We start from the raw sequence: 57,671 nt of genomic DNA on the forward strand, positions 1-57,671 counted from the left end.
ACATGACGTCTCCGCCGTACTCCTCGGCGACCAGGCCGTACTCGGTGAGCTGCTGGCGCACCTTGGCGGGGTTGGCCCCCTCCTTGTCGACCTTGTTGACCGCGACCACGATCGGCACGTTCGCCGCCTGGGCGTGGTTCAGGGCCTCCACCGTCTGCGGCATGATGCCGTCGTCGGCCGCGACCACGAGGATCGCGATGTCGGTGACCTGGGCACCACGGGCGCGCATGGCGGTGAACGCCTCGTGGCCCGGGGTGTCGATGAAGGTGATGGCGCGCTCGTAGCCCTCGTGCGGCGCCCAGACCTGGTACGCGCCGATGTGCTGCGTGATGCCGCCCGCTTCGCCCTCGATGACGTTGGCGTTGCGGATGGCGTCGAGCAGGCGCGTCTTGCCGTGGTCGACGTGGCCCATGACGGTGACGACGGGCGGCCGGATCTCCAGCACGTCGTCGTCCTCGTCCTCGAGCTCCTGGTCGAGGTCGATGTCGAAGCCCTCGAGCAGCTCGCGGTCCTCGTCCTCCGGGGAGACGACCTGGATCTTGTAGCCGAGCTCCGTGCCGAGCACCTCGAAGGTGGCCTCGTCGAGCGACTCGGTCGCCGTGGCCATCTCACCGAGGTGGAACAGCACGGTCACCAGGTTGCCGGGGCTCGCGTCGATCTTGTCGGCGAAGTCCGAGATGGACGCGCCGCGACGCAGGCGGACGACCGTGTTGCCGTCGCCGCGGGGGACGCTGACGCCACCCAGCGACGGGGCCTCGCGCAGCTCGAACTCGGCCCTCTTCGTCCGCTTCGACTTGCGCGACTTGCTCTTGCCGCCGCCGCGCCCGAAGGCACCCGCCGTACCGCCGCCGGGGCCGCGACCGCGACCGCCGCCACCGGGACGACCGGCGAAGCCGCCGGCCGGGCGCTGGAAGCCGCCGGCGGCGGGGGCGCCGGGGCGTCCCGCTCCGCCGGGTGCGCCGCCGGGGCGACCGGCGCCCGCGGGGCGCTGGCCGAAGCCGGCAGGACGTGCGCCCTGGCCGACGCCGCCGGGACGCGGGGCGCCGGGGCGAGGGGATCCGGGACGGGGAGCGGCCGGACGGGGGCCTGCGGCTCCCGCGGCGGGGCGCTGGCCCATGCCCTGGTTGCTCGCGAACGGGTTGTTGCCCGGGCGGGGCTTGGTGCCCATGCCCTGGTTGCTCGCGAAGGGGTTGTTGCCGGGGCGCGGGGCCGCCGGACGCGGGATCCCGGGACGCGGGATGCCGTTGGAGGGCGCCGGGGTGCTGCCGGCGTCCGGGCGCGGGGCGCTCGGCGTCGACGCGGCGGGGGCCTCGGGGGTGGTGGACGCGGCCGACTTCTCGGCCTGCGCCTTCTCCTCCGCGGCGGCCTTGCGGGTCGCCTCGGCCTGGGCCTGGCGCTCGGCGACGGTCAGCGGCGCGGCCGGAGCCGGCACGTCGGACGCCTCGGGGGCCTCGGGCGCCGGAGCCGTGGGCTGCGGGCCGGGGGTGGGACGGCCGCCGGGCTTCGGGGCCGAGGAACGGGCGCCGGGGCGCGGCGCGGACGACGGCGTCGCGGCGGGTGCCGCGGCCTGTCCGGTGAGGCCGGCTGCCTCGAGCGCCGCCTTGAGCTTGCGGGCCACGGGGGGCTCGATGCTCGACGACGGTCCCTTGACGAACTCGCCCATCTCCTTGAGCTTGGCGAGTGCGGTCTTGCTGTCGACGCCGATCTCGGCGGCGATCTCGTGTACGCGTGGTTTTGCCACTGTTCTCCTGTCTGGGGGTCCTCTCCCAGGCAGGAGGGGACCGCTAGTGCTGGACGGATCTCATTTCGAGCCGCTCATTAGTTGTCCATGTGCCGTTCAGCCTGTTCTCTCGGATGCTCGCGCGCTCGGCTGGGCCGCGAGCCGCTCTCGTAGTCCCCCAAGAGCTGCGGGGTCGAGCGCCGCCTCGCTGCGCAGGGCCCGCCCGAAGGCGCGCCTCGCGATGGCTCGGTCGATGCACTCGATGGTCGGATGGATCCACGCGCCCCTGCCGGCCATCACCGCACGCTCGTCGACGACGAGGGAGCGGGTGGGGGGATCGGCGACGATCCGCTGGAGAGCGGACCTCGGGGCACGCCGACGACAGCCGACGCACGTTCTTACCGGCTTCATACTACCCCCTCCGTCCGGCGGCGGCGAGGCGGGGTCCCGGCGGGCGGCGCTCAGTCGTCGCCCTCGAGGATCGAGTCGGGCTGGATGTCGATCTTCGCGCCCGTGAGCTTCGCGGCGAGGCGGGCGTTCTGGCCCTCCTTGCCGATGGCGAGCGACAGCTGGTAGTCCGGCACGAGCGCGCGGACGGCCTTGGTCGCCTGGTCGATGACGAACGAGCTCGTGACCTTCGCGGGCGAGAGCGCGTTGCCGACGAAGACGGGGAGCGACTCGGAGTAGTCGACGATGTCGATCTTCTCGTCGTTGAGCTCGGCCGTGACGGCGCGCACGCGCTGGCCCAGCTCGCCGATGCAGGCGCCCTTGGCGTTGATGCCGGGCTCGGTCGCGCGCACCGCGATCTTGGTGCGGTGGCCGGCCTCGCGCGCGAGCGAGACGATCTCGACGAGGCCCTGCGCGATCTCGGGCACCTCGAGCGCGAAGAGCTTGCGGACGAGCGAGGGGTGCGTGCGCGAGACCGTGATCTGCGGCCCCTTCGCGCCGCGAGACACGCTCGTGACGTAGACGCGCAGGCGCGAGCCGTGCGCGTACTTCTCGCCGGGCACCTGCTCCTCGGGCGGCAGGATCGCCTCGATGGTGCCGAGGTCGACGTGGATCATGCGCGGGTTCGGCCCCTGCTGCACGATGCCCGCGACGATGTCGCCCTCGCGGCCCTTGAACTCGCCGAGGATGCGGTCGTCGCCGATGTCGCGCAGGCGCTGGTTGATGACCTGCTTCGCGGCGAAGGCGGCGATGCGGCCGAAGTCGCTCGGGCTGTCCTCCGACTCGCCGACGACGAGGCCGTCCTCGTCGAGCTCGGGGACGTGCACGGACACGTGGCCGGACTTGCGGTCGAGGTGCACGCGGGCCGGGGGCACGCCGTCGGCGACGGGCTTGGCGTCGGCCTGGTCGGTGTGCTTGAGGTAGGCGGTGAGGATGGCCTGCTCGATGATCGAGACGAGCTCCTCGAACGGGATCTCCCGCTCGCGCTCCATCATGCGCAAGACGCTCAGGTCGATGTCCATGGGCCACTCCTCTATTCGGTTGGAAGGATACGAGGCTACCCGACCGCCGGGGGTCGGGCAGCCCCCGCGGGGGTGCGCGCGGGATCAGCCGGCGGTGAGCGCGCCCACGACGTCCGCGAGCGCGACCGGGGTGCGCTCGTTCGTGCGGCGGTCCCAGAGCTCGGCCATGCCGTCGGCGGCGCCGCGGCCGACGATGACGATGGTCGGCACGCCGATGAGCTCGGCGTCGCCGAACTTCACGCCGGGCGAGACCTTGGGGCGGTCGTCGAAGAGCACGTCGAGGCCGGCGGCGTCGAGCGCGTCGACGAGCTCCTCGCTGGCCGTCCTGACGCCCTCGTCCTTGCCGGTCATCACGACGTGCACGTCGAACGGGCTGATGGACGCGGGCCACAGGAGGCCGCGGCCGTCCTGCGTGGCCTCGGCGACGAGCGCGAGGTTGCGCGTGATGCCGATGCCGTACGAGCCCATCGTGACCGTGACGAGCTTGCCGTTCTCGTCGAGGACCTTGAGGCCGAGCGCCTCCGCGTACTTGCGGCCGAGCTCGAAGACGTGGCCGATCTCGGTGCCGCGGGCGGTGCTGATGGGGCCGGATCCGTCGGGCGCGGGGTCGCCGTCGCGCACGTCGGCCGCCTCCACGGCGCCGTCGGGCGTGAAGTCGCGGCCGGCGACGAGCGAGAGCACGTGCTTCCCGGCGACGTTGGCGCCCGTGATCCACGCGGTGCCGTCGACGACCCGGGGGTCGACGAGGTAGCGCACCTTCGTGGCCGACGTGGATCCGAGGACGGGGCCCTCGGGCGACCACGGGCCGATGTAGCCCTTCACGAGGCCGGGCTGCTTCTGGAGGTCGGCCTCGGTGGCGGGCTCGACCTCGGCGGGGAAGAAGGCGACCTCGGCGCGCTTGAGGTCGACGTCCCGGTCGCCGGGGATCCCGACGACGACGAGCTCGCGCGTGCCGTCGAGGTGGGTGAGGGCGAGGACGATGTTCTTCAGCGTGTCGGCGGCGGTCCAGGGACGGCCGTCCTCGCGGGGCTCGCGGGCGTTCGCGAGGTCGACGAGCGTCGCGATCGTGGGGGTGTCGGGCGAGTCGAAGACGCGCGCGGCGGGCTGGCCGTCGATGGGGATCGACTCGGGCACGAGCGTCGTGTACGCCTCGACGTTGGCCGCGTAGCCGCCGGGCGAGCGCACGAAGGTGTCCTCGCCGATGGGCGTGGGGTGCAGGAACTCCTCGCTCTTGGACCCGCCCATGGCGCCCGCGTCGGCGGCGACGATGACGTGCTCGAGGCCGAGGCGCTGGAAGATCCGCTCGTAGGCGTCGCGCTGGGCCTGGTAGCTCACGGACAGGGCCTCGTCGGTGACGTCGAAGGAGTACGCGTCCTTCATCGTGAACTCGCGGCCGCGGAGGATGCCGGCGCGGGGGCGGGCCTCGTCGCGGTACTTGTCCTGGATCTGGTAGATCGACAGGGGCAGGTCCTTGTAGCTCGAGTAGAGGTCCTTCACGAGCAGCGCGAAGAACTCCTCGTGCGTGGGCGCGAGCACCATGGGCGCGCGCTTGCGGTCCTCGAGGCGGAACATCCCGGGGCCGTACTCGTCGTAGCGGCCGGTGGCCTGGTACGGCTCGGCGGGGAGCAGCGCGGGGAAGTGCACCTCCTGGGCGCCGATGCGCTCCATCTCCTCGCGGACGATGGCCTCGACCTTGTTCTTGACCCGGAGGCCGAGCGGCAGCCAGGCGAAGATGCCGGGGGCCTGGCGGCGGATGTAGCCGGCGCGCACGAGGAGGCGGTGGCTGGCCACCTCGGCGTCGACGGGGTCTTCCCGGAGGGTGCGGACGAAGAGCTTCGAGAGGCGTGTGGACACCGACACAGCCTAGCGATCCGGGCGCGTCGGTCCGGCCCGGTCGGCGGGCGCCGGCGGGCGTCGGCGTCGGTCAGCGGCCGGCGGATCCGCCCGTCGCGTAGGAGAGCCGCAGGCGCTCGAAGCCCTCGTCGAGGGAGACGGCCGGCGTCCAGGCGAGGGCCCGGCGGGTCTCGCGCTGGTCGAACCAGTGCGCGGTGGAGAGCTGCTCGGCGAGGAAGCGGGTCATGGGCGGCTCGTCGGATCCGGGGCGTACGGCCCAGACGCGCTCGACCGCTCCCCCGGCGGCGCGGGCCAGGGCGGCGGGCACGCGGAGCCGCGGCGCGGGCACCCCGGCGGCCCGGCACATGCCGGCGAGCAGCTCGGCGACCGGGCGGGGCTCGCCGTTCGTGACGACGTACGCGCGGCCGTGCGCCGAGTCAGCCGCGGCGAGCGCGGCGACGATCGCGTCGGCCGCGTTGTCGCGGTAGACGGTGTCGATGAGCGCGGCGCCGTGGCCGAGGAGCGGGAGGCGATCGCGGGCGGCGCGGTGGACGATGCGCGCGACGAGCTGCGTGTCGCCCGGGCCCCACACGAGGTGCGGGCGGACGGCGAGGACGCGCATCGCCGGGTCGTCCTCGGCCAGGGCGATGAGCTCGCCCTCGGCCTTGGTGCGGGCGTAGTCGCCGCGGGCGCGCACGGGATCCGCCGGTCCGGCGCCGTCGCCCGTGATGGAGAGGCCGGTGTGCGCGACCGACGGCGAGGAGACGTGCACGAACCGCACGACCCCGGCCGCGCGGGCCGCGGCGAGGAGGCCGCGCGTGCCCTCGACGTTGACGGCGCGGAAGTCGGCCGGGTCGCCCGCGAGCGAGACCTTGGCGGCGAGGTGGACGACGGCGTCGACGCCGTCGAGCACGCGGGCGACGGACTCCGGGTCGGTGACGCTGCCGCGGAGGTCGACGACGGACCCGGGCACCGGATCCACTCCGCTCGACGCGAGGCCGGACGGCTGGCGCTGGAAGGTGCGGACCGCGTGCCCCTGGGCGGCGAGCCGCTCGGCGACGGCGCGGCCGAGCATGCCGCTCGCGCCCGTGACGAGGACGGTCACGGGGCGCTCACCCGGCCGCCCGAGAGGATGCCGGCGGCCCAGCGGCCGAGGCGCGCGCGGTCGACCTTGGAGTTGTGGCGGACGTCGGTCGGCAGCACCGGGACGACGATCACCGCGGCGACGGGCACGTCGACCGCGGCGCGCACGGCGGCCGCGAGGCCGGGGTCCGCGAGGCCCACGCGGCGCGCGGCGGGCACGGTCTCGACCACCAGCACGAGCTGCTGGACACCGGCGGGCCCGACGCCCACGGCGGCCGCGCGTCCGACGCCCGCGGCGGACTCCGCGCGCTGCTCGGGGCCGACGGGCGTGAGCACGCCGTCGGCGGTCGTGATGACGTGCGGGAGCCGGCCCTCGATCCAGAGCGCGCCCATGGCGTCGAGGTGGCCGACGTCGCCCGTGCGGTGCCGGCGGATCCCCTCGGCCGAGTCGCGCCGCGCGGCGCGGTCGGTGACGTGCAGGCGGTCGTAGCGCTCGTGGACGTGCGGCGCCTGGGCCACGATCTCGCCCGTGACGCCGGGCTCGGACGTGAGCGCGCCGGTGGCGGCCCCGGCCCGGTCGAGCGGGCTGATGCGGATGTCCACCGGGTCGACGGGCGTGCCCACGCAGACGCCGGCGTCGCCGCGGCGGGCGGCCTCGCGGATCCCGTCGAGCGTGACGTCGGTGAGCAGCAGGCCCTCGGTCATCCCGTAGGGCGTGTGCACCTCGGCGGCCGGCACGAGCGCGGCGGCGCGCGTGAGCAGCGCCTCCGACAGCGGGGCGCCCGCGGAGAGCAGGGAGCGGACCCGGCCGAGCACGGCGCGGTCGTCGGCGGTGAGCGCGTCGGCGGTCGCGACGACGTTCGCGAGCGCGGCGGGCGACGCGAAGACGACGGTCGCGTCCGCGGCGCGGGCCGCGGCGGCCAGCGCGGACGCGGTGAGGTCGCGCGGGCGGGTGACGTCCATGTCGGGCGTGACGCTCGTGGCGCCGAGCGCCGGTCCGAGGAGCGCGAACGGCGCGAAGCCGGCGACGAGCCCGGTGCCCACGCCCACGTCGAAGCGGCCGCCGAGGGTGTCGCGCAGCGACGCGAGCTGGCGGTGCGTGTAGACGACGCCCTTGGCGGGGCCGGTGGATCCCGAGGTGAAGAGGATCGCGGCGTCGTCGTCGGCCGCGGGCTCCGGTGGCAGGACCTGCGCCCGGCCGTCGCGGGCGATCTCCGGGAGGCTCGCGGCGACGCCGAGCGCGCGGGCGACGGGCGGCGCGAGAGTCGTGACGGAGATCCGCTCCCCCGGCCAGCCGAGGGCGCGCGCCAGGGCGAGGCCCGCGGGGATGCCGACGACCATGTCCGGGCGGGAGCCGGCGACCGCGCGTCCGAGGCCCTTCACGCCGAGGCCGGCGTCGGCGACCACGACGATCGCGCCGATGCGGAGGCACGCGTAGAGGAGCGCCGTGAGGTCGGCGCCGGGCGGCACCAGCAGCGAGACGCGGTCGCCGGCGCGGAGCCCGCGCGCGTGCAGGCCGGCCGCGATCTCGCGCACGCGGCGGGAGAGCAGCCGCCAGGAGACGGTGCGCGGGCCGGTGCCGCCGCGGGGCGCCATCTCCACGAGCACGGGCTCGTCGCTGTCGCGCAGCTCCTCGAGGAGCGCGCCGAGCGGGCGGACGGGCGCGGGCGTCCGCAGGGCGTGCGCGGCGGAGGCGGTTCCCGGCACGACCCGGTCGGCCAGCCAGTCGAGCGCGGCGGAGGCGTAGTCGTGGTCCTCCGCGACCAGGTGCCCGGCGCCCTCGACGCGGTGCACGTCGGCGTGCGGCAGGCGCTCGAGGAGGTCGGAGAGGTACACGTCGCTGAAGATCGGGTCGCGCGGACCCCAGACGAACAGGGCCGGGAGGTCGAGGTCGCGCAGCCCCTCCGCGATGGCGGTGAGGGTCGCGTGGCTCGGGTGCGCGGGGCCGACGGGGATGTCGGCGACGAAGCCGCGGATCCCGGCGCGACGGTCGGCGCCCCGGTACGGCGCCGCGAAGGCCCGGCGCACGGCCGGGTCGAGCGGCGGGTGCGCGAGGGCGAGCGTGGTGGCGAGGAAGCCGGGCGTGCCGCGGGTCGCGGCGTCGTGGATCCCCGTGGCGAGCGCCAGGCGCAGCGGCCACGGGATGGGCACGCCCTCCTCCTGGTGCACGGCCGTGTTGAGCGCCATGACCCCGGCGAGCACGTCGCGGTTGCGGAGCGCCCAGCCGAGGCTGACGACGCCGCCCCAGTCGTGGCCGAGCGTGACCACGGGGCCGGTGGCGCCGGATCCGGAGAGCCCGAGCTCGTCGGTCAGCGCCTGCAGGTCGTCGAGCCGCGTCGGCAGCGTGCGGGCCTCGCCCGTGCGCTCGGAGAAGCCCATGTCGAGCTGGTCGACGGCGACCACGCGCCAGGCCGGTGCCGACGGATCCCGCTCGGCGCGGGCGAGCGACTCCGCCGCGATGCGCCGCCAGAGGTACGACCACGTCGGGTTGCCGTGCACGCAGAGGATCGTGCCGGCGACCGGCGCGCCCGTGGCCGCGAGCCGCTCCCCCGTGTCGAGGAGGTGCCAGCCGTGGCCGCCCGCCTCCACGACGCGCGACCACGCGGGGTCGAGGCCCGGCAGCGGCTGCCCGTCGTCGCCGGGCACCGGGACGGTCGCCGCGTCGCCGCGGACCTCGCGCGTCACGGCGCGGCTACCAGAGGATCTCGGTCATGGCCGTGTTGAGGCCGGAGCCCACGCCCATGCAGAGCACGCGGTCGCCGCGGCTGAGGCTGTCGGCCTGGTCGGCGAGCGTGATCGGGATGCTCGCGGGGCCGACGTTGCCGTACCGCGGGTAGGTGAGCGGCACGCGCGACTTGTCGAGCTTCGCGGCCTTGACGATGGCGTTCGTGTGCACGTCGGAGACCTGGTGGAGGATGTAGCGGTCCATGTCGGACCACTGCCAGTCGTCCCCGGCCGCCTCCTTCCACGCGTCGACGACGAGCTCCATGCCGCCGCGGAGGAGCTCCTTGGTGTCGGTGAACATGCCGTCCACGTCGCCGATGCAGAGCTCGTGGTGCTGGGTGGCGGCGCGCGTGACGCCGCCGAGGATCCGGTGCCCCTCGGGGTGGTCGCTCGTGCGCCCGAGGACGGCCGCCGCCGCGCCCGCGCCGAGCGTGAGGCTCGGGAACTCGCTGAGGAAGTCGGCGCGCGTGGTCTCGGGGCGGAGGAGCCGGGCGACCGTGTTGTGGCGGATCTCGCCGGCGTCCTCGCCGTCGACGATCATCGCGTACTCGATCTGGCCGGAGTCGATGAGGTGCCCGGCGAGCGTCATGGCGTTGACGAAGCCGAGGCACGCGTTGGCGATGTCGAAGTTGAGCGCCGACGACGGCAGGCCGAGGCCGTTGTGGATGCCGACCGCGACGCTCGGCTCGAGGTGCGCCCGCGTGACGGACGTGTTGATGAGCAGCCCGATCTGCGACGGCTCGACGCCCGCCTGCGCGAGCGCCTTCCGGCCGGCCTGCGTGGCGGCGGCGTCGAAGGACATGGAGGCGTCCCAGTTGCGGCGCTCGAGCACGCCGGCCACGCGCTGCAGCAGGCCCGTGGGGAGACGGAGCCGGGAGAGGACGGGCTTCAGGCGCTCGTCGATCTCGACCGAGGTGACCGTGTGCGGGGCGAGGACGCTGGCGAGCCCCAGCAGGGAGGTGTTCCGATGCCGGAAAGTGGCGTTACCGTTCAACAGCATCCTCAGTTCGTGGGCGGTCCGCCGGGCGGACGACTAGCAGAGCCTACGCGCAGGCGGCGCGCGCGGACGCACGGCCGCCGCGCGGGCGGGTGGGGAGGGTGGGACTAGACGAGGATCTCGGGGCTGCCGATGGATCCCGCGGGCATCTCCGCGGCGAGGCGGTTCGCCTCCTCGATGAGGGTCTGGACGATCTCGGCCTCGGGGACGGTCTTGATGACCTCGCCCTTGACGAAGATCTGCCCGCGGCCGTTGCCGGACGCGACGCCGAGCTCGGCCTCGCGGGCCTCGCCGGGTCCGTTCACGACGCAGCCCATGACCGCGACGCGCAGCGGCACGTTGACGTGCTTGAGGCCCTCGGTGACCTGCTCGGCGAGGGAGTACACGTCGACCTGCGCGCGGCCGCAGCTCGGGCAGGAGACGATCTCGAGCTTGCGCTCGCGGAGGTTGAGCGACTGCAGGATCTGCAAGCCCACCTTCACCTCCTCCGCCGGGGGCGCGGAGAGGGAGACGCGGATGGTGTCGCCGATGCCCTCGGACAGCAGGATGCCGAACGCGGTCGCGCTCTTGATCGTGCCCTGGAAGGCGGGGCCGGCCTCGGTGACGCCGAGGTGGAGGGGCCAGTCGCCGCGCTCGGCGAGCAGGCGGTAGGCCTTGACCATGATGACGGGGTCGTTGTGCTTGACCGAGATCTTGAAGTCGTGGAAGTCGTGCTCCTCGAAGAGGCTGGCCTCCCAGACGGCGGACTCGACGAGCGCCTCGGGCGTGGCCTTGCCGTACTTCTGCAGCAGGCTCGGGTGCAGGGATCCGGCGTTGACGCCGATGCGGATGGAGGTGCCCGCGGCCTTGGCGGCCTTCGCGATGGCGCCCACCTGGTCGTCGAACTTGCGGATGTTGCCGGGGTTCACGCGCACGGCGCCGACGCCGGCGTCGATGGCCGTGAAGACGTAGCGGGGCTGGAAGTGAATGTCCGCGATGATCGGGATCTGGCTCTTCTTCGCCAGGATGTGCAGCACGTCCGCGTCGTCCTGGTGCGGCACCGCGACGCGCACGATGTCGCAGCCGGTGGCCGTGAGCTCGGCGATCTGCTGGAGCGTGGCGTTGATGTTGGTCGTCTGCGTGGTCGTCATCGACTGGACGCTGACCTGGGCGTCGCCGCCCACCTTCACCTTGCCGACGCTGATCTGACGGGTCTTGCGACGGGGCGCGAGGACCTCAGGGACCTTCGGCATTCCGAGATTGACTGCTGGCACGGACAAGAGCCTACGTCCGATTCCTGCGTGCCTGGTGCGGCGGGGGCGCGGGCGGCCCGCCCTTCCCTGATCAGGTCAGGCGTACGGGGTTCACCAGGTCGGCGAAGATCAGCAGCGCGCTCATGGCGCCGAACAGGATCACGACCACGAACGTCAGCGGCATGAGCTTGGCGACGTCCACCGGCCCCGGGTCGCGGCGGCCGAACGCCTTCGCGAGGAAGCGGCGGACGCCCTCGACGATGGCGCCGAGCACGTGGCCGCCGTCGAGCGGCAGGAGCGGGAGCAGGTTGATCATGCCGAGCGCCACGTTGAGCGACGCGACCAGGCCGATCATGGCGGAGGCGCGCGACGCGACCGGGGTCTCGTCGAGGCTCGCGATCTCGCCGGCCACGCGGCCCACGCCCACGACGCTCATGGGGCCGTTGGGATCGCGCTCGCCGCCGCCGAAGGCCGCGCGGCCCACGTCGACGAGGCGCTGAGGGAGGTTCAGGATGAGGTTGCCCACCGCGGCCATGTTCTCGCCCGTGGTGGTGAAGGCGGCCGACAGCGGCTGCTGCTGCACGGCCTGCGTGGGCGTGAAGCCGATGAGGCCCACCTGCTGCGTGACCGGGCGGCCCTGCTCGTCGACCTCGGGGGCGCCGCGGGACCCGATGACGGCCTGCTCGGAGAGGACGGGCGTGATCGCGAGCGTCTGACGCGCGCCGCCGCGGTCGACGACCACGTCGAGCTCGCGGCCGGCGGACGCGCGCACGGTGCTCGTGACCTGGTCCCACGCGGTGACGGGCGTGCCGTCGATGCTGACGATCGTGTCGCCGGGCTGGAGGCCGGCGGCCGCGCCGGGAGCGGCGGGGGCGCCCGCGGGGCAGGTGGCGGGATCGGCCGAGGCGGCGGATCCGGCGGGGACGATGCACGCGTTGACCTGGCCGACCGTGGTGGTGGGCTGGGTGACGCCGAAGCCGCAGAGCACCACGGCGAACAGCACCACCGCGAGGAGGAAGTTCATGGCCGGGCCGCCGAGCATGATGACCATGCGCTTCGGCACCGGCAGCTTGTAGAAGGCGCGGTCCTCCTCGTCGCCGACGCTCTCGGCGCTCGCCTGGCGCGCGTCCTGCACGAGGCTGTCGAAGAAGCCGCGGCCGGCGCGGTCGTCGGCGGGCGGGGATCCGCCGTCGGCGCCGGGCTCCGCGCGGGCGTCGCGGCGGGGGTCGGAGCCGACGAGCTGCGCCAGCCCCGTGCTGCTCTCGCCGGCGCGCGAGCTCTGCGGCGGGAACATGCCGATCATGGAGATGTAGCCGCCCAGCGGGATGGCCTTCACGCCGTACTCGGTCTCTCCCTTGCGGCGGCTGAAGATCGTCGGCCCGAAGCCGATCATGTACTGCGTGACGCGGACGCCGAAGAGCTTGGCGGGCACCAGGTGCCCGACCTCGTGGAGGCCGATGGACACGGCGACGCCGACCACGATGATGAGCACCCCGAGGATGTAGAGGAAGACGCCGTCCATGGTGGGAGAGGCTACCTCCCGCACCCTGGGCGGACGCCCGCGGCGACGGGGATCCACGGGGCGGTGTCCGCTCCGCGCCCGCCGCTCCGTCCCCGGCTCTCCCACGCGGGTCGCGCGGCGCGGACGGCGGTCTCCCGGGAGCCCCCGGCTAGTCTGGGAGCCCGCGACGAGAGGTGGCCCCATGCCCGGAGAACGGACCGACGGCCTCGCCGGAGCCCTGCTCGGCGGCCGCTACCGCATCAGCGGCCTGCTCGGACGCGGCGGCATGGCCACCGTGCACCGCGCCGTCGACGAGACGCTCGGCCGCGAGGTGGCCGTCAAGGTCTTCGCCACCGACTCCGCCGACCCGAACGAGGTCGAGCGGCAGGAGGGCGAGGTGCGGATGCTCGCGGGCCTCAGCCACCCGGGGCTCGTCACGCTCTTCGACGTCGGCGACGACGTGGTCGGCGACCGCGCGCTCGCCTTCATCGTGATGGAGATCGTCGACGGCACCACGCTCGCCGACCGGATGAAGGAGGGGCCGCTCCCCGGGCCCGAGGTCGCGCGCATCGGCGGGATCCTCGCCGACGCCCTCGGCTACATCCACCGCCGCGGGGTCGTGCACCGCGACGTCAAGCCCGCCAACGTGCTCCTCGCCCGGCCCGAGGAGCCCGACGAGCCGGCGGCAGCGAAGCTCACCGACTTCGGGATCGCGCGGCTGGTGGACGGCACGCGCCTCACCTCCACCGGGTCCATCGTCGGCACCGTCAGCTACCTCAGCCCCGAGCAGGCGCTCGGCGAGGCCGTGGGCGCGCCGACGGACGTCTACGCGCTCGGCCTGGTGCTCCTCGAGTGCCTCACCGGACGCCGCACCTTCCCCGGCACGGCCGCCGAGTCGACCATGGCGCGCGTCGTGCGCGATCCCGAGATCCCCGCACGGCTCGGCGCGTCGTGGGTCGACCTCCTCGGCCGCATGACCCGGCGCGACCCCGCGACCCGGCCCACCGCGCGCGAGGTCGCCGCGGAGCTGCGGACCGGACGGGCGCCCACGGCGGCCGTGGGCGACCCGACCGCGACGTCGACGCGGGTGATGCCCGCGGCGGCCGCTGCTGCTGCGGGTGCTGGCGCGGCCGGCCTCGGCGCCGGAGCCGCGGGCGCGGGCGCCGACGCGCGCACGGAGCGGTTCGCGGCCGCCGCGGATCCGGACGCGCGCACCGAGCGCTTCGCTCCCCCGCCGGCCGACCGCGTCGATCCGACCGCGACCGGCCGCACCGCCGCGGACCGCGAGCCCGCGAAGCGCCGCGGCGCCCGCGCCCTCAGCATCGCGGTCGTCTCGGTCCTCGTCGCGGCCGCCGCCGTGGTCGGCGTGGTCACCGTGACGTCGTTCCAGGACCGCGACACCTCGTACCCGTCCGTCCCCGGACCCCTCGGCGCCAGCCTCGAGGAGCTGCAGAAGAGCGTGGAGGACGCCCCGTGATCCGCACATCCACCCCTGCCACCGGCACCGGCCGCCCGGCCGGACGCTCGCTGCGCGGACGCGCCGCGGTCGGCCTCGCCACCGCGACGGCCGCCGTCCTCCTGCTCGCGGGCTGCGCCGGATCCTCCACCCCCGAGGGCCGCGCGCTCGACGACCTGCAGCAGCGCACGCTCTCGGTCACGCAGTCGTCGGCCGACGGCGACTACGCGAAGGCGCTCGCCCAGCTCGAGGAGCTGCGCGCGGCCGTCGAGGCGGACCTCGCCGACGGCTCCATCGACCAGGCGCGGCACGACGAGGTCATCGCGCGGATCGACGCGGTGCGCGCCCAGCTCGAGGCCGCGCAGGAGGCCGCGAAGTCGACGCCGTCGCCGACGCCCTCCTCCAGCCCGTCGCCGTCGCCCTCCCCGTCCGCGACCCCCACGCGCACCCCGAGCCCGACGCCCACGCCGACCCCGACCCGCACGACCCCGCCCACGCCGTCGCCCAGCCCCTCGCCGGGCGGCGAGCAGGGCGGTGGGAACGGCGGCGGGAACGGCGGCGGTGCGGGGAACGGCGGATCCGGGAACGGCAACGGCGCGGGCAACGGCAATGGCAACGGCGGAGGGAACGGGAGCGGCGGCTCGAACGACGGCTGAGCGCGAGCCGGTCGTCGGGAAGCGGGCGTCGTCCCTCGGCTGACCGGAGTCGCACGCCGACCGGACGGCGTCGTCCATCGGCTGATCGGAGTCGACCGCCGGCTGGACGGCGTCAGCCGTCGGTTGACCGGAGTCGCCCGCCGGCCGGACGGCGTCCTTCGCGTCAGCCTCGCCTCAGCGGGCGCTCGACCTGTTGACGGCGGATGCGGCGCTCTCGTGGGCCGCCGTCGGCCGCGGCCGGGACGTGCGCCCGGTCAGACCCCCAGGACGCGGTCGGCCTCGGCGCGCGCCCAGCGCTCGGCCTCGGCGAGGGACTCGCGGGTGAGCGCGCCCGACGCCGGCTCGTGCGCGTCCACGACGCGGCGGATGGTGTCCACGATCTCGAGGAAGCCCGCGCGACCGGCGTGGAAGGCGTGCACGGCCTGCTCGTTCGCGGCGTTGTAGACCGCGGGGTACGTGGATCCGGCCCGGCCGACCTCCTTCGCGAGGAGCACGGCGGGGAATGCCTCGTCGTCGAGGGGCTCGAAGGTCCAGGTGGCGGCGCGGGTCCAGTCGATGGGCACGCCCACGTCCGTCATGCGGTGCGGCCAGTTCAGGCCCAGCGCGATGGGGAGGCGCATGTCCGGCGGCGACGCCTGCGCGAGCGTGGAGCCGTCGATGAACTCGACCATGGAGTGCACGAGCGACTGCGGGTGCACGACCACGTCGATGCGGTCGTAGGGCACGTCGAAGAGGAGGTGCGCCTCGATGACCTCGAGGCCCTTGTTGACGAGCGTCGACGAGTTGGTGGTGATGACGAGGCCCATGTCCCACGTGGGGTGCGCGAGGGCCTGGCGCGGCGTGACGTCCGCGAGCTCGGCGCGCGTGCGCCCGCGGAACGGGCCGCCCGACGCGGTGACGACGAGGCGCCGCACCTCCTCGGCCGTGCCGCCGCGGAGCGCCTGCGCGATGGCGGAGTGCTCGCTGTCGACGGGGACGAGCTGGCCCGGCTTCGCGATCGACCGCACCAGCTCACCCCCGACGATGAGCGACTCCTTGTTGGCGAGGGCGAGCGTGCGGCCCTCCTCGAGCGCGGCGAGCGTGGGGCCGAGACCGACGGATCCGGTGATGCCGTTCAGCACCACGTCGGCGTCGACCGTGCGGATGAGCTGCTCGGCCTCGTCCGCCCCGAGGGCCGTGTGCTCGACGCCCGCGACGCGGGCCTGCTCCGCGAGCGCCTCGCGCTTGCTGCCGGCGCCGAGCCCGACCACCTCGAAGAGCTCCGGGTGGCGCGCGACGACCTCGAGGGCCTGCACGCCGATGGAGCCCGTGGATCCGAGGATGATGACGCGGCGCACGGCGGTGACCCCTACTGGCCCGCGGGGGCGGGCTGCGTGCCGAGGATGTCGACGACGAACACGATGGTGTCGGTGCCGCCGATGTCGTCGCCCTGGCCCTTGTCGCCGTAGCCGTCCGCCGGCGGGATGATCGCGATGACCTGCGAGCCGACCTTCTGGCCGACGAGGGCCTTGGTGAAGCCGGGGATGACGCCGCTCGTCTGGAACGAGACGGGCTTGCCGCCCTTGTCCCAGCTGGAGTCGAAGACCTTCTTGGTGTTCCAGTTGATGCCCGTGTACTGCACGGTGACGTTGGCCCCGTCGGTGACCGTCTCGCCGTCGCCGACCTTGAGGTCCGCGACCTTCGTCTCCGTGGGCGGGTCGGCGTCCGGGATCGTGATGGTGGGGGCGCCGTCGTCGCCCAGCGAGACCGTGGGGAAGCCCTCGGGCGCCGGCTGGTCGGCGCCGTCGGCGCGCGTCGGCACCTGGCTCAGCACGTCGACGACGATGACGATGGGGTCGTCGGCGCCGAGGCCCAGCTGCGAGGCCTGCTCGGCGGCGAAGCCGTCGGCGGCGGGGACGACCGCGACGATGCGCGATCCGACCGTCGTGCACTCGACCGCGCGGACCACGCCGGGGACGAGGGCGCTGTCGTCGAGGTTCGCGGGCAGCGGCGAGTCGCCGTTGTAGGCGAGCTGCGGCAGCGCGGCGCCCGTCGTGCCGTTGTAGCCGGCGAGCGCGATGTTCGCTGTGGTCCCGGCGCCGACCTCGGCGCCGTCGCCCTGCGTGATGACGGTGCGCTCGGTCGTGTCGACCTTGAGCGGGCCGTCGACCGTGACCTCGGGCGCGGACCCGAAGTCGCCCGACACCTTCACCGACTTCGACGCGTCGCCCGACTGGGTGTCGATGCAGGATGCGCCGGCGGTGCGCGCGCCCGCCGTGGGGCTGGCGGACGGGTCGGCCGTCGGCGTGCCGCTGCCGGAGCAGGCGGACAGGGCCAGGACGGCGGCCGCGGCCAGGGTGAGGGGGATGCGTCGCTTCACGGGAGTCGCTTTCATCGGCGCGCCGGACGCACCAGGTATGTGGGAGGGACGCCGACAGTCTGCCCGATGCGGCCGCACGGCGCCTGACAGGGACGACAGGCGACCACCGGGATCCGGCCGCTCAGGCGGCCGCGACCACCGTGCGCGGCTCGTGGTGCACGGGGAACGCGACGCTCGAGGCGATGAAGCAGCGCTCGGAGGCGCCCTGGTGCAGGGAGGTCGCGAGGTCGACCTGCGCGGCGTCGCGCACGGTGACGACGGGATGCAGCGTGACCTCGACGAAGTGCCCGCCCCCGTCCGCGGTCTGCCGCATGGTGCCGGTGGCCTCGTCGGCGTAGCCCACCACGACGACCCCGGCCGCGGCCGCGGCGTGCAGGTAGCTGAGCAGGTGGCACTGCGCGAGCGCGGAGAGGAGCGCGTCCTCGGGGTTCCACCGGTCGGCGTCGCCGCGGAACGGGCGGTCGGCGGATCCCAGGAGGTCGGGCTTGCCGGCGATGCGGACCACGTGGTCCCGGCCGTAGGAGCGGTGGTCGGAGGTGCCGGATCCGCGGTCGCCCGTCCACTCGAGGGACAGGGCGTAGCGGTGCTCGAAGTGCATGGGACCACGCTAGCGGCCGGGCCGCGGGGCCTCCCGGATCCGGGCTGCGGGCCCTCTCGGATCCGGGCCCCCGCGCGGGTAGGCTCGCCGGATCATGACAGACACCCTGGACTCCGCCCTCGTCGGCACTCCTGCCGGCTCCGCCTCCGACTCCCCCGCCGCGCCCGCGACCGCGGCCGCCGCCCGCCCGCAGGTGCCGCAGGAGCGACGCATCGTGACGGAGATCCCGGGGCCGCTCTCCCGCGAGCTGAACGAGCGCCGGAAGCGCGTCGTGCCGCCCGGCGTCTCGTCGCTGCTGCCGGTGTACGTCGCGCGCGCGCACGGCGCGATCGTGGAGGACGTGGACGGCAACCGGTTCATCGACCTGGGCGCCGGCATCGGCGTGACCACGGTGGGCCACACGCGCCAGGAGGTCGTGGACGCCGCCACCGCGCAGCTCGGCGACGTGATCCACACCCTCTTCACCGTGACGCCGTACGAGGAGTACGTGCGCGTGGCGGAGCTGCTCGCGGAGCACACGCCCGGCACGCACGAGAAGCGCACGGTGCTCGTGAACTCGGGCGCGGAGGCCGTGGAGAACGGCGTGAAGATCGCGCGCAAGCACACGGGCCGCCGCGCGGTCGCGGTGCTCGACCACGGCTATCACGGCCGCACCAACCTCACGATGGCCATGAACTACAAGGCCTCGCCCTACGGCACGGGCTTCGGGCCCTTCGCCGGCGACGTCTACCACGCGCCGAGCTCGTACCCCTATCACGACGGCCTCTCCGGCGCCGAGGCCGCGGCCCGCACGATCTCGTACCTCGAGAAGCGCATCGGCGCGACCGACCTCGCGTGCGTCGTGGCCGAGCCCATCCAGGGCGAGGGCGGCTTCATGGTGCCCGCCGACGGCTTCCTCCCCGCGCTGCAGGAGTGGTGCACGGCGAACGGCGTGGTCTTCATCGCCGACGAGATCCAGTCGGGCCTCGCGCGCACCGGCCGGTTCTTCGCGAGCGAGCACCTCGGCCTCGTGCCGGACCTCGTGCTCACGGCCAAGGGCATCGCGGGCGGCCTGCCGCTCGCGGGCGTGACCGGCCGCGCCGAGATCATGGACTCCGCCCTCCCCGGCGGGCTCGGCGGCACGTTCGGCGGCAACCCCGTCGCGGCCGCGGCGGCCGTCGCGGTCTTCGAGGCGATCGAGGCGCACGACCTGCTCGCGGAGGCGACGCGCATCGGCGAGCACCTGCACCGCGCGCTCACGGAGCTGCAGGCGGAGCACGACATCATCGGCGACGTGCGCGGCATCGGGGCGATGATCGCCATCGAGCTCGTGCAGCCGGGCACCGGATCCACCACGAAGGAGCCGAACGCCGACGCGGTCGCGGCCATCGCCGCGCACTGCCACGCGCACGGCGTGATCATCCTCACGGCCGGCACGTACGGGAACGTTCTGCGCTTCCTCCCCAGCCTCGCGATCTCCGAGGAGCTGCTCGACGACGCGCTCGGCGTGCTCGCCGACGCGTTCCGGGCGCTCTGATGTCGGCGACCGTCGAGACGATCCCCGTCCAGGGCGCCGTGGAGCTCGCGGTGCTCGACCGCAGCGGCTTCGTGGAGTCGCGCCACGTCGGCGCGGCCGTCGTGCTGTCGGGCGAGGGCGAGGTGCTGCGCGAGGTCGGGGACGTCTCCACGCCCGTCTTCCCGCGCTCGAGCATGAAGCCGTTCCAGGCGCTCGCGGTGCTCGCGAGCGGCGCGGAGCTGACCGAGGAGGAGCACGTGCTCGCCACGGCGAGCCACGCGGCGACCGCGCGGCACGTGGAGGTGGTGCGCGGGATCCTCGCGAAGGCCGGGCTCGACGAGTCCGCCCTCCGCTGCCCCGCGGACTGGCCGCTCGACCGTGCCGCGCGCGACGAGCTCGTGCGCGCGGGGATCCCCGCGTCGCCGGTCTACATGAACTGCTCCGGCAAGCACGCCGCGATGCTGCTCGCCTGCGTGACCAACGGCTGGTCGACCGAGGACTACCTGCACCCGGACCACCCCCTGCAGGTGCGGATCCGCGACGTGGTCGAGCGCTTCACGGGCGAGCGCATAGCGACGACGGGCGTGGACGGCTGCGGTGCGCCCGTGCACGCGATGTCGCTCACGGCGCTCGCGCGCGGGATCCACCGCATCGCGACCTCCGCGCCGGGCTCGCCGTTCGCGCTGTACCGGCACGCGGCCGCGCTCACCGCGGCCGTGCGCGCCCAGGGCTGGGCCATCGACGGGCCGGGTCGCGCGAACACCGTCGTCATCGAGCAGCTGGGGCTGTTCGCGAAGGGCGGGGCCGAGGGGATCATGATCATGACCGCCCCCGACGGCACGACCGTCGCCTCGAAGACCCTCGACGGCAGCCTGCGGGCGTCCACCATCGTGGCGCTCGAGCTGCTCGCCGAGGCCGGCGCGATCACGCGGGACGACGTGGAGCGCGTGCGCCCCGACCTCGACCTCGTGGTGCTCGGCGGCGGCGTGCCCGTCGGCGCGATCCGGGTCTCGCCGACGCTCATCGGCTGACCGCGGCATCGGCGGGGGCCGACGCGGGCGGTGCCGGCGGCTCGGGCCGCGCCGCTGACCCGGGCGGCTCGGGCGCCGGGGCGCGGCGCCAGGACCGGCGCTCGACCGCGCCGTCCGGCGTCACCAACCAGACCCGACCGGGGACAGGCGCGAGCGGCGGCGGCACCTGGCGGACGCGCAGGAGCGTGCGGACGTCGCGGGCCGCGCAGCCCTCGAGCACCACGCTGCCGGCCCGCCGGATGTCCGCCAGCAGGGCACCGCGGACGAGCCAAGCGTCGGGATCGCCGACGACGACGCGCGGGGCGTCCGCGGGCGCCCGGATCCCGGGCGCCGTGTCCCGCTGATCCGCCGACCACCCGAGCGGCAGGTCGAGGAGCTCGACGGCGTCCACGCCCTCCGCCCGGAGCCGCGCGGTCGCCTCGGCCGGGGCGGAGGCGACGAGCGCGTGCACGGGGCCGACCTCGAGCACCAGGGGCGGAGCGGGATCCGCGGACGCGGACGCGGACGCCGTGGGCACGTCCGCATCGTCGCCGGAGGACGGGCCGTCGCCGGAGGACGGGCCGGCGGGCGGCAGCGCCACCTGGATCCGCATCCCGCGCCACTCCCCCGCGCCGGGCGCCGCGGACGGATCGAAGAGGGACGACTCCCCGCCGGCGAGCACGTGCTCCTGGCGCGTCGGCAGCGCGAGGACCACGGGCGGACCCGCTGCGGCGCCGACGGCCTGCAACGCGCCGCCGGGCCGCCTCCCCGAGGCGGCGAGCGCGACACCCGCGTGCGGGCCCTCGCGGACCAGGGCCGCGACCAGGTCGAGGAGGGCCGCCTGGTGGTCGGGTCCGAGGCGGGAGACGGCGACGTCGAGGTCGTCGGCGAGCACGACCAGCGGCGCCGGCCGCGGGCCCGGCCGGCGGATGCGCGCGACGACGTCCGCGAACGCGTCCCAGCACCCCTCGGGATCGCTCGGGATGCGTCGCACGCGGACACCTCCGGCCCCGGCCGACGCCGCGAGCGCGCCCAGGCAGGAGCTGCGTCCGGACCCCGGCCCGCCGAGGACGAGCAGGTGCCCGTCGGTCGCGGGCCGCCACGTCGCGACCGCGCGGCGCTGCTCGGCGGGCAGGTCGACGAGCGCGAACGGCAGGGCCACGGCACGGCCGTCGTCCGTGGACGGGGATGCGGACGGCGATGCCGACGGGGACGTGGAAGGCGATGCGGACGGGGATGCGGACGGCGATGCGGACGGCGCCGACCCGAGCGGCGGGAGGCCCGCGAGCGCGGCGAGCGGGACGGCCGCGGGGAGCGGGTCCAGCCACGGACGGCGGACGGGCCGCCGCGGCATGCGCTCGGCGGCGATGCGCGCGAGGTCGTCGGCCGTGGTGACGGCGACCTGGAAGGGGCGCGCGGGTCCGCCGTGGGCGCCCAGGAGGCAGCGGCCGACCGGGACGGCGGGAAGGTGCGCCGCGTCGGGCACGCCGAGGAGCGCGCGGCTGTCGGCCTCGTTGTTGACGCGGAGCGACAGGCGGAGGTCGCAGTTGGCGAGGACGGCGTCGCGGACGACGCCGGCCGGGCGCTGCGTGCACAGGACGAGGTGCATGCCGAGCGACCGGCCGCGGGCCGCGATGTCGGAGACCACCTCGTGCAGGCCGTCCTGGTCGGCGAGGAGCGCGGCCAGCTCGTCGACGACGATGACGAGCCGGGGCAGGACGCCGGCGGCGCGCGGGTCGTCGACGTCCCGGGCCCCGGCCTGGCGCAGGGTGCGCTCGCGGTGGCGGATCTCCGCCCGCAGGCTCTCGAGGGCGCGGCGCGCGCCGTGGCCGTCGAGGTCGGTGACCAGCCCCACGGCGTGCGGGAGGACGAGGAGCGGGTCGAAGGCGGCGCCGCCCTTGAAGTCGACGAGGAGGACCGTGACGTCCTCGGGCGGATGCGCGGCCGCGAGCGCGGCCATCCACGTGACGAGGAGCTCGCTCTTGCCGCTGCCCGTCGTGCCCGCGACGACGGCGTGCGGGCCGTCCGCCACGAGGTCGACGACGACGGGGCCGTCGTGCCCGACGCCGACGGCGGCCGCGAGTCCGGATCGAGGACGGGACGACGCGAGGAACCCGGCGGCGGGGCCCGCGAGGGTGAGGTCCGTGGCGGGGAGGTCCGTGGCGGTGAGGTCGGAGGCGGGGAGGTCCGCGACGGTGAGGTCCGTGGCGGGGAGGCCGGAGGCGGCGGCACCCACGGCGGTCGCGACCTCCGCGAACGGGACGCGCGCGGGCAGGGGTGCCCGGGCCGAGTCGAGGCCGCGCCGGCGGGCGAGGGCGGCGAGCTCGTCGGCGAAGCGCGACGCCTCCGAGAGGGAGACGAGCTCGGGCCGGACGAGGCCGGCACGGACGACGGCGGCGGATGCGGCAGACGGCTCGTCCCCGTCCGGGGCGGGCACCCCGGCACCGGCTTGTGCCGCGACCGCCGCATCGGGCGCCGGCGCGGGCGGTCCGGCGGGATGCCCTGTGCCGAACTCGGCCGCCGCGTCCACCGCGAGGAGGAGCGCCGTGCCGGGGCCGCGCAGGTCGAGCACCGTGCGGCACGCGGCGGGCAGCGACTCCACCCGCGACGCGGCCGCCAGGACGACGGGGCGGCCGCGGAGTGTCAGGTGCATGGCGACGGCATCCTCGTCCGGACCCCGACGGGCGGGCGCGAGGACGGGGGCGGGGACGCCGGGAGCGTCGCGGGAGGAGTGCGGCAGGCGGTCGAGCCACGCCCACTCCGCGCCCGGCGGCCGCCCGTCGATGCGGAGGTCGTCCGGCGGCAGGGCGTGCACCAGCTGCACGATCGCGCCACGGAGCACGGGGGCGACGAGGGCGGCGGGGCCGCGGAGGCCGAGCCCGCCCGCGGAGGAGGCGAGGACGGGCGCGTCGGGGATCCAGCGGACGTGCTCCGCCCAACGCACCGGATCCGCGGGAGCCGACCGCCCGACCGGGCGCGGGCCGGACCCGCGGAGACGGGCCACCAGGCGCGCGGGAGCGAGCCCGCGGGCGCCCGGGAGCGGCTCGGCGGGGAGCGCGGCATGCGCCTCGCCCCGCCAGACGAGGCCGCTCGGGACCGCTCCGGATCCGACGACGAGCGGCGGCGCGGGCCCGTCGGGACCCGGCTGGGCCCGCCACAGCAGGGCGGGGTTCGCCCGCCCGTCGAGGATGTCGCGGGCGGACGGCGCCCGGGCGAGGAGCGACCGGCGCGCGGCGCAGAGGCGCGCCGCCACCTCCTCCCGCAGCCGCAGGAGGGCGACGGCGCGCTCGCGGGCGGCCCGGCGCCGCGTGCGCCGCCCGGAGATGCGCTGGTCGGCCACGCCCGCGACCGCGACGACGGGGCCGAGGGCGGCGAACAGCAGGGCATAGGGCGACCGGGTGACGGCCCACACCGCGACGCTGACGACGAGGGGAGCCGCCACGCCGAGCACCGGGAACGGGGGCGGCGGGGCGGGCGGCGGCGAGGGCGGCGGGGCGATGTCCACGCGGACAGGGCACCACGGCGGGGCGACGCCCGCGGGCGGCGGGGACGACGACGTGGAGGGATCCGCCGGGACCCGCCTGGGGAGGGCGCGACGCCCGCCCGACCGCCCGCCCGCCGTCAGCGCTCCGAGCGCGTGCCTCCCGCACCGCCCGACCCACGACGCCCGCCCGACCCGCGACGCCCGAGCACCCCGCGCCCCTCGCGCGCCACGCCCCGCCCGATCCGCAGCGACGCCGTCGAGACGAGCGCGCGCAGCCGCTGCCGCCGGGTGCGTCCGGCGTCCATCCGCGTCGCCAGCTCGTCCGCGCGGCGCCAGGCGGCGTCGGCGAGCGGATCGGGCACCTCGCCGGGCGCGAAGACGGACTCGTCCGCGACCTCCGCGAGGCCGCGCGCGCCGCCCACGCCCGCCAGCCGGGCGACCTCGCGGCGCGTCGCGGCGACGGGCGGCACCAGCCCGCGGTCGAGCGCGCCGTCGCGGAACTCGTCCCAGGCGCCGGCCACGCGGTCCCGCGCGACGGGCGCGCGCCGCCGTCGCCGACGCCGACGGACCTTGGCGCCCACTATCGCGAGGAACGGCGAGGCCGCGAGCCCCAGCGCGAGGAGCGACCAGCCCGCGACCCGCACGGCGGCGAGCACGGCCTGGAGCGTCGGATCCGCCTCCGGCCGGTCGTCGCGGCTCGTGTCCGGCGGCGTGCGGTCGTCGGGCTCGGCCTGCTCCTCGACGGGCGGCGGCAGGACGGTCTGCGGGCGCGCGACCTCGGTCGGCTCGTCGGGCAGGGCGTCGGGCACGTCGCGGACGGGCGGGTTCGGATCCACCGCGACCCAGCCGGAGGACGCCGTGTCGACCTCGATCCAGGCCGTGACGTCGGATCCGGTGACCGCCACGGGCCCGCCCGCCGCCTCCCGCACGGCCGCCTCGCCGGGCGCGAAGCCCAGGACGACGCGCACCGGGAAGCCGAGGTCGTCGGCGAGGAGCGCTGCCGCGACCGCGTACTGCTCCGCGTCGCCGAGCATCGGCTGCGCGGTGAGGAGATCGGCGATGCGCTCGGCGGAGTGCCCCGAGCGGCTGAAGGGCGCGTCGCCGACGCCGTGGCTGACGTAGCCGTCGGCGCGGAGGGCGGAGATCGCGGCGACGAGCTGGGCGCCCGGGGACGAGGAGGTGCCGACGCCCGCGTCCGCGCCGCCCGCGGTGGACCCGTCCGGCGCCGCGGTGGACGCGTCGACGCGCTCGCCCACCGCGTCGGGCACGCCCGTCGGCCGCGGGGCCACGGCGTCGCCCGGCCGCTCGTCGGCGAGGGCCTCGAGCGGCGGGGTCGCGGGGACGACCGCCTCGATCCGGTACGCGTCGCCCTCCGCGAGCCCGCCGACGACGGCGCCCGTGGCGATCGCGTCGTCGTAGTAGAAGGAGTCGGCGAGGCGGCCGGAGCCCGGGCCGTCGAAGCCGATGCGCTCGAGTCGGCCCGCGCCCGGCAGCCACACGCCGCGGTACGAGCCGATGACGACGTCGAGCGCGACGTCGTCGCCCGTCGCGCCCCACTGGTCGAGCCGGTACGGCACGCGCGCGAAGGTGCCGGACGCCTGGCCGGTGCGAGACGCGTCGCCGCCGCGCGCGCCGCCGACCCCGTAGACGACGCCGTCGTACGTGTCGAGCGCGGCCAGCCGGATCCGCCCGCCCGCGGGCAGGCCGGACACCGTGAGTAGCGTCGCGTCGACGGCCGGCTCCTTCCAGTAGGTGCGGAACGCGGAGAGGGGGCTGATCTGGTCGCGCGGGTCGAAGGGCTGCTCGACGGCGGAGCGGAGGCCCGTGCGCGCGACCTCGGGCGGCAGGGCGTGCGCGGCGGCGACGCCCGCGACGAGCGCGACGCCGAGCACGGCCACGGCCGACGCCCCGGCGCGCGTGCCCGAGCGGCGGCGGTCGGCGGCCGACTCGAGCGGCACGCCGGATCCGCGACCAAGGCGCTGCACGGCGCGGTGCCGGCGGCGCCAGCGGCAGCGGGCGATCCAGAGCAGGGCCGTCGCGAGCCAGGCGAGCGCGACCGGGACGAGGAGGCCCGAGGCGTCGGGCGCGTCCGGGCCCTGGCTGCGGTCGGGGCCGAGCGCGGCGCCCACGACGAGGACGACGAGCGAGGGGATCACCGCGAGCTCGGGACGACGGGAGCGCAGCGCCACGGTGGGGCCGATGACCGCGGCGAGCAGCAGGAGCGCGAAGGCCGGCACGAGGAGCGCCTGGTAGTCGCCGACCGGCAGCGCGATCGTGAGGAGCCGCACGATCCCGAGGGACGCGCCCTCCACGAGGTCCGCGAGCCCGTCGAGCGTGGGGCGCCAGCCGTCGACGGCGCGCGTGGGCACCGCGAGCGGGACGCCGAGGAGGAGGAACAGCGCCAGGACGACGCCCGCGACCACCGCGCTCCCCCAGCGGAGGCGCGCGCCCGCGACGGCGGCGGCGGCGCCGACGACGATCGTGATCCCGGCCATCCGCAGGAACGACGCGTCCTGGTGCACGGGCCAGAAGGCGGCCGCGCCGAGGCCCGTGAGGAGGGCGAGCGCGAGCACGGGGACGAGGGTGCGGCCGGGGTCGCGGGATCCGGCGGGGACGCGGGGGCGGCGGGAGCCGGCGGCGGGCCCGGCCCCGCTCACGACCCGCTCCGCTGCAGGGCGCCGCGCAGGTCGTCGAGGTAGCCGATGGTGAGCACCGTGAGGTCGCCGAGGCGTCGGAGGCCGGGCTCGGCCTCGGGATCGCACACGACGGCGACCACCTGCACGCCGGGCGGGAAGCCCACGGCGGCGTGACGGATCGACGCGGACGACGCTCCCGTGCCGCAGACGAGGAAGACGACGGAGACGCCCGCGACCTCGTCCGCCGCGGCGCGCGCGACCTCGACGAGGGACGCCGCGAGGTCGGTCGCGCGGATCTCCGCCAGGTCGTCGAGGAGGCGCGTGGGCGTGACGGTCGCGAGGCGGCGGAGGCGCGGCGGGCGGGGTCCGGCCGGGCGCGGGCGCGGGCGCGGTCCCGGCACATCGCGGACGGCCCCGGTCGCCGTCGGCGCGGCGGGCGCGCGGCCCGCCCGCGCGCGCCCGGAGCCGCCCCCGGATCCGCCCCCGGCCCCGCGGTCCGCGCTCGCGACCACCGACACCGAGCGGGCGTCGACGATGGCGCGCGCGCCGAGGGATCCGACGACGCTCACGGCCAGCTCGAACTCGGCGTCGGCGGTGGATACGGCGAGCGCGCCGTCCGCGCGCCCGGCGGCCACGGTCGTGCCGCCCGCGGGGCCGGCCGCGACCGGATCCGAGGCCGTGCCCGCGCCGGTCGCCTCCCGCTCCGGGTCCCCGGCCCCGTAGTCCGCCGCGTGCAGCGACAGCGCGACCATGATGTGGCTCCGCCGCGTCTCCTCGAACCGCCGCACCATGTGCACGCCGGTCTTCGCGGTCGACCGCCAGTGGATGTGCCGCATCTCGTCGCCCGGCACGTACTCGCGCAGCGATTGGAAGGACACGTCGCTGTCGGTGAGGTCGCGCGTCGCCCGGCCCTCGAGGTCGCGCACGAAGCCCGTGCTGGTGCTCGGCATGGCGAGGGTGCGCGGGTGCACGAGGAGGCGGGTCGCGCGGGCCTCCGTGGACTCGCGGCGGACGAGCCCGAGCGGGTCGCCGCGCACGATGCGCGCGGGGCCGAGGGAGATGACGCCGCGGCGCACGGTGGGCACGACGAAGACGTCCTCGTGCGCGTGGCCGTGGCCGAGGGAGGGGACGTGGATCTCGGCGAGGCCGGATCCCACGGGCACCTCGACCGTGAGGCCCACGGCACGGCGGCGCAGCGGGTTCCGCACGGAGACCGTGGCGGGCGCGCGCTCCCCCGCGACGACGCGGTCGCGCGGGAGGCGCAGCGCGACCTCGACGCCCGCGGATCCGACGAGGTGCAGCACCGCGAGCACCCCGAGCGCGACGGCCGTCCACGCGACGGCGACGAGCTCGCGCCAGCCGAGCGCGTACCCGGCGGCGCCCGCCGCCACGGCCGCGAGCGCGACGACGCGACCGAGCGGCGTGACGACGCCGACGAGCCGCCGGAGCGCGTTCCGGGGCGGCGCGGCGACGGCCTGCGGGTCGTCCCCCGCCGAGGTGGACGGGGAGGCGGCGGGCGTCGGCGGCGCGCCGGCCGCGGGACCGGCGGGGACCCGCATGGGGTCGGGTCCGCCCCCGGGAGCCGCGCCGGCGGGGCCGCCGGCGTCGGCGACCGCGCTCATCCCGCGTGGCGCGCGCCGGCGCCGCCCAGGCCGGGAGCGCCGCCCGAGCCGGCACCGCCCGAGCCGGCGCCGCCCGAGGCGTCCGCGCCCGCGTCGCCCGCGAACGGCGCCCCCGCGTACCGGTCCCGCGGCGGCGCGGTCTCGATGAGGATCTGCGACAGCACGCTCGTGGCCGTGACCCCGTCGAACTCGGCCTCGGGATCCAGCAGCAGGCGGTGCGCGAGCACGGGCTCGGCGAGGGCCTTCACGTCGTCGGGCACCACGTAGTGCCGGCCGTCCGCCGCGGCCCAGGTGCGGGCGGCGCGCAGGAGGGCGAGGGCGCCGCGCACGCTCGCGCCGAGCCGCACCTCGGGCGCCTGGCGCGTGGCGTCGACGAGGCGCACCACGTAGTCGGCGACCGCGGGATCCACGTGCACGGTGCCCGCGCGCCCCTGCAGCGCGCGCACGGACGCGGCCGTGGCGACGGGCGCGAGCGTCACGTCGTGGGCGCTGACCGAGGCGCCCTGCAGGATCCTGAGCATCGACTCGTGGTCCGGGTACCCGATGGAGGTGCGCAGCAGGAACCGGTCGAGCTGCGCCTCGGGCAGCGCGTAGGTGCCCGCCTGCTCGATCGGGTTCTGGGTCGCGATGACCATGAACGGGTCGCCCACGTCGTGGGGCGTGCCGTCGACCGTGACGCGGCCCTCCTCCATCACCTCGAGGAGCGCGGACTGGGTCTTGGGGCTCGCGCGGTTGATCTCGTCGGCCAGCACGATGCTCGCGAACACGGGCCCGCGGTGGAACTCGAACTCGCCCGTGCGCTGGTCGTAGACGCTGACGCCCGTGATGTCGCCCGGCAGCACGTCGGGCGTGAACTGCACGCGGCTGTGCGTGCCGTCGACGGTCTGCGCCATGGCGCGCGCGAGCGACGTCTTGCCGGTGCCGGGCACGTCCTCGAGCAGGAGATGCCCGCCCGTCACCATCGCCGTGAACGCGAGCCGCACCACGTGCGACTTCCCGAGCAGCACCTGCTCCACGTTGCGCACGAGCGCGGCGAACTCGTCCTGGAAGGCGCGGGCCTCGTCGGCGGTCATCGTCATGGGGGCGTGCCTCTCGGGTGCGGACGCGGGGCCGGATGCGGTCCCGGGCGCGGGGGCCGCGGGGTCGGCCGTCATCCGCGGTGGGCGTACGTGTACAGGGTGCCCGAGTTCGCGGTGACCCGCACCTCGAGGATCCGCTCCGCGCCGGCCGGCAGGGCGCAGGATCCGGCCGCGCCGGAGGAGCCGTCCGTCCACGCGCCCTCGCCGCCGCAGCGCCACTCGCTCCGGGCGTAGCCGCCGCCGGCCGCGACGCGCCGGCCGGGACCCGCGGCGGGCGGCGTCGAGGTCCAGGAGACGACCGTGCCGCCGGCAGCATCCGCGTCGAAGCGCACGTCGCCGGCGCGCGCGTCGACCGCCGTGCCGACGTCCACCGCGTCCGACCAGCCGCTCGAGCGCGGCCGGCCGTCGCCGTGGTCCTCGACGACGCGCACCTGGATGCTCGCGCCGACGCCCGGGCGCGGCAGCGTGATCTCCTGGCCGACCCCGATCGGCACCCCGTCGCCCTGCCCGTCGACCCGGTACAGCAGCTGCGCCGAGGCGGACGCGCTGCCCGGCCGGTAGCGCGCGTCGGCGAGCGTCGCGCGGAAGACGCCGTCGGTCCCCCGGTCGCCGCGCGGGAGCGAGACGGTGACGGCGGGCGTGGAGGGCGCCGTGCGCGGCGTGAGCTGGCCGGCCTCGACGACCGTGCAGCCCTGGCTGTTGGCGGCGAGCACCGCGAAGGCCACGGGCTGATCGGGCGCGAGGCCCGTGAAGACGTGGCTGGTGGCGCCGCCCACGTCGACCGCGGGGCCGTGGTCGGCCGACCACGGCGTCACGCCCTCGGTGGCGACGGAGCAGCCGGGCGCGGACCCGGGGGCGTGCGCGGCGACGAGGTAGCGGATGCCGTCGACGCCCGGCCCCTGGAAGGCCGGCCACGAGACCGTCACGCGCGTCTCGTCCGCCGGGTCGGCGACCGCGGAGGGCGTGCCGGTCGCGGTGGGCGCGCCGCGCGGCGTGCCCGTGATCGAGGCGGCGAGCCACGCGGATCCGTCCTGCACCTGGGCGCTGTTGCGGGCGGCGACGCTCACGGCGACGGGCACCTCGGCGACGAGCGACGGATCCCGCACCTCGACCGCCGTGGCGTCGGCGGGCACCTGCCGGGTGACGCCGCCGACCGTCACGACGTACTGCGTGACCGGGCTCGAGGAGGACGGCACGGCCGACGGGTCCCACGACACGCGCAGGCCGTCGGCGAGCGGCTGCGCGGCGAGGGCGGCCGGGGCGGCGGGCAGCACGTCCGACCAGAGGCCGGAGACCGACGTCGGATCCGACGCGCCCACGCCGTTGACGGCCCGCACCTCGACCTGCACCGCGGACGACGGGCCGTTGCCGGGCGTCGGCACGGTGCACGTGGTGGACGGGCAGGTGGCGGTCGCGGTGACGACGCCGCCGCGGAGGACGCGCACCTGGTAGCCGGTGATCGGGGATCCGTTGAACACGCCCGGCTCGAACGCGACCGTGAGCGCGCGGTCGGCGAAGCCCGTGGCGCGGAGGGCGGTGACGGGCCCCGGGCGGTCCTGCACGTGGATCACGACGGTGCCGAACGCCGCCCGGCCCGCGTCGCCCGTGGCGTCGCGCACCTCGTACTGCACGCGCACGTCGCCCGGCACGGCGTCGGCGGTCGCGGCGACCGCGAGGGTCGCCCGGTCGGCCGACGGCGTCACCGTCACGCCCGCGGGGAGGCTCGCGCCGTCGGCGCCGCGGATGGACGCGACGGTGAGCGGCGTGCCGGGGAAGGGGTTGCCCGCCTGGTCGTTCGCGAGCACGTCGACGGTGGTGGAGGATCCGCGCGTCACGGTGCCCTCGTCGGTCGCCGGCTGGGCGAGCGGCCGCGTCGACGGCACGACCCGCAGGTCCACCCGGCCCGCGCGCCCGGTCTGCGTCGCGTCGCGCACGCTCACGGCGAAGGACGCGGCGACGCCCGTCTCCACGCCCGCGTCGGCGGAGAGGCGCAACGTGCCGCCGTCCACCTCCGCGCGGAAGCCGTCGCCCACGGCGCCCTCGATCGCGTACGCGAGCTGCCCGCGGTCGTCCTGGTAGGGGTAGGTCGTGAGGCGGCCGAGGTCGATGTCCTTCGACTGCCCGGGCTCGAGGTCGATGACCGCGCCCGTGAAGACGGGCGGCTGGTTCTCGGTGGGCGTGACCGTGATCGGCAGCACGAGCGCGGCCGTGCGATCGCCGCCGTCGCCCGCGGAGTCGGTGACCGTGAAGGAGATCGCGGCCGGGCCGAAGTACCCGGGCTCGCTGCGGTACGCGACGGTGTCGTCGTCGACGAGCTCGACGGGTCCGTCGGCGTGCGTGGCGGAGAGCGAGTTGGGGTCGGCGATGCGCACGGCCCGGCCGCCCGCGGCCACCACGTGGTCGTCGAGGTCGACGACGAGCCGCTCGCCGCTCGCGACGGTCGGGCGGGGCTCGCCCACGCGGAGCTGCGGCAGCGTGTCCTCGAAGCCCGGCACCCAGATGAAGGCCGTCGCGCTGACGCCCGCGTCGTCCGGCTGCGCCACCGTGAACGGCACGATGCGGCGCGCGTCGCCGACCTCCACGCGGATCCGGCCGTCGGGCGTCACGCGCGCCACGTCCTGGTAGCCCGCGCCGACGGAGAGCACGAGCGCCGACGCGTCGCCCTCCGCCGAGAAGACGTTGCGCATCACGTCGACGTCGACGCTCGTGCGGTCGAGCACGTCGGAGAGCTGGAGCACGGTGTCGCGCGCGATCGGGCGCGTGGGCGGCGCGGCCGGATCCACGATGACCGTGAGGAACGCCTCGTCCGTGCCGCCGCGCGCGTTCCGCACGCCGTAGACGAAGCCGTAGCGTCCGGCCTCCTCGGGCGCGACGACGCGCACGGTGTCGCCGTCGAGTCCCGCGACGAGGCCCGCGGACTGCGGCTGCACGGAGACGAGCGAGAGCGCGCCGCCGTCGGGATCCGTGTCGTTCGCGAGCACCTGCACGCGGAGGACCCGGCCGGGCCGCACGGTCACGACGTCGGCGGTCGCGACGGGGTTCCGCGCGCCCTCCACGCGCGGGCTGATGCCCACGCGGATCGTGCCGGTCGCTCGGGCACCCAGCCCGTCCACCACGGCGTAGGCGAACGCGTCGGTGCCGGTGGAGTAGTCGCCGGCGCGGTAGTCGATCCAGTCGGGCCCGACCTCCGTGACCTGGCCCTTCTCCGGCCCGGTGTCCTGGCCGAGGAGGCGCACCGAGTCGCCGTCGGGGTCGATGCCCGTGAGCGGCACGGGGATCCGCACCGTCTCCCCCGCGAGCACGCGCGCCGTCAGCGGCCGCGGCACGGGCGCCGTGTTGGTCGCGGCGTCGGCCTCGCGCACCGAGACCGTGAGGGTCGCGGTCGCCCACTGGCCGTCGGGCGCGACCGCGCGGTAGACGGCCGTGTAGTCGCCCGTGCGGTCGGGCGCGAGGTAGCGGAGGCGGTCGTCGCTCGCGAAGAGGAGGCCGGCGCCCTCGGGCAGCGGGTCCACGAGCACGGGGTCGAGGCGGAGCGCGTCGCCGTCGGGCTGCTCGTCGTTGGCGAGCACGGGGATGTCGACGGCGTCGCCCACGCGCACGGCCACGCGGTCGTCGGCCGCGACGGGCGGCTGCCGCACGGCGGGCTCGGGCACCTCGATCACGGTGATGACGCCCGTCGCCTCCGCGACGCCGTTGCTCACCCGGTACCCCACGTCCACGGGCCCGTCGAGCGGCCGGGTGAGCGTGATCCGCACGAGACGCTGCCCCACCACCTCCGCGCGCACGCCGACGGCGTCGCCCGGCGAGGTCGCGTCGGTGATCACGAGCACGCCGCCCGCGGGGTCGAAGTCGGTCTGGAGCACGTCCACGTCCTGCGCCTCGAGCGCGCGCACGAACACGGTGTGCGGCACGGTCACGGGCCGGCCGTCGGACTCGGGCGCGCCGCGCACCTCGACGCGCACGACGCCCGTCGCGGTGACCCGGCCGTCGGTCACGGCGTACTCGAGCAGGTGCGTGCCGGTCTGCGTGCCCTGCAGGCGGAAGGTGCCGGCCTCGAGGTCGGGCGTGACCTGCACCCCGGGGCGCGCGGGCACCGACGCCAGCCGGATCGCCCCGCTGCCGCCGCGCGCGTGCGCGAGCGGGTCCACCGTGATCTCGCGCCCGACCGACGCCTGCACCACGAAGCCCTCGGCCACGAGCGGGACGTCGCCCGCCCGGCGCACCGTGACGACGAGCGTGCCCGCGCCCTCCTCGCGCCCGTCGGACACCTGCAGCGCGACCGTGCGCGTGTCGCCCCCCGCGCCCGCGTCCGTGTAGACGACGCGGCCCTCGGGCTTCCAGCTCACGGCGTCGGGCGCCGGGACGCTCGCGCGCGTGAGGTAGATCGGATCCCCGTCGGGGTCGTACCAGCCGCCCAGCACGTCGGTCTGCAGCCGGCCGCCCTCGGCGACCGTGCCGGTGGCCGGCCGCGTCTGCACGGGCGGCGAGTTGTCGTCCGCGTCGCGCACGGCGACCCGCACGTCGGCGGTCGCGGTGCCGCCGCGGCCGTCGCTCACGACGTAGGAGAGGCGCACGGTGCCCCGGGCCGTCGGCGCGAGCGCGAGCTGGAGGCCCTGGCCCTCGTCCACGACGTCGACCGCGCCGACCGCGGCGTCCACGGGCGTGACGGAGTCGATCACGAGCACGTCGCCGTTCGGGTCGTGGTCGTTCAGGAGCACGGGCAGCGGGCTCGTGCGGCCGGGCCGGGCGCCGAGGTCGTCGTCGACGGCGACGGGCGGCTGCTGCACGCGGTCGGTCTCGGGCGGGGTGTCGGCGGTGTTCTGCTCGACGACCCGGTCGGAGCGCTCGCGGTCGATGAGGTCCGACCAGTTGTCGATGACCCCGGCCCCGCGCTGCACGGCCCACGCGGCGCCGCCGCGCACGTCGTTGAGCACGACGCGCGGGCCGTCGACGAGGAACCGGAGCGCGGCCTGCGCGGACACGCCGGCGATGTCGGTGAGGGCGCCGGCCGGGGTGCGCCGGGCGTCGCCGCCCTCGGCGCCGGCGGACCCGGCGGACCCGGCGGTCGCGGTCGGCGCGGCGTCGAGGCAGCGCTGCCAGGAGGATCCGCCGGTCCAGCCCGCGAACTCGCAGCCGGCCACGCGCACGGGCCGCGCGGGCGCGCCGGACGCGCGGTCGGCGACGACGACCGGGTCGCCGCCCCCGACGGGCACCTGGAGGAGGCCGCCCGTGTGGGCCACGAGCACGGCGTCGCCCGCGGAGGACGCGCGCTGGAGGGCGACCTGCGCGTCGGCCGCGACGGATCCGCCGAGGTCGACCGCGCGCCCGTCCACCAGGAGGGCGCGCGCGTCGGCGTCGTAGAGCGCCCAGTGGCCGTCGACCCCCGTGAGCGCGAGGCGGCGCGCGGCCGGGCGGCCCGCGACCCCGGCCTCGACGGTCTCGCCCGGGACGGCCGTGGCGGGATCCGCCGCGGGGTCGCCGCCCGCCTCCGCCGCCGGCGTGCCGACGGGTCCGACGGCCACCGTCTCCTCGACGGTGTCGTCGGTGGCCGCGCGGATGCGCGAGAGCGCGCCGGAGGTGGCCGAGTACACGAGCAGCGTGCCGTCGTCGTCCATGGACGCGACCGCGTCGGCGCCGAGCGAGAGGGTGGGCGCGCTCATGGCGTCGAACGCCGCGAGGCCCGCGACGGGCACGAGCCAGAGCTGGCCGGTGGCCGGCACGAGGATCGCCACGCGGGATCCCGCGAGCATCACCTCGGCGCCGGCGGGCAGCGGCGCCGTGTCGACGACCGCGCTCGTGGCGTCGTCCACCACGTCGAGGCGCGAGGCGCCGCGGTCGGCGAGCAGCACGGTGGATCCCGCCTGCAGCACGTCGATGTCCTCGCTGCGGGAGTCGACCACGCTGTCGAGCTCGAGCACCTGCGTGTTGGCGCGGCCGATGGCCTGCTGCGCGGCGTTGACGACCCACACGGATCCGTCGTCGAGGTCGATGCGCTGGGCGTCGTAGCCGTCCGAGACGAGCGCGAAGCCCATGAGGAGCGCGAGCACGACGGCGCCGCCCGTCACGGTCGTCGCGGCCTGGCGGTGGCGGCGGATCCAGTCGCGGATCATCGCGGCAGCTCCGCGCACTTCTCGGTCGACGGCCGGCCGGCGATGCCGTCGCGCGTGACGGTCACGGTGACGCAGGCGCGGTCGCCCGCGCCGGTGGCGCTCGCGGCCCCGGCGGCCCCCGACGTGACGCGGAACGACGTGTCGCGCTGCGTGCTCGGCAGGCCGCCGTCGCGCACCACCTGGTACGCGTCGTCGGCGCCGAGGCCGGGGTCGTCCCAGGAGAAGAGGACGCCGTCGGCCGTGGCGGAGGCCTCGATGGCGCCGACGACCGGGATGTCGCGCGCGCCCGTGCCGCCGCCGGATCCGCCGAGGAGCACGCCGACCAGCGCGCTCGCGACGACCGCGCCGGACGCCGCCGCGAGGAGCGCGACGCGGTGCCGGGCGAGGAACGAGCGCGGCCCCGGCGCGGGCGGACGGCCGGAGCCGGAGGCGCCGACGGGCCCGGACCCGGAGCGGCCGAGGGACGTGGACGCGGATCCCGCGCGCACCGGCTCCGACGCGACGGAGGGACCCGTGCCGCGCGCCGACGCGGATCGCACCGACGCGGATCGCGCGGACGCGGCACGTGCCGACGCGGCACCGGACGGCCGCGCGCCCGCCGCCGCCGCCGCCACGCCGGCCTCCGCTCCCGCGCGCCCCCGCGGGACGCCGGCCGTCGACGTCGCCTTCCGCCGCACCCGGCGGACGGCCGCGCGCGCGCCCGCCGCTCCCGGATCCACCTGCACGATGCCGCGCACGCGCGTCGGGTCGTCGTCCTCCTCGACGCCGGCCGCCACCGCGGACGCCCACTCCTCGCTCGCCACCTCGAGCGGCGTCTGCGCGAGCTGCAGCTCCGCCTCCACCGCCTGCAGCTCGCGCACGAACGCGAGCGCCGACCCCGGCCGCGCCTCCGGCTGGCGCGACATCGACCGGCGCAGCACGAGCTCGAGCCGCTCGGGCACGTCCGCGCGGCCGGTCGGCAGAGGCCTCGCCCGCTGGATCCGGGCGACGAGGTCCGCGGGCGCGTTCTGCCCGCCCGGCACCTCGAACGGGCTCCGCCCGGCGAGCAGCGAGTACACGGTCGCCGCGAGCGACCACACCTCGCTCCGCACCGTGCCCGGGCTCTCGTCGGCGAGCACCTCGGGCGCCGACCACGGGATGGACAGGCCCACGGCGTCGGTCGCCGCGGCGTCCTCGAGCGTGGAGGCGATGCCGAAGTCGCTGAGCACGGGGTGCCCGAACGCCGTCGTCAGGATGTTCGCCGGCTTGATGTCGCGATGCAACACGCCCGCGCGGTGCGCGGTCTCCACGGCGCTCGCGATGCGGATCCCCACGCGCAGCACCTCGGCGACGCCCAGCGGCTCGCGCCGGTACCGGTCGCTGAGGCTCGACGAGCACAGCTCCATCACGAGGTACGGGCGTCCGTCGGCCGCGACGCTCGCCTGGTGCACCGTGAGCACCGACGGATGCGCGCTCAGCTGCGCCATGAGGTCGGCCTCCGCGCGGAACATGGCCCGCAGCCGGTCGGTCGCGATCTCGGCGAGCATCACCTTGACCGCCACCTGGCGCCGCGGCATGTCCTGCTCGTAGAGGAACACGTCGGCGAAGCCGCCGGATCCGAGGACCGTCACGTAGGAGAACCCCGGCAGCACCGGCGGGGACGACGGCAGGCGTCTGGCCATGGCCCCCTCTTCGGGTTCGGACCGACGGCAGGGGCTGGTGCGGGCGGTGGCGGGTAGTCAGGTCCCGTCGAGTCTAGGCTCCGGATCCGCGCGGGTACACGGATCCGGCGCCCTCGGACGCCCCCTGTTCGGGAGCGCCCGTCGTGCGCTCCGCCGGGAGCGCGCGGTCAGTCGCGGGGCGGCAGGTCGCGCGCGGGCTGGCCGATGTAGAGCTGCTGCGGGCGGCCGATCTTGGTGGCCTGGTCCTCGTTCATCTCGCGCCAGTGCGCGATCCAGCCGGGCAGGCGCCCGATGGTGAACAGCGCGGTGAACATGCGCGTGGGGAAGCCCATGGCCTTGTAGATGACGCCCGTGTAGAAGTCGACGTTCGGGTACAGCTTCCGCTCGATGAAGTAGTCGTCCGCGAGGGCGACGGCCTCGAGCTCCTTGGCGATGTCGAGCAGCGGGTCCTGGATGCCGAGCGCCTCGAGCACCTCGTCGGCGCTCTCCTTCACGAGGCGGGCGCGCGGGTCGAAGTTCTTGTAGACGCGGTGCCCGAAGCCCATGAGGCGGACGCCGTCCTCCTTGTTCTTCACGCGCTCGACGTAGCGGTCGACGCCCTCGCCGGAGTCGCGGATGCGGCCGAGCATGGAGAGCACGGCCTCGTTCGCGCCGCCGTGCAGCGGGCCGAAGAGCGCGCCGATGCCGGCCGAGACGGAGGAGAACATGTTCGCCTCGGTGGATCCGACGAGCCGCACGGTCGACGTCGACGCGTTCTGCTCGTGGTCCTCGTGCAGGATGAGCAGGCGCTCGAGCGCCCGGCTGACCACCGGGTCGACCTCGTAGGGCTCGGCGTTGTTGCCGAAGTTGAGGCGGAGGAAGTTGTCGACGAACGACAGCGAGTTGTCCGGGTAGAGGAACGCCTGGCCGAGGCTCTTCTTGTGCGCGTACGCCGCGATGACCGGCAGCTTCGCCAGCAGGCGCAGCGTGGAGATCTCGACCTGCTCGGGGTCGTGGACGCTCAGCGAGTCCTCGTAGTAGGTGGAGAGGGCCGACACCGCGCTCGAGAGCACCGACATGGGGTGCGCGTTCGTGGGCAGCGCGCGGAACAGGCCCTTGAAGTCCTCGTGGAGCAGCGTGTGGCGGCGGATGTCCTCCTCGAACCCGCCGAGCTGGTCCGCGGTGGGGAGCTCGCCGTGGATGAGGAGCCAGGCCACCTCGAGGTAGCTCGACTGGCGCGCGAGCTGCTCGATGGGGTAGCCGCGGTAGCGGAGGATGCCCTGCTCGCCGTCGATGTACGTGATGGCCGAGCGGGTCGACGCCGTGTTGACGAAGCCGTTGTCGAGCGTCGTGAGGCCCGTCTTCTTCGTGAGAGCCGAGATGTCGATGCTGGACGCGCCGTCGACCGCGGGGAGGATGGGGAACTCCACCCGGCCGCCGGGGTACGTCAGCGTCGCCGTGGGCTTCTGCTCCGCCTGGGGCTCGTCCGCCCGGGGCTCGTCCGCCTTCGGCCGGTCGTCCGCCTGCTGCCCGCCATCGGTCACGGCGCCTCCTCGAGTCTGGGTGGGTGGCCCGGGGGGATGCGCGCCGCCGGGCGCTCGTGGCGCCCCCGCGGCGTCGGGATCCGAGCCGACTACAGCCTAAAGGGCCGACCGGGACACTGTCGCCTCCGCCAGCATCCGGGCGGATCCGTTGGAGGTCGTGCTACGTGGAGGAAGCGGCGCGCAGCCGGGCCGCCGCCGCCTGGATGCGCTCGTCCGTCGCCGTGAGCGACAGGCGCACGTGCTCGGGCGACGCGTCGCCGTAGAAGGGACCGGGGCCCGCGAGGATCCCGAGGTCGGCGAGCTCCGCGATGCCCTCCCAGGCGTCGCGGCCGCGGGTCGCCCAGAGGTAGAGGCCGGCCTCGCTGCGGTCGATGCGCCAGCCGGCGTCCTCGAGCGCGGGCCGGAGCACGTCGCGGCGGGCCCGGTAGAGCTCGCGCTGGGCGCGCACGTGCTCGTCGTCGCCGAGCGCCACCGTCATCGCGTGCTGGAGCGGCGCGGGCGGGAGGAGCCCCGCGTGCTTGCGGACGCGGATGAGCCGCGCGATCACGTCCCGGTCGCCGGCCACGAGCGCGGCCCGGTACCCCGCGAGGTTCGACTGCTTGCTGAGCGAGTAGAGCGCGAGGACGCCCGTGTGGTCGTCGCCGACGACGCGCGCGTCGAGGATGGAGGGCGTCGGCCCGTCGGCCCACTCCCCCTCCCAGCCGAGCTCGGCGTAGCACTCGTCGCTCGCGATCACGGCGCCGAGCTCCCGGGCGCGCGCGACGGCGGCCCGCAGCTCGTCGACGCCGAGCACGCGGCCGTCGGGGTTGCCGGGCGAGTTGAGCCAGACGAGGCGCGTGGACGCGGGCCACTCCGCCGGGTCGTCGGCCGGCACGCTCTCGGCGCCCGCGAGCGCGGCGCCGATCGCGTAGGTGGGGTACGAGACGCGCGGGTGCACGACCGCATCGCCCTCGCCGAGGCCGAGCATGAACGGCAGCCAGGCCACCATCTCCTTGGAGCCGATGGTCGGCAGCACCTGGTCGACGTCGAGCGTCGCGTTCCGGCGCCGGGCGTGCCAGTCGACCATCGCCCGCCGGAGCTCCGGGGTGCCGACCGTGGTCGGGTACGCGTGCGCGTCGGTCGCCCAGGCGAGCGCGTCGCGGACGAGCGTCGGCGTCGGATCCACCGGCGACCCGATGCTCAGGTCGACGATGCCGTCCGCGTGCCGCCCCGCCCGCGCGGCGTAGGGCGCCATCTGGTCCCAGGGGTAGTCGGGCAGCTCGCCGAGGGCCACGCGCGTCAGCCGTTCTGGGGCGGGAGCGCGGCGATGACGGGGTGGTCGGAGTGCGTCACGCCGACCTTCGTGGCGCCGCCGGGCGAGCCCATCTCGGCGAAGAATTCGACGTTCGCCGTGTAGTAGTCGCTCCACCGCTCGGGCAGGTCGTCCTCGTAGTAGATGGCCTCGACGGGGCAGACCGGCTCGCAGGCGCCGCAGTCGACGCACTCGTCGGGGTGGATGTAGAGCGACCGCTCGCCCTCGTAGATGCAGTCCACCGGGCACTCGTCGATGCAGGCGCGGTCCTTGACGTCGACACAGGGCAGGGCGATGACGTAGGTCACTTCGGGCGGGTCCTTCCGGGAGCGGTGCAGCCCGTCGAGTCTACGCGGCGCCCGGGGTGCGGCCGGCCGGGGCGGCCTCCGTGGACGGCGCCTCCCCCGACGCGGCTGCGGGAGCGGGCGCCCGGTCGATCGCGGGCCCGGTCGCGGATCCGGTCGCGGATCCGGCGTCCGGGCGGGAGCCGCGCGGCGCGAACCGCGGCCACACGACGACCACGGCCACGATGATCGCGGGCGCGACCGCCCAGGTCTGGCTCACCCAGTCGGCCGGGAAGAGCACGGAGCCGCCCGGCCCGCTCATGCCGAGCACCGCGACGGCCGCGACCGCCCCGAGGCCGAGGCACAGGACGTGCAGCCGGTCGACCAGGAGCAGCCGGAAGGCGACGAGGAGGCACGCGAGCGTCACGAGGGCGAGCACGAGGCCGACGGGCACGCCGACGCCGCCGACGGCGAGCGGCGCGCGGTGCGCGACCGTGCCGATGGTGCCGACCAGGAGGCCGAGCACGAGGGACGCGGCCGCGGTGCCGATGCGCTGCAGGCCGCGCGGCGGGCCGTCGGCCTCGGCGTCGTCCGCGGCGCCGGCGGGGCGGTGCAGGCGGAAGAGCTCGACGGAGCCGATGGGCTCGCCGATCCCGTGCGACAGCGCGAACTCGTCGCCGTCGACCACGACCTGCGTGCGGTGCGCGGCGATGGCCCGGGTCTTCGCCTCCCGCACCTCGGTGACGTCGACCGCGAGGTCCACCGCGTCGTCGGGCAGCACGAGCATGCCGGCCGGATGCGCGTCGGGCGCCGGGAAGCGGCCGCGCGCGGCCACGCGCTCGTGCGCCTCGCGGGCGGACGACTCGGTCGTGGTGATGAGGTACGCCGGCACCCCGGCCTCCTCCGCTGCCCACGTGGCGATGACGTGCACGCGCTTGTGGTCGGGGTGGCCGTAGCCGCCGTGGTCGTCGTAGGTGATGACGGTGGTCGCGTCGACGTCGGCGATGACGGCCAGCACGTCCCGCGCCTCGTCGGCCTCGTCGCCGGCGGACAGCGAGTCGGGGTCGAGCGGCCGGAGCGCCACGGGCACGCCGTCGTCGCCCCACTCCATGCCGGAGTCGACGTACCGGCGGGGCTCGAGGCCGCGCCAGCGCGCGCCGACGTCGCCCAGGAAGCGGTGGTCGACGACCCCGAGCGCGGCCATGGCGTCGGCCAGCTCCGTCTCCCGGTGGTCGGCGAGCGCCCGCAGGTCGCCCTCGAGGTGGCGGAGCTCCTCGGGGATCACGTCGCCCCGCTCGCCACGCGTGCAGGTGAGCACCGTGACGGGGACGCCGTCGCGCACGAGCTTCGCGATGGTGCCGCCCGTGACGATGCTCTCGTCGTCGGGATGGGCGTGCACGAAGAGGACGTGCTCGCGCGCGGGACGGGAGGTCGAGCCGGGGATCATCGGGCGATCCTATCCGCGCGCGCGGTCCCGCTCGCTGGGCGCCGGGGGACGGTGCGCCGGCGGCCCCGCCGTCCGCTGGGGACGACGGACTGGACGCGTCCCGGCCCCCGCGCTACTGTGCACGAGGTAAGGCAAGCCTCACCTACATTTCCCCACATCAGCAATAGGGTGCGCCCCGACGCGCCCGCCGCCCGGAGAGGCGCACGCGTGTTCGCGAACTACCTGATCGGCCTGCGCGAGGGCCTCGAGGCCGCGCTGGTCGTCACGATCCTCATCGCCTACGTCGTCAAGATCGGCCGCCGCGACGTGCTCGGCCGGCTGTGGCTCGGCGTCGGGCTCGCGGTGCTCCTCGCGCTCACGGTCGGCGCGGTCCTCACCTACGGCGCCTACGGCCTCACGTTCGAGGCGCAGGAGGCCATCGGCGGATCCCTCTCCATCGTCGCGACGGGCCTCGTCACCTGGATGGTGTTCTGGATGCTGCGGACCGCCAAGGACATGCGCTCCGAGCTGCAGGGCGCCGTCGACCGCGCCATCGCGGGCGCCGCATGGGGCCTCGTCGCCGTCGCGTTCCTCGCGGTCGGCCGCGAGGGCATCGAGACCGCGCTGTTCCTCTGGTCGGCCGTGCAGGCCACGGGCGCCACGACCCTGCCGCTCGTGGGCGCGGGCCTCGGCATCGTCACCGCCGTCGCGCTCGGCTGGCTCGTGTACCGCGGGGTGCTGCGCATCGACCTCGCCCGGTTCTTCACCTGGACGGGTGCGCTCCTCATCGTGGTCGCCGGCGGCGTCCTCGCGTACGGCGTGCACGACCTCCAGGAGGCGGGCATCCTCCCGGGGCTGGGCGCGCTCGCGTTCGACGTCTCGGGCGCCGTGCCGCCCGGATCCTGGTACGGCACGCTCCTCAAGGGCACCGTCAACTTCTCCCCCGCCACCACCTGGCTCGAGGCGATCACCTGGGTGCTCTACGTCGTGCCCACGCTCGCCGCCTACCTCACGCTGTCCCGGCGGGGTCGCCGCCCCCGGGCCGACGCGGGCGGATCCGCTCCCGCCGCGCCCGCCGCGTCCGCCGCCGCCGCCGCGCAGCCCGCCGCCTCCCCCGCCCCCGCGGACGCGCCCGCCGCCCGCTGATCCCGCCGCACCCCCGTTCCCCACCGTCCGTCCCATCCCGCCGGCACCGCCGGCCCGCTCCCCCACGAGGACCCATGAAGCGCTCCACCCTCCCCGCCGCCGCCCTGCTCGCCGGCGCCGCCCTCGCCCTCTCGGGCTGCGTCGCGAACGCGCCCTCCGGATCCGCGGGCGACGGCGCCGCCCCGGCGTCCGGCGTCACCCAGCTCACGGTCGACAGCTCCGCGGACGCCTGCACGGTGTCCGCCGCGACCGCGCCCAGCGGCACGGTCTCCTTCCACGTCACGAACTCCACCGACCAGGTCACGGAGTTCTACCTCCTCGCCGACGACGGCCTCCGCATCGTCGGCGAGGTCGAGAACGTGAGCCCGGGCATCGAGCGCGACCTCGTGATCACGGCGCAGCCCGGCAGCTACTTCACGGTCTGCAAGCCCGGCATGGTGGGCGACGGCGTCGGCCGCGCGCCCTTCACGGTCACGGGCGACCAGGTGGCGCTCGCCGGCGACGCCGAGCAGCAGGGCCGGGACGCCGCCGCGGCCTACCTCGCCTACGTCAAGGACCAGGTGGGCCGCCTCCTCCCCGCCACGCAGGAGTTCGCCGACGCCTACCTCGCGGGCGACGACGAGAAGGCGCGCTCCCTCTACCCCACCGCCCGGTCGTACTACGAGCGGGTGGAGCCGGTCGCGGAGTCCTTCGGCGACCTCGACCCGGAGATCGACTTCCGCGAGGCCGACGTCGAGCCCGGCACCGAGTGGACCGGCTGGCACCGCATCGAGAAGGACCTCTGGCAGCCCGCGCCGGACGCGAACGGCGGCGACGTGTACGTGCCGCTCAGCGCCGGCGACCGCGCGCACTTCGCGCAGGAGCTGACCGCCGACACGCAGCGCCTCTACGACGCCGTGCACGCGGACGGCTTCTCGGTCGACGTCTCCACCATCTCCAACGGCGCCGTGGGGCTCATGGACGAGGTCGCGTCCGGCAAGATCACGGGCGAGGAGGAGATCTGGTCGCACACCGACCTCTGGGACTTCCAGGCGAACCTCGAGGGCGCCCGCGTCGCCTACGAGGGCGTCCGCGACATCGTCGCCGCGAAGGACCCGCAGCTCGTCGCCACGCTCGACGGCGAGTTCGCGAAGCTCGAGTCCGACCTCTCCGCGTACGGGTCGCTCGAGAAGGGCTTCACGGCCTACGACGCGCTGACGAAGGATCAGGTCAAGGGCCTCGCCGACGGCGTCAACGCGCTGGCCGAGCCGCTGTCGAAGCTCACCGGGACGCTCGTCGGATGACCGACGGACACGACGGCGCGGCCGTGCGCGACACCGCCGACGCCCTCGAGGACCCGAGCGCCCCGACGGCCCCCGCCGCCCCACGCGGCGTCTCCCGCCGCGGCGTCCTCGGGCTGCTCGGCGCCGGGGCGCTCGGCGGCGGCCTCGTGGGATCCGCCGGCGGCGTCATGGCCGATCGCGCCTTCGCGGGCGCGCGCCGGGCAGCCGGCGGCGCCGCCTACGCCTTCCACGGGGCGCACCAGGCCGGGATCACCACGCCCGCGCAGGACCGGCTGCACTTCGCCGCGTTCGACGTGGCGGACATCGACCGCGACGGCCTCGTCTCGCTCCTGCGGGACTGGAGCGCCGCCGCTGCCCGGATGACGGCGGGCGGATCCGCGGGCGCGCTCGGCGCCGTCGACGGCGCCTACGACTCCCCGCCGGACGACACGGGCGAGGCACTCGACCTCCCGCCCGCCGGCCTCACCATCACCTTCGGCCTCGGCCCGTCGCTGTTCACCACGGCCGACGGCGTCGACCGCTTCGGCATCGCCGACCGCCGCCCCGCCGCCCTCGTCGACCTGCCGCGCTTCCCCGGCGAGGCGCTCGTGCCGCAGGCGACGGGCGGCGACCTCTGCGTCCAGGCCTGCAGCGACGACCCGCAGGTGGCCGTGCACGCCATCCGCAACCTGTCGCGCATCGCGTTCGGCCGCGCCTCCCTCCGGTGGTCGCAGCTCGGCTTCGGCCGCACGTCGTCGACGAGCCGCGCGCAGGCCACGCCGCGCAACCTCTTCGGCTTCAAGGACGGCACGGCGAACGTCAAGTCCGAGGACACCCGCGTGGTCGACGAGCACGTGTGGGCCGACGCCGGATCCGCGCCGGGCGAGGCCTGGATGGAGGGCGGCTCGTACCTGGTCGCCCGCCGCATCCGCATGACCGTCGAGACGTGGGACCGCTCGTCGCTGCGCGAGCAGGAGCGGGTGGTGGGACGCACGAAGGGCTCGGGAGCGCCGCTCAGCGGCGGCGAGGAGCACACGGCCCCCGACTTCGCCGCCACCGGCCGCGGCGGCGCACCGCTCATCGACCCGGCGTCGCACGTGCGCCTCGCGCACCCCGACGCGAACGCCGGCGCGGTGCTCCTGCGTCGCGGCTACAACTTCGTCGACGGCAACGACGACCTGGGCCGCCTCAACGCGGGGCTGTTCTTCCTGGCGTTCCAGCGCGATCCGCGGACCCAGTTCATCCCCATCCAGCGGAGCCTCGCGAAGGACGCCATGAACGAGTACCTGCGCCACGTCGGCAGCGGGATCTGGGCGGTGCCGCCCGGCGCGAGCCGCGACGGCTACGTGGGCGAGACCCTCTTCGGGTCGTGATCCCGGTCCTCGCGGGTCGCGGGGCCACGCGGCCCCCGCGGTCCGCGCGCGGGCGCCGCGGCGCTCAGGCCGCCGGCAGCACGACGTACGTCGCGACGGGCGACCCGAGGTCGGCCGAGACCGTGACGATGACCGTGTAGGCATCCGTCGTGAAGCGCCCGTACCCGCTCGTGTCGTCGCCCGCCACGTCGGAGTCGGGCGTGTACCCGGCGGCCTCGAGCCGCGCCCGCGCGTCGGCGAATCCGTCCGCGACGTCCGGCACGGCGACCTGCGCCACCCAGCCGGCGCCCTCGGGGGCGGCCCCGCCCCCGAGCAGCTTCCCCTCGGCGAAGGGCACGGCGTCGCGGGGGAACGACGGGGGCACGGCGCCGTCCGTGGACACCTGGACCTTGCCGAGCGTGTCCCCCACCACGTCCTCGACGCTGTGGCGCACCTGCTCGGCCCCCTCGTGGGCGGCGTCGCGCACGGCGTCGCCGACCGCGCTGCATCCCGTGAGCACGAGCCCCGGGACGAGGACGAGCCCGGCCGCCAGCCCCCTCCTGCGGAGGGACCGGGCGGACGGGCTCGTCGCGGTCATGCTGCCTTACGCGTTCTGCTTCTTCAGCCGCGAGGTCTTGCGCTGCCTGGCGTTGGCGTCCAGCTCGACCTTCCGGATCCGGACGAACTCGGGCGTGACCTCCACGCACTCGTCCTCGCGGGCGAACTCGAGGCACTCCTCGAGCGTCAGCTTCCGCGAGGGCGTCATGCGCTCGAAGGAGTCGGAGGTGGACTGACGCATGTTGGTCAGCTGCTTCTCCTTGGTGATGTTCACGTCCATGTCGTCCGCGCGCGAGTTCTCGCCGACGACCATGCCCTCGTAGACCTCCTGGGTCGGCTCCACGAAGAACGACATGCGCTCCTGCAGGGCCACCATGGCGAACGGCGTGGCGACGCCCGCGCGGTCGGCGACGATCGAGCCGTTGACGCGGGTCGTGATCTCGCCCGCCCACTGCTCGTAGCCGTGCGACACGGCGTTGGCGATGCCCGCGCCGCGCGTGATCGTGAGGAACTCCGTGCGGAAGCCGATGAGGCCGCGCGACGGGACGACGAACTCCATGCGGACCCAGCCGGTGCCGTGGTTCGCCATGCCCTCCATGCGGCCCTTGCGGGCGGCGAGGAGCTGCGTGATCGCGCCGAGGTACTCCTCGGGCGAGTCGATGGTGAGGTGCTCGTACGGCTCGTGGACCTTGCCGTCGACCTGCTTCACGACCACCTGCGGCTTGCCGACGGTGAGCTCGAAGCCCTCGCGGCGCATCTGCTCCACGAGGATCGCGAGCGCGAGCTCGCCGCGGCCCTGGATCTCCCACGCGTCGGGGCGGCCGATGTCGACCAGCTTGATGGAGACGTTTCCGATGAGCTCGCGGTCGAGGCGGTCCTTGACCATGCGGGCGGTGAGCTTGTGGCCCTTGACCTTGCCGATGAGCGGGCTGGTGTTGGTGCCGATGGTCATCGAGATGGCCGGGTCGTCGACCGTGATGGTCGGCAGGGGGCGGACGTCGTCCGGGTCGGCGAGCGTCTCGCCGATGGTGATGTCCTCGATGCCGGCGACGGCGACGATGTCGCCGGGGCCCGCGGACTCGGTCGGGAAGCGGTCGAGCGCCTTCGTGATGAGCAGCTCGGTGATCTTCACGTTCTTGACGGTGCCGTCGTGCTTGACCCAGGCGACCTGCTGGCCCTTCTTGATCGTGCCGTTGAAGACGCGGAGGAGGGCGAGGCGGCCGAGGAACGGCGACGCGTCGAGGTTCGTGACGTGCGCCTGCAGGGGGTGCGCGTCGTCGTAGGTGGGCGCCGGGACGTGGTCGAGGATCGCCTTGAAGAGGGGCTCGAGGTCGTCGTTGTCGGGCAGCTCGCCGTTCGCGGGCTTGGTGTCGCTCGCGGCGCCGTTGCGGCCGGACGCGTAGACGACGGGCACGTCGAGGATCGCGTCGAGGTCGAGGTCCGGGTGCTCGTCCGACATGTCGGAGGCGAGGCCGAGGAGCAGGTCCTGGCTCTCGGCCACGACCTCGTCGATGCGCGCGTCAGGGCGGTCGGTCTTGTTGACCAGGAGGATCACGGGGAGCTTCGCCTCGAGCGCCTTGCGGAGCACGAAGCGCGTCTGGGGCAGCGGGCCCTCGGACGCGTCGACGAGGAGCACCACGCCGTCGACCATGGACAGGCCGCGCTCGACCTCGCCGCCGAAGTCGGCGTGGCCCGGGGTGTCGATCACGTTGATGACGATGGGCGAACCGTCCGCGTGCTTCCCGTTGTAGAGCACCGCGGTGTTCTTCGCGAGGATCGTGATGCCCTTCTCGCGCTCGAGGTCGTTCGAGTCCATCATCCGGTCCTCGCCCTCGAAGTGGGCGTCGAACGAGTTCGTCTGCTTGAGCATGGCGTCCACCAGGGTGGTCTTGCCGTGGTCCACGTGGGCCACGATGGCCACATTGCGGAGGTCGTTGCGCGCGACTAGCGCCATAGTGCTGTCCTTCAGTGGAGAGGGTGCCGGCCTTGTCATCAAGGGAGGAGGGCGAAGAGCCGCCGTCTGCTATTCCCAGCGACACACAGCCTACCGTGCCGATGCAAGCCGGACTCAGGGAGCGTCGGAGCGGAGCGTCCAGCGCCAGGCGTCGTCGAGGATCCCGGCCTGGTGCGCGGACACCTGCACGCCGTCGACGCGAGCCGACGTGGCCGCGACCGCCGGGTGCTGGAAGAGCGGGAGGCCCGCGCGGTCGCCGTACATGCGGCGGTCGAGGCGGAGGAGGAGCTCGCCGCGCGCGTCGGCGTCCTCGGTGCGGCTGAGCGAGGAGAACAGGGTGGCCACGTCGGGGTCGGCGGTGGCCTGGCCGTCCCTCGCGTCGGCGCGGTCGTCGTGCAGCGCGCGGATGCCGGACACGGAGGGGTACGCGTCCTCGGGCCCGACGAGCGCCGCGTCGTAGGCGCCGGCCTGGCCGAGCACGTCCTGCCACTGCGGCGTGGAGCAGTCGGTCACGAGGAAGCCGGCCTTCGCGGCCGAGTCGCGGATGGCCGCGAACTCGGCGGCGCGGCGCGCGTCGGCGGGGTCGTAGAGCACGCACACCTCGGGAGCCGGCTGCCCGACGGACGCGAGCAGCTGCCGCGCCTCGTCGAGGTCCACGTCGTCGAAGCGGCTGGATCCGTTGGCCCGCACCTGGTCGTCGTAGCCGTCGGTGCCGGGTGCGAGGACGAACGAGTCGCGCGTCGATCCGTCGCCGCCCGGCCCGCCGAGGTCGCGGGCGATGGCCTCGCGCGGGACGGTGGAGAGGAAGGCGGTGCGCACCGTGGCGTCGGCCATGGCGCTGTTGCGCGCGCCCAGGGTCTGCAGGTCGAGGCGCTCCCACGAGGCCGACGAGCCCATGACGGTGCGCGCGCCGTCGACGTCGCCGAGGGCGTCCAGCACGTCCGCGTCCGCGTCGGGCGCGATCACGTCGACGTCCCCGGCCGCGAGCGCCGCGACGGCGGCCTGCGGGTCCTCGATGGTCGACACGACGACGCGCTCCACCGACGGCCGGTGCGTTCCGGTGTAGAAGCGGTTGGCGCGGAGCGTGATGGACGTGCCGGGGTCGATGGACTCGATGGCGTAGGGCCCGGATCCGACCGCGCGCTCGGGGTGGGCGGCGACGTCGGCGACCCCGAAGCCCCGGTTCCACGCGTCGGAGATGGGCGAGAGCAGCTCGGGGGCGCGGTCCTGCACGGCGTCCACGAGCGTCTGCTTGGCGCGGCCGGGGCTCGACATGTCGAGGCCGAGCTGCGCCACCGCATGAGCGGGGAGGCCGATCTCGAACGCGAGGCGCCAGTCCGGCGTGTACTCGTCGAACACCATGGTGATGGACCGGCCGCCGTCGCCGATCTCGGGCGTGCGGGTGACCTCGGCCAGCGCCTCGTCCTCCGCGGCGTCGAAGTAGACGGTGTCGGCGGGCAGGGCGCCGGTGTAGCCGCCGGTCGACTCGTCGACGTAGCCCGCGGCGTCGAAGCCCGGGGTGTCGAAGGCGCGGGATCCGGCGGCCCAGGAGAGCAGGAGGTCGGCGGCGTCGACGGGCTCGCCGTCCGACCAGCGGACGCCCTCGGCGACCGTGTACTCGACCGTGAACGGGTCGCGCGAGACGATGCGCGCGGATCCGAAGCCCGGGTCGGATGCGACCGTGCCGTCGGCGGCGACCTCGGCGAAGCGCGAGTTCGTGGCGTGCACGATCTCGCGGTTGCCGTCGGTCGCCCCCGTGCGGGACTGCGCGTTGTAGGAGGTGAACGTGCTGGGCAGCGCCGCGCGGATGGCGGTGTCGGCGACCAGCCCGGTGGTGGGCGAGCACGCGGCCAGGCCGGCCACGAGGGCCAGGGCGACCGCCGCGGAGGCGCCACGGACGAGCCGCCGCATGCCCCGCGGGCGCCGGGCTCGTGCGGCCACGGGGCCTCGCGTGTCGCTGTCCATCGCCGTCGATCCTACGCGAGCGGCACGACGAGGCCCGCCGCCCGCGCGCCCCCGGGAGGGGGTGCGACGGACGGCGGGCCGGGTCGTGCGGGTCGCGGATCAGGCCGCGGGCGGCTGGTCCCGCAGGGCCTCGCGGAGCTCGCGGCGCTCCTTCTGCTGGTCGGGATCCGGCAGCGGAACCGCGGCGATGAGCTTCTGCGTGTACGGGTGCTGCGGGTTCCGGAGGATCGACTCGGTCGGCCCCTGCTCCACGATCTTGCCGTGGTTCATCACCACGATGCGGTCGGCGAGGAGGTCGACCACCGCGAGGTCGTGGCTCACGAAGAGGCACGCGAACTGGAGCTCCTTCTGGATCTCCTGCAGCAGCTGGAGCACGCGGGCCTGCACCGACACGTCGAGCGCCGAGGTGGGCTCGTCGGCCACGAGCACCTTCGGCCGGAGCGCGAGCGCCCGGGCGATGCCCACGCGCTGCCGCTGGCCGCCGGAGAGCTCGTTCGGGTAGCGGTTGCGGAAGCTGCGAGGCAGCTCCACCTGCTCGAGGAGCTCCTCGACCCGGTCGCTCTGCTGCTTCTTCGAGAACTGCCCGGAGAGCTCGAGCGGCTCGCCGATGCTCTGGCCGATGGGCCAGCGCGGGTTGAGCGAGGAGCCCGGGTCCTGGAACACGATGCCGATCTCGCGGCGGACGGCCCGGAGGTCCTTCGCCGAGATGCCGGTCATGCGGCGCCCGGCGACCGTGAGCTCGCCGCCCGCGACGGGCAGGAGGCCCACCGCGGCGCGCGCGATCGTGGTCTTGCCGGATCCCGACTCGCCCACGACGCCGACGACCTCGCCGGGGTGGATGTCGAAGGACGCGCCCGTGACCGCCCGGAACGCCGGCACGCGACCGAGCTTCGGGTAGTCGATGTCCACCTCCTTGAGGGAGATGGCCGGCTCCGTGGTGCGGGCCGCGACCTCGACCTGGGCGGCCTCGCCCGTGCCGAGGTGCGGCACCGACGCGAGCAGCTGCTTCGTGTACGGGTCCTTCGGCGACTGGAAGATCTCGCGCACCGAGCCGCGCTCGACGATGCGGCCGCTCTTCATCACGATGACGTTGGTCGCGAGGTCGGCGACCACGCCCATGTCGTGCGTGATGATCACGATCGCGCTGTTGAGGCGCTGGTGGAGCTTCCGCAGCAGGTCGAGGATCTCGGCCTGGATCGTCACGTCGAGCGCCGTGGTGGGCTCGTCGGCGATGAGCATGTCGGGGTCGCACGACAGCGACTGGGCGATCATGGCGCGCTGGCGCTGGCCGCCCGAGAGCTGGTGCGGGTAGGAGTCGAACGCCTTCTCGGGGTCCGGCATCTCGACGAGCTTCAGCAGCTCGAGCGCGCGCACCTTGGCGGCCGACGGGATGATCGAGTTGTGGACGCGCAGGGCCTCCACGATCTGGAAGCCCACCGTGTAGACCGGGTTGAGGGCCGTCATCGGCTCCTGGAAGATCACGGCGATGTCGTTGCCGCGCGCCTTCCGCAGGGTCGCCTGGTCGGCGCCGACCATCTCGACGCCCTTGAGCTTCGCGCTGCCGCGGACCCGTCCGTTCTTGGGCAGGAGGCCGAGCAGCGACATGGAGCTGACGCTCTTGCCGGAGCCGGACTCGCCGACGATCGCGAGGACCTCGCCCGGGTTGACCTTGTAGTCGAGGTCGACGGCCGCGGGGATCCACTCGTCGCCGACCCAGAAGTCGACGCCGAGTCCGGAGACCTCGAGGATGGGGACGATCGCGTCTGACCCGTTCGCGTGAGCGCTCATGCTGCGTACTCCTGGCTGGTGGAAGGGAAGGTGTCGAAGGGCGTGGATGCGGGCCGTGGGACGATGTGGCCATGGACCAGCCCGTCGTCATCCGCCCGTCGTTCGGCCGCCTGCTGACCGTGATCGTCTCGGCGATCGTGGTCGTCGTGCTCGTGAGCACGGTGGTGGGAGGTCGTGCCGACCTGCTCCCCACGACCGTGTGGGGCCCGCTGCTGCTGGCCTACGCGGCGTGGCTCGTCTTCTGGGCGCCGCGCGTGCGCATCGCGATCGAGGGCGTCGAGATCCGCAACGTCTTCCGCACGCACGAGATGTCGTGGCCCGCGATCCGCGAGGTCGACACCAAGTGGGCCCTGAACATCACGACCGCGCACGAGCGCGTCACGGCGTGGGCCGCTCCCGCGCCCGGCCGGCACTCGAACGCCTACATCACCACGAAGGAGGAGCGGTACCAGCCGGACCTCAGCGCGATGATGCAGGACGCGCGCCGTGGCGACCTGCCCCGCACCGACTCCGGCGACGCGGCCACGGTGATCCGCCGGCGCCTCGCCGACCTCGACCAGGCGGGCCACCTGGGCGGCCCGGTCGAGGAGGAGGGCCGGCGCGTCCGCACGCACTGGGCGGAGATCGCCGTGCTCGTGGTGCTCGCCGCGGCGACGGTCGTGACCGCCCTGGTCTGAGGCCGGGAGCCGCGTCCCGGCGGGAGACGGGCCGGCGACCGCCGGCCCGTCCGACGCGACGACGGTCATCGACCGTCCGTGCCGTCCGGCGCGGTGCCGTCGGCGGGACCGTCGGCCTGCGCGTCCGGACGCGCCGACCCGACGGGCGGCGGGACGCGGACGCCCTCGGCGCCGGAGCCGGTCGTCGGGCCCTGCTCGCGGCGGGTGCGGCCGGTGAGCATGGCGAACATCTGCTTGTACGGGCCCTGTCCGCCCGGCATGCGCCGCTGGCGCGGGTCGAACGCGTCGCGCAGGCCGTCGCCGATGAAGTTGATCGTCAGAGCGATGATGATGATGAACAGGCCGGGGAACCAGAACAGCCACGGCCGGGTCGCGAACGCGCCCTGGTACTCGTTGATGATCTGGCCGAGCGACACGTCCGGCTTCCGGATGCCGAACCCGAGGAACGACAGCGCCGCCTCGAGCAGGATGGCCGCGCTCATGAGCAGCGTGGTCGAGACGATCACGACGCCGATCGCGTTCGGCAGGATGTGCCGGAACACGATGCGGCTGTTCGAGGCGCCTGCCACCCGCGCCGCGTCGACGAACTCGCGCTCGCGGAGGCTGAGGAACTCTCCGCGCACGAGGCGGGCCAGGCTCGGCCATCCCACGAGGCCGAGCACGATCCCCAGCACGGCCGCTCCGAGGCTCCCGAAGGTCTGTCCGAGGACCGCGGCGATGACGATGACCGGGATCACGATGATGAGGTCGGTGAAGCGCATCAGCAGGGAGTCGACGCGGCCGCGGAAGAAGCCCGAGACGGCGCCGACGACGATCCCGATGAAGGCCGCGATGACGCCGTACACGACCATCACGACGATGGACTGCTGCGTGCCGCGCATGACGCGGGCGAAGATGTCGCGCCCGATCTCGTCCTGGCCGAACGGGTGCGCCCCGAACTGGAAGGGCAGCACCCACGTGGGGTTGCCGCCGTTCTCGATGGGCGACGCGTCCTCGTAGCCCCACATCCACCAGCCGGGGATGCGGAGGCCGAAGACCTGGATGCCCACGGACGAGTACACGAGGATCGCCATCAGCAGCAGGACCACGACCGATGTCATGGCGCCCTTGTGGCGGAGGAACCGACGACGGACGACGGTCCCCTGGCTGAGGCCCTCGACCTCCCGCTGCTCGATCGTCAGCTCGGAGTTCGCGCCGCCCTCCGGGAGGTGCGGGTCGTTGTGGGGGTCGTTGGGGTTCCCCATCAGCGAATTGGTCATGTGTCAGCTCACCCGGATTCGAGGATCGAGGACCGAGTACAGGATGTCGGCCAGCATGTTGAAGATGACGGTCAGGATGCTGGTGATCAGGATGAATCCCATCAGCGGATTGAGGTCGGTCTTGGTCAGGGCCTCCTGGAACACGGATCCCATGCCCTTCCACGCGAAGATCGTCTCCGTGATCACCGCCCCGCCGATGAGTCCGCCCACGTCGAACGCGATGACGGTGGCGACGGGGATCATGGCGTTGCGGAACGCGTGGCGCATGATCACGGTGCGCTCGGTGAGGCCCTTGGCGCGCGCGGTGCGCACGTAGTCCTGGTTCATGACCTCGAGGAGGCTCGCCCGCGAGTAGCGGGAGTAGCTCGCGACGGAGATCAGCAGGAGCGCGATCGTGGGCAGGAGGAGGTGCGTGTAGCTGTCGAGCATTCCCTGCCAGATGGAGCCTTGGAGGCCCGGGGTGACGGCGCCGACGGTGGCGATGGGGCGGCCGCGCGTGTTGGTCACGTAGTCGGGCCACACCTGCATGACGCGGTCGATGATGATCAGCAACGCGACGAGCCCGCCGGTGATGCCGGCGCCGCGGGCGACGATGGGCTTGTCGTTCTGGCCGACGACGTAGCCGACGACCACCCCGACCACGACGAACGCGACGACGAGCACGATGGTGATCCACCAGGGGGCGGAGACCGTCAGCACGTACTGCAGCGGGTACCAGAGCGCGGCGCCGAGGACGGCCATGGCGAGCGCCGAGTAGAACGCGCGCCGGTTGCGGAGCCCCGTGGACAGCGACGTGATGAGCACGGCGATCAGGGCCCCGAGGGCGCCGATGAGCACGATGCCGAGACCCGGTCGAGCGAACCAGTCGGTGACGAGCAGGTAGACGAGCACGGCCGCGGTGATGACCGTCGCGGAGCCGAACACGATGAGGCGCGGCTTCGGGTCGCCGCCGATGATGCTCATCCACACGAAGCCCGACACGAGCGACAGGACGACGATGAGGACCGGCGGGATCGACGGGTTCACGAGGAAGTCGTTGAAGCCGATCGCGACGTACTGCTTGAGCAGCACGGCGACGAAGAAGATCGGCAGCGAGAAGAAGAGGAACGACGCGAAGGTGACCGTGTAGTCGTAGCCGCTGTACTGGCGGAGCGCGGTCGTCATGCCGATGGAGACGCCGATGAGCACCGCGATGATCGTGGCGATGGTCACCAGCTGGATCGTCTGCCCGGCCGCGTTGGCGATGAGGTCGTTGACCTCGCGGCCGTCGATGGCCCTGCCGAGGTCGATCTGGCCGATGAAGACCTTGAACACGCCGCCGAGCCACAGGAAGTAGCGCAGGGGCGACGGGACGTCGAGGTTGAGCAGCTCGGTCCGCGCGGCGATGAGCGCGTCGCGGTTCGGCGACGGGCTCTCGCGCAGGTCCCCGAGGGGATCACCCGAGTTGGCCGCGAGGTTGTAGATGATGAAGCTGGCGCCCAGGAGGACGAAGAACGACGCGACGAGGCGTCTCAAGACGAAGGTAAGCACAGGGCGACGACGTCCCTTTCTGTGTTCGGCCAGGGCTCGTGACCCGACCCGACGAGAGCATACGCGGCCGGATCCGCGGATCACGAATCGGCAACGGACATGGAGAGGGTGCCGAGGCCAGGCGGCCTCGGCACCCTCGCACCCTCCCGTTCAGGGGACGGCGCTCACTGCTGTCGTGCTACTGCGCAGCTGCCTGCGCCGGGGCCCACTCCCAGTAGTTCCAGAAGTAGGTCGGCGAGAGGAACGCCGGCTTGACGCCCGTGACCGTGTCGCTCCAGGCGGTGAGGCCCGGGAACTGGAAGATCGGCGTCGTCCAGCCCTGCTGCTGGATGAGGGTCTCGGCCTGGATGAGCAGATCGCGCTGCTTGTCCGTGTCGGTCTCCGTGTCCAGCTGCTTGAAGAGGTCGTCGACCTCGGGGTTCGACCACCCGTAGTAGTTGTTGATGCCGCCGGTCTGGTAGTTCGGGCCGGACTCGCCGACCGCGAGGCTCGTGGACTGCCATCCGAAGAGGGCGATGTCGTACGAGTCGGTCTTGCTGGAGAGGTCGGCACCCCACGTGGCGCTGTTCACGTCGATGAGGTTGAAGCCGGCCTGCTGCGCCGACTGGCGCATGAGCTCGAACTCCTGCTGACGACGCGTGTTGCCCTGGCCGTAGAGGACGCGGGCGTCGATCGTGCCGGTGACGCCGGCCTGGGCGAGGAGCGCCTTGGCGCCGTCGATGTCGACCGCCTGGTCCTTGTAGCCGTTCTCCTCGACCGAGGCCTCGTAGTTCGGCGTGCCGGGCACGAAGACGTTCGAGTTGCGGAGCTCCGCGTCCTCCTGGAGGGGCTTGATCAGCTTGTCGAGGATCTCCTCGCGCGGCAGCGTCTTGAAGAACGCCTGGCGGACGAGCTTGGCCTTCTCGGCGTCTCCGCCGTACTTCGCGGGGTCGAACGGGCCGCCGTTGGTGACCTGGAGATCGACGTGCTCGTACGTGCCCTCGGCCTGGCCCTTGTACTCGATGCCGCTGAGTCCCTGGACCTGCTGGAGGAGGTCGGCCGTGGGCTGACCGGACGCGATCTGGACCTCGCCGTTCGAGAGGGCCTGGATCTGCGCCTGCGGGTCCGAGATGAACCGGACCGTGATCTTCTCGTACTTCGGCTTCTTGGAGCCGGTGTACTCCTTGTTGGCCGTCAGGGTGATGTACTGGTCGGCCTTGAGGTCGGTGATCGTGTACGCGCCGTCGCCCAGGGTCTTCTGCGGCTCCGTCGGCATGTCGGAGTAGCGGTAGCCGTCGTTCCAGACCTTGGAGACCGGGGCGAGGACGCTGGCGTCCTTGTCCTGGATCGCCGTGATGAGCTTCTTCTTCGCGTCCTCGGGCGAGAGGTTCTCGTCCGGGAAGGCGAGCTGCGTGGTGCCGTGGGCCGAGACGCCGACGCCGTTGCCGGTCGCGACCTCCCAGTCGACGTAGGGCTGGTCGTACGTGTAGGTGAGGCTGCGGCCGTCGTCGCCGATCTCGGGGGTCTTGGTGACTAGGCCGAGGCGGGTGTCCTTGACGGCGCCCGAGTTGAAGAAGACCTGGTCGTCGCCGGTGGTGACCGTGCCGTCCTCGTTCGTCTTCACGTCCTCGGTCGTGTTCACGTTGGTCGTGTTGGCGGCCCAGTTGAGGAGCATGTCCGCGGCGTCGACGGGGGTGCCGTCGCTCCACTTGACGCCCTCGTTGATCGTGAACTTCACGACCAGGGGGTCGTCGGAGACCTTCTCGTACGTGCCGAAGTCGGTGTCCTTCTGCAGCGAGGGGCCGTCGTCGTAGTAGTTGAAGGCCCGGTTCGTCAGGTACACGATGTTCGTGTTGGCGGTGGCGTTGCCGGTCGCCGACGCGTTGTTGTACTCGAGGAACGGGTCGTTCCAGGCCACGGTGATCTCAGTGCCGGCGATGACCTCGGACTCCTGAGCGGGCGCAGAGCAGCCGCTGAGGACGAGGGCACCGGAGACGATGACGGCACCAGCCGCTGCAAGGCGTCTGATTTTCAAGGTTCCTCCTGTGCATGGGAATGGCGCGGACCCACCGTGCGTGCGGTCGACCGCGCAGATATGAATGACCCTAGGTACGCCTGGGAGTCTTTGCAAAAACTGGGCCCAAACGTTACATACCGGTAACTCGGACGCGCGGATCCGCGCGTGGGGGTCCGGATCCGTGCGTCTGGACCGTCGACATCGCGCGCGATCGTCGGCCTGGACGACGGATCGCGTCGTCCGGGGCGCCGTCGGCCACGGGCCCGCCGACAGCCGGGGTCCGGGCGGCCGCGCCTAGGATCGCCCCGTGCCCGACGCCCCCTCCCCCGCCGCGAGAACGCTCGCCCGACCCCCGGCGCCGCGGCCCGCGGTGCGTCGGCGCATCCGGATCGAGATCGCCCTCGTGCTCGGGCTCTCGCTCGGGGCGAGCGCCGTGTACTCCGTGCTCCGGATCGTCGACCTCTCGACGCGGCCGGAGGCGCTCGGATCGCAGAGCGCCACGATCAACCGGAGCCTGAACGACCGGCAGGTCTTCGACCTGCTCTACCAGCTGCTCGACATCGCGACCGCGCTCGTGCCGGTCGCCCTCGTGCTCTTCCTGCTCTGGCAGCCGGGGCGGAGCGCGTTCCGGCGGATCGGCCTCGACCTCACCCGTCCGGGGCGCGACGTCGCCGCCGGCTTCGGCCTCGCCGCGCTCATCGGGGTGCCCGGGCTCGGCCTGTACCTCGCCGGCCGTGCGCTCGGCATCACGGTCGACGTGGTGCCGACCGCGCTCGACTCGTACTGGTGGACCGTGCCGGTGCTCGTGCTCGTCGCCCTGCGTGCGGCGCTGCAGGAGGAGGTGATCGTGGTCGGCTACCTCTTCACCCGGCTCCGCGAGCTCGGCTGGGGGCACGGCCGGATCGGCGCGTGGAGCGTGGTCCTCGTGGCGGCCG

Annotated in this window: 38 protein-coding genes (2 of these 38 running past the window's edge); 9 read left to right on the forward strand and 29 right to left on the reverse strand. The window is 74.8% G+C overall.

From position 1 onward, the window contains the following. The 9 genes from infB to FGG90_RS07060 form a co-directional block, all read right to left on the reverse strand. Window positions 1-1,741, reverse strand: the 5' portion of a protein-coding gene (gene infB, locus FGG90_RS07020; protein WP_094128754.1) for a translation initiation factor IF-2. 1,091 nt of this gene lie to the left of the window's left edge; the window shows 1,741 of its 2,832 coding nt (coding positions 1-1,741); it begins with the start codon at window positions 1,739-1,741; its stop codon lies beyond the left edge, outside the window. Between the two features lie 96 nt (window positions 1,742-1,837). Continuing rightward, complete coding sequence (locus FGG90_RS07025; protein ID WP_094128751.1) at window positions 1,838-2,131, reverse strand: YlxR family protein; 294 nt, start codon at window positions 2,129-2,131, stop codon at window positions 1,838-1,840. Window positions 2,132-2,181: 50 nt separating this feature from the next. After that, window positions 2,182-3,189: a transcription termination factor NusA gene (gene nusA, locus FGG90_RS07030; protein ID WP_094128748.1), complete on the reverse strand. Its 1,008-nt coding sequence runs from the start codon at window positions 3,187-3,189 to the stop codon at window positions 2,182-2,184. A gap of 84 nt (window positions 3,190-3,273) precedes the next feature. Further along, on the reverse strand, window positions 3,274-5,043 hold the full coding sequence (locus FGG90_RS07035; RefSeq protein ID WP_094131463.1) for a proline--tRNA ligase: 1,770 nt from the start codon (window positions 5,041-5,043) through the stop codon (window positions 3,274-3,276). 70 nt (window positions 5,044-5,113) lie between these two features. Beyond that, window positions 5,114-6,127 carry an NAD-dependent epimerase/dehydratase family protein gene (locus tag FGG90_RS07040; RefSeq protein ID WP_094128745.1) on the reverse strand — a complete coding sequence of 338 codons (1,014 nt, stop codon included), beginning with the start codon at window positions 6,125-6,127 and terminating at the stop codon, window positions 5,114-5,116. Beyond that, a complete protein-coding gene (locus FGG90_RS07045) occupies window positions 6,124-8,790 on the reverse strand; it encodes an alpha/beta fold hydrolase (protein ID WP_237583547.1) in 2,667 nt (888 codons plus the stop codon). Before FGG90_RS07045 ends, FGG90_RS07040 begins: the two co-directional genes overlap by 4 nt. A gap of 7 nt (window positions 8,791-8,797) precedes the next feature. Continuing rightward, complete coding sequence (locus tag FGG90_RS07050) at window positions 8,798-9,829, reverse strand: 3-oxoacyl-ACP synthase III (protein WP_094128741.1); 1,032 nt, start codon at window positions 9,827-9,829, stop codon at window positions 8,798-8,800. Window positions 9,830-9,933: 104 nt separating this feature from the next. Then, window positions 9,934-11,079, reverse strand: coding sequence for a flavodoxin-dependent (E)-4-hydroxy-3-methylbut-2-enyl-diphosphate synthase (gene ispG, locus FGG90_RS07055; protein ID WP_172403766.1), 1,146 nt, complete (start codon window positions 11,077-11,079; stop codon window positions 9,934-9,936). 70 nt (window positions 11,080-11,149) lie between these two features. Then, window positions 11,150-12,580, reverse strand: coding sequence for a M50 family metallopeptidase (locus FGG90_RS07060; RefSeq protein WP_210433053.1), 1,431 nt, complete (start codon window positions 12,578-12,580; stop codon window positions 11,150-11,152). A gap of 181 nt (window positions 12,581-12,761) precedes the next feature. On the opposite strand from FGG90_RS07060, the gene FGG90_RS07065 reads away from it, so the two are divergent. Together FGG90_RS07065 and FGG90_RS07070 are read left to right on the forward strand one after the other, a co-directional pair. Then, on the forward strand, window positions 12,762-14,036 hold the full coding sequence (locus tag FGG90_RS07065; protein ID WP_094128735.1) for a serine/threonine-protein kinase: 1,275 nt from the start codon (window positions 12,762-12,764) through the stop codon (window positions 14,034-14,036). After that, window positions 14,033-14,671, forward strand: coding sequence for a hypothetical protein (locus FGG90_RS07070; RefSeq protein WP_094128733.1), 639 nt, complete (start codon window positions 14,033-14,035; stop codon window positions 14,669-14,671). Before FGG90_RS07065 ends, FGG90_RS07070 begins: the two co-directional genes overlap by 4 nt. Window positions 14,672-14,925: 254 nt before the next feature. Here FGG90_RS07070 and FGG90_RS07075 read toward each other — a convergent pair whose 3' ends face one another. The 3 genes from FGG90_RS07075 to FGG90_RS07085 all read right to left on the reverse strand — a co-directional run bounded on the left by FGG90_RS07075 (window position 14,926) and on the right by FGG90_RS07085 (window position 17,628). Then, window positions 14,926-16,008: a 1-deoxy-D-xylulose-5-phosphate reductoisomerase gene (locus tag FGG90_RS07075; RefSeq protein WP_094128730.1), complete on the reverse strand. Its 1,083-nt coding sequence runs from the start codon at window positions 16,006-16,008 to the stop codon at window positions 14,926-14,928. An 11-nt stretch (window positions 16,009-16,019) separates the two neighbouring features. Then, window positions 16,020-17,030 carry an FKBP-type peptidyl-prolyl cis-trans isomerase gene (locus FGG90_RS07080; RefSeq protein WP_237583548.1) on the reverse strand — a complete coding sequence of 337 codons (1,011 nt, stop codon included), beginning with the start codon at window positions 17,028-17,030 and terminating at the stop codon, window positions 16,020-16,022. A 121-nt stretch (window positions 17,031-17,151) separates the two neighbouring features. Beyond that, on the reverse strand, window positions 17,152-17,628 hold the full coding sequence (locus FGG90_RS07085; RefSeq protein ID WP_094128724.1) for an OsmC family protein: 477 nt from the start codon (window positions 17,626-17,628) through the stop codon (window positions 17,152-17,154). 94 nt (window positions 17,629-17,722) lie between these two features. Here FGG90_RS07085 and gabT point away from each other — a divergent pair, with 94 nt between their 5' ends. Together gabT and FGG90_RS07095 are read left to right on the forward strand one after the other, a co-directional pair. After that, a complete protein-coding gene (gabT, locus tag FGG90_RS07090) occupies window positions 17,723-19,144 on the forward strand; it encodes a 4-aminobutyrate--2-oxoglutarate transaminase (protein ID WP_094128721.1) in 1,422 nt (473 codons plus the stop codon). Beyond that, complete coding sequence (locus FGG90_RS07095) at window positions 19,144-20,154, forward strand: asparaginase (RefSeq protein ID WP_094128718.1); 1,011 nt, start codon at window positions 19,144-19,146, stop codon at window positions 20,152-20,154. The genes gabT and FGG90_RS07095 overlap by 1 nt, the downstream gene beginning before the upstream one ends. Here FGG90_RS07095 and FGG90_RS07100 read toward each other — a convergent pair. The 10 genes from FGG90_RS07100 to FGG90_RS07145 form a co-directional block, all read right to left on the reverse strand. Continuing rightward, window positions 20,144-23,638 carry an FtsK/SpoIIIE domain-containing protein gene (locus tag FGG90_RS07100; RefSeq protein WP_094128715.1) on the reverse strand — a complete coding sequence of 1,165 codons (3,495 nt, stop codon included), beginning with the start codon at window positions 23,636-23,638 and terminating at the stop codon, window positions 20,144-20,146. The genes FGG90_RS07095 and FGG90_RS07100 overlap by 11 nt on opposite strands. Before the next feature lie 116 nt (window positions 23,639-23,754). After that, a complete protein-coding gene (locus FGG90_RS07105; protein WP_094128712.1) occupies window positions 23,755-26,274 on the reverse strand; it encodes a transglutaminaseTgpA domain-containing protein in 2,520 nt (839 codons plus the stop codon). Beyond that, window positions 26,271-27,875 carry a DUF58 domain-containing protein gene (locus FGG90_RS07110; RefSeq protein ID WP_237583549.1) on the reverse strand — a complete coding sequence of 535 codons (1,605 nt, stop codon included), beginning with the start codon at window positions 27,873-27,875 and terminating at the stop codon, window positions 26,271-26,273. The genes FGG90_RS07105 and FGG90_RS07110 overlap by 4 nt, the downstream gene beginning before the upstream one ends. After that, window positions 27,872-28,954: an AAA family ATPase gene (locus FGG90_RS07115; RefSeq protein WP_237583550.1), complete on the reverse strand. Its 1,083-nt coding sequence runs from the start codon at window positions 28,952-28,954 to the stop codon at window positions 27,872-27,874. Before FGG90_RS07115 ends, FGG90_RS07110 begins: the two co-directional genes overlap by 4 nt. Before the next feature lie 71 nt (window positions 28,955-29,025). Then, window positions 29,026-35,064 (reverse strand): Ig-like domain-containing protein, encoded by a 6,039-nt coding sequence (locus FGG90_RS07120; protein ID WP_094128709.1) that lies wholly within the window; start codon window positions 35,062-35,064, stop codon window positions 29,026-29,028. Beyond that, window positions 35,061-36,725, reverse strand: coding sequence for a serine/threonine-protein kinase (locus FGG90_RS07125; protein ID WP_094128706.1), 1,665 nt, complete (start codon window positions 36,723-36,725; stop codon window positions 35,061-35,063). Before FGG90_RS07125 ends, FGG90_RS07120 begins: the two co-directional genes overlap by 4 nt. 167 nt (window positions 36,726-36,892) lie before the next feature. Then, on the reverse strand, window positions 36,893-38,248 hold the full coding sequence (locus FGG90_RS07130) for a citrate synthase (protein ID WP_165771389.1): 1,356 nt from the start codon (window positions 38,246-38,248) through the stop codon (window positions 36,893-36,895). Between the two features lie 160 nt (window positions 38,249-38,408). Then, window positions 38,409-39,521, reverse strand: a complete 1,113-nt coding sequence (dapC, locus tag FGG90_RS07135; protein WP_094128703.1) for a succinyldiaminopimelate transaminase — start codon at window positions 39,519-39,521, stop codon at window positions 38,409-38,411. Window positions 39,522-39,526: 5 nt separating this feature from the next. Then, window positions 39,527-39,847 carry a ferredoxin gene (fdxA, locus tag FGG90_RS07140; protein WP_043674720.1) on the reverse strand — a complete coding sequence of 107 codons (321 nt, stop codon included), beginning with the start codon at window positions 39,845-39,847 and terminating at the stop codon, window positions 39,527-39,529. 40 nt (window positions 39,848-39,887) lie between these two features. Beyond that, a complete protein-coding gene (locus tag FGG90_RS07145; RefSeq protein WP_094128700.1) occupies window positions 39,888-41,270 on the reverse strand; it encodes a PIG-L family deacetylase in 1,383 nt (460 codons plus the stop codon). Window positions 41,271-41,477: 207 nt separating this feature from the next. On the opposite strand from FGG90_RS07145, the gene efeU reads away from it, so the two are divergent. From efeU to efeB, 3 genes are all read left to right on the forward strand, one after another. Next, window positions 41,478-42,395 (forward strand): iron uptake transporter permease EfeU, encoded by a 918-nt coding sequence (efeU, locus tag FGG90_RS07150; protein WP_094128697.1) that lies wholly within the window; start codon window positions 41,478-41,480, stop codon window positions 42,393-42,395. A gap of 74 nt (window positions 42,396-42,469) precedes the next feature. Further along, window positions 42,470-43,678: an iron uptake system protein EfeO gene (efeO, locus tag FGG90_RS07155; RefSeq protein ID WP_094128695.1), complete on the forward strand. Its 1,209-nt coding sequence runs from the start codon at window positions 42,470-42,472 to the stop codon at window positions 43,676-43,678. After that, on the forward strand, window positions 43,675-45,030 hold the full coding sequence (gene efeB / locus FGG90_RS07160) for an iron uptake transporter deferrochelatase/peroxidase subunit (RefSeq protein ID WP_237583551.1): 1,356 nt from the start codon (window positions 43,675-43,677) through the stop codon (window positions 45,028-45,030). The genes efeO and efeB overlap by 4 nt, the downstream gene beginning before the upstream one ends. A gap of 64 nt (window positions 45,031-45,094) precedes the next feature. On the opposite strand, the gene FGG90_RS07165 is transcribed toward efeB, so the two are convergent. From FGG90_RS07165 to FGG90_RS07180, 4 genes are all read right to left on the reverse strand, one after another. Further along, on the reverse strand, window positions 45,095-45,607 hold the full coding sequence (locus FGG90_RS07165; RefSeq protein WP_094128692.1) for a hypothetical protein: 513 nt from the start codon (window positions 45,605-45,607) through the stop codon (window positions 45,095-45,097). A gap of 6 nt (window positions 45,608-45,613) precedes the next feature. Further along, window positions 45,614-47,521 carry a translational GTPase TypA gene (gene typA, locus FGG90_RS07170; protein ID WP_086516813.1) on the reverse strand — a complete coding sequence of 636 codons (1,908 nt, stop codon included), beginning with the start codon at window positions 47,519-47,521 and terminating at the stop codon, window positions 45,614-45,616. Between the two features lie 114 nt (window positions 47,522-47,635). Further along, window positions 47,636-49,486, reverse strand: coding sequence for an ABC transporter substrate-binding protein (locus FGG90_RS07175; protein WP_094128689.1), 1,851 nt, complete (start codon window positions 49,484-49,486; stop codon window positions 47,636-47,638). 99 nt (window positions 49,487-49,585) lie between these two features. Next, window positions 49,586-51,274, reverse strand: coding sequence for an ABC transporter ATP-binding protein (locus tag FGG90_RS07180; protein ID WP_094128686.1), 1,689 nt, complete (start codon window positions 51,272-51,274; stop codon window positions 49,586-49,588). 71 nt (window positions 51,275-51,345) lie between these two features. Between FGG90_RS07180 and FGG90_RS07185 the strand changes: the two genes are divergently transcribed. Then, window positions 51,346-51,951 (forward strand): PH domain-containing protein, encoded by a 606-nt coding sequence (locus tag FGG90_RS07185; RefSeq protein ID WP_094128683.1) that lies wholly within the window; start codon window positions 51,346-51,348, stop codon window positions 51,949-51,951. A 65-nt stretch (window positions 51,952-52,016) separates the two neighbouring features. Here the strand turns inward: FGG90_RS07185 and FGG90_RS07190 are convergent, their stop codons facing one another. The 3 genes from FGG90_RS07190 to FGG90_RS07200 all read right to left on the reverse strand — a co-directional run bounded on the left by FGG90_RS07190 (window position 52,017) and on the right by FGG90_RS07200 (window position 56,754). Further along, complete coding sequence (locus FGG90_RS07190) at window positions 52,017-53,210, reverse strand: ABC transporter permease (protein WP_094128680.1); 1,194 nt, start codon at window positions 53,208-53,210, stop codon at window positions 52,017-52,019. Between the two features lie 3 nt (window positions 53,211-53,213). Next, window positions 53,214-54,740 carry an ABC transporter permease gene (locus FGG90_RS07195; protein ID WP_094128677.1) on the reverse strand — a complete coding sequence of 509 codons (1,527 nt, stop codon included), beginning with the start codon at window positions 54,738-54,740 and terminating at the stop codon, window positions 53,214-53,216. Between the two features lie 178 nt (window positions 54,741-54,918). Continuing rightward, window positions 54,919-56,754 carry an ABC transporter family substrate-binding protein gene (locus tag FGG90_RS07200; RefSeq protein WP_094128674.1) on the reverse strand — a complete coding sequence of 612 codons (1,836 nt, stop codon included), beginning with the start codon at window positions 56,752-56,754 and terminating at the stop codon, window positions 54,919-54,921. Window positions 56,755-57,043: 289 nt separating this feature from the next. On the opposite strand from FGG90_RS07200, the gene FGG90_RS07205 reads away from it, so the two are divergent. Next, window positions 57,044-57,671, forward strand: partial view of a CPBP family intramembrane glutamic endopeptidase gene (locus FGG90_RS07205; protein ID WP_094128671.1) — the 5' portion only. It continues 197 nt past the right edge of the window; only the first 628 of its 825 coding nucleotides appear in the window; the start codon lies at window positions 57,044-57,046; the stop codon falls past the right edge of the window.

Origin of the sequence: Clavibacter michiganensis subsp. tessellarius, from assembly GCF_021922985.1 — a bacterium.
Classification (GTDB): Bacteria; Actinomycetota; Actinomycetes; order Actinomycetales; family Microbacteriaceae; genus Clavibacter; species Clavibacter tessellarius.

What these genes read in the sequence shown, in the direction of transcription:
- FGG90_RS07025 (WP_094128751.1), bottom strand. Translation starts at nt 2,131, where the DNA reads ATGAAGCCGGTAAGAACGTGCGTCGGCTGTCGTCGGCGTGCCCCGAGG.
- nusA (WP_094128748.1), bottom strand. Translation starts at nt 3,189, where the DNA reads ATGGACATCGACCTGAGCGTCTTGCGCATGATGGAGCGCGAGCGGGAG.
- FGG90_RS07050 (WP_094128741.1), bottom strand. Translation starts at nt 9,829, where the DNA reads ATGCTGTTGAACGGTAACGCCACTTTCCGGCATCGGAACACCTCCCTG.
- FGG90_RS07060 (WP_210433053.1), bottom strand. Translation starts at nt 12,580, where the DNA reads ATGGACGGCGTCTTCCTCTACATCCTCGGGGTGCTCATCATCGTGGTC.
- FGG90_RS07065 (WP_094128735.1), top strand. Translation starts at nt 12,762, where the DNA reads ATGCCCGGAGAACGGACCGACGGCCTCGCCGGAGCCCTGCTCGGCGGC.
- FGG90_RS07085 (WP_094128724.1), bottom strand. Translation starts at nt 17,628, where the DNA reads ATGCACTTCGAGCACCGCTACGCCCTGTCCCTCGAGTGGACGGGCGAC.
- gabT (WP_094128721.1), top strand. Translation starts at nt 17,723, where the DNA reads ATGACAGACACCCTGGACTCCGCCCTCGTCGGCACTCCTGCCGGCTCC.
- FGG90_RS07095 (WP_094128718.1), top strand. Translation starts at nt 19,144, where the DNA reads ATGTCGGCGACCGTCGAGACGATCCCCGTCCAGGGCGCCGTGGAGCTC.
- FGG90_RS07110 (WP_237583549.1), bottom strand. Translation starts at nt 27,875, where the DNA reads ATGAGCGCGGTCGCCGACGCCGGCGGCCCCGCCGGCGCGGCTCCCGGG.
- FGG90_RS07115 (WP_237583550.1), bottom strand. Translation starts at nt 28,954, where the DNA reads ATGACGATGACCGCCGACGAGGCCCGCGCCTTCCAGGACGAGTTCGCC.
- FGG90_RS07120 (WP_094128709.1), bottom strand. Translation starts at nt 35,064, where the DNA reads ATGATCCGCGACTGGATCCGCCGCCACCGCCAGGCCGCGACGACCGTG.
- FGG90_RS07125 (WP_094128706.1), bottom strand. Translation starts at nt 36,725, where the DNA reads ATGGCCAGACGCCTGCCGTCGTCCCCGCCGGTGCTGCCGGGGTTCTCC.
- FGG90_RS07145 (WP_094128700.1), bottom strand. Translation starts at nt 41,270, where the DNA reads ATGATCCCCGGCTCGACCTCCCGTCCCGCGCGCGAGCACGTCCTCTTC.
- efeO (WP_094128695.1), top strand. Translation starts at nt 42,470, where the DNA reads ATGAAGCGCTCCACCCTCCCCGCCGCCGCCCTGCTCGCCGGCGCCGCC.
- efeB (WP_237583551.1), top strand. Translation starts at nt 43,675, where the DNA reads ATGACCGACGGACACGACGGCGCGGCCGTGCGCGACACCGCCGACGCC.
- FGG90_RS07165 (WP_094128692.1), bottom strand. Translation starts at nt 45,607, where the DNA reads ATGACCGCGACGAGCCCGTCCGCCCGGTCCCTCCGCAGGAGGGGGCTG.
- typA (WP_086516813.1), bottom strand. Translation starts at nt 47,521, where the DNA reads ATGGCGCTAGTCGCGCGCAACGACCTCCGCAATGTGGCCATCGTGGCC.
- FGG90_RS07175 (WP_094128689.1), bottom strand. Translation starts at nt 49,486, where the DNA reads ATGGACAGCGACACGCGAGGCCCCGTGGCCGCACGAGCCCGGCGCCCG.
- FGG90_RS07180 (WP_094128686.1), bottom strand. Translation starts at nt 51,274, where the DNA reads ATGAGCGCTCACGCGAACGGGTCAGACGCGATCGTCCCCATCCTCGAG.
- FGG90_RS07185 (WP_094128683.1), top strand. Translation starts at nt 51,346, where the DNA reads ATGGACCAGCCCGTCGTCATCCGCCCGTCGTTCGGCCGCCTGCTGACC.
- FGG90_RS07190 (WP_094128680.1), bottom strand. Translation starts at nt 53,210, where the DNA reads ATGACCAATTCGCTGATGGGGAACCCCAACGACCCCCACAACGACCCG.